Source organism: Runella sp. R0.1_18, from assembly GCF_057652155.1.
This window is the reverse complement of record NZ_JBYFCK010000006.1, coordinates 230,686-288,356: the sequence shown is the minus strand read 5'-3', so window position 1 is coordinate 288,356 and position 57,671 is coordinate 230,686. Positions and strand designations below refer to the sequence as shown.

The following is a 57,671-nucleotide window of genomic DNA, read 5'->3' as shown; positions in this document are numbered from 1 at the left end:
GCCCTCCACCGTCAAGGTTATCAAATTACGGGATCGGACGACGAAATATACGATCCAGCGTTTTCAAGACTCCAAAAATTAGACTTGCTTCCTGCCGAAATTGGCTGGTTTCCCGAAAAAATTCACGAAGGACTTGATGCAGTCATTCTAGGAATGCATGCTCGCAAAGACAATCCCGAGCTAGCCCGAGCACAAGAACTAGGAATACCGATATACTCGTATCCCGAATACATATACCAACAAAGCCAACATAAACAGCGCGTGGTGATTGCGGGTAGTCACGGCAAAACGACTATCACCTCGATGGTACTGCACGCTTTGCGGGTCAACAACCGTCAGTTTGACTACTTAGTTGGCGCTCAATTGGAGGGATTTGAGACCATGGTCAAACTTACTAATTCGGCGCCTTTAATCGTCGTCGAAGGAGATGAATACCCAGCTTCTCCTACCGACCTTGTCCCCAAATTTTTACACTATCATCCTCACATTGCCCTCATAAGCGGTATCGCATGGGATCATTACAACGTATTTCCAACGTGGGAAGGCTATGTCAAGCAATTTGAAAAATTGGCCGATTCTTTGTCAAAATCAGGGGTATTGGTTTTTGACGAAACCGACGACATGCTGGATGTCATTGGCAAAAACGAACGGGTTGATGTGCGGTCGGTTCCGTACAATATTCACCCGCACAAGATTGTCAACGGCCAAACGTTTTTGACAACGCAAGCCTACGGGGATGTTCCGTTGTTGATTTTTGGGGAACATAATATGAAAAATATTAGCGGGGCTTTGGCTGTATGCGAAGAAGTAGGACTCACACAAGAGCAATTCTACCGCGCCATCCAGACGTTTAAAGGAGCAGCAAATCGCATGGAAACTTTGGCTAAAAACGCTCATTCAGCCGTTTTTAAAGACTTTGCCCACGCTCCTTCTAAGGTAGAAGCCACCACCAAAGCCGCCAAATCGCAGTTTCCGACGCGTCAGTTGGTCGCTTGTGTAGAATTGCATACATTTAGTAGCTTGAATAAAAACTTTTTGGGACAATATGCCCACAAACTCGACGCAGCCGACGTGGCCGTCGTTTACTATAACCCTCACACACTCGCTCACAAGCGCCTTGAGCCTATCACACCAGAGGAGGTAAAAGCCGCTTTTCAGCGTCCGTCGCTCGAAGTATTTACTGATAAAGACGCTTTGCAAGCTTTCCTGGCCTCGTTGTCATGGAAAAATAAAAACTTACTCATGATGAGTTCGGGTACGTTTGGAGGATTAGAATTGAAGGGATTAGCATCACAGATTATTACCTGAATATAAAGCAACGCCATGCGTTTTGTAGATTACCCGTCCATAATCAGATCTGCTTGGAACGATTTCGATTCGACCAGGCCCATTGAATTAATTGAAGACATTAGCGCCCGCGTTTCCACCAATCACGTATTCCGCGTGACCCTTGAAGGTGGAGGCCACGTTATTGCTAAACTTTCATACTTCGGAAAGTTTGAGCATTTTAAAGAAGACCATCGCCTGATTCACACCCTTGCTAACAATCTGTTATATCCGTTTGAAAACGTATTGGCAAAGTCGTTAGTCAAAAGTAATCAGGTGTTTGTGTATCGGTACCAAGAAGAAGGGCTCGATGTGTGGGTGGTATTTTACAATCCGATTCGAGTCGCTGAAAAGCTTCCGCGCCGTCTGGAAGAACACCACATCCGAACGTTAGGATCGCAAATCGCAAAGTTTCATAAAGCCTGCGCCAGCGTGAGTACTGTCATGCCCAAGTCGTCGAAAACACTGCGTTCCGACGTCCAAGATTTGCTCAGTATGCTCAACACCGAAACAGGACGTTATGAGCATAGAATGCACATCGAGACATTGCGCCGTCAGTGCAATCTTTTCCTAAAACACCGCAAAGAGATGGTCGCCAACGCGGTCGAAACGATGCCTGTGTTTTTGGATTGGAACATTGGAAATTTTTCGGTGACAGACAAACTAGAACTTTTTTCTCGTTGGGATTACGATTGGTTCCGCATTAGTTATCGGGTCATGGACTTTTACTTTTTCAGTAGGGTATGCTCCGACGCTGGCGACCGAACGGTCTTTTCGTACCTGATTGAACCGTTGGCCGAAGAGCGTTTTGGGTGGTTTTTGGAAGAATACCACAAGGTGTATCCGCTGACCGAACGCGAAGTTCGCTTTTTACCCGAGGCTTACCGCTTTTTTATTCTCAATTACGTCATCAAATACGGTCGGTATTTTTTCCATCGTACCTACGCCACGAAGTTGCAGCGGGAAGCCTACGAAACCTATTTCCCGTCGATTGATACGTTCTCGGTTGACCCTATTTTAAAACGATTAGGACTTTAATAATAGATTTCCTAGACCTATAAAGTTTTGAAAACCTTATAGGTCTGGCTTTATACTCACCTACCCATGCTTACGATTGACTCTTTTGCCGATGTAGCCGCCCGCTACCAAGTTTTTTTCTTTGATGCGTTTGGAGTACTCAAAAACTCCCACGGGCTTATTCCTGGGATTCCCGATACGTTTGCGTATTTGAGAGAAAACCAAAAGCAGTTTTACATTTTGACCAACGATGCTTCGCGTAGCCCCCAACAGCTCGCCGAATCGTATTGGCGGATGGGACTAATGGACATTACGCCCGACAACATCATTTCGTCGGGGATGTTGGCAAGAGAGTATTTGGAATTAAAAGTAAATCAGGGAACGGTGGCGTATTTGGGAACAGAAGACTCAGCCCATTATATCGAATCTTCGGAACGCAAAGCCTTATCAATCAGCGAACTCAACCTAGACACTATTGGCGATATCAACGCCCTTGTGATGCTCGACGATGAAGGTTTTGATTGGAATACCGACCTCAACAAAGCCACTAATTTACTCCGTCGGCGCAATATCCCCGTGATTGTGGCCAATACTGACGCTACTTATCCTACGTCCAAAACGCAAGTCGCGATTGCCATCGGTGGCGTAGCCGATATGCTGGAAAGCATCGTTGGCAAGCAGTTTATTCGTTTTGGAAAGCCTGATGCGCAAATGTTTATGTTTGCCTACGAGCGGGTGATGGAGCAAAACCCTGCACTGGGTAAGAAAGACATCGTAATGATTGGGGATACGCTCCGCACCGACATTTCGGGCGGGAATAAATTTGGGCTTGATACCGTATTGGTACTGACAGGAAACATCCCCGCTGAAGACGCCGAAATCCGCATTCGCAGTACGGGTATTATTCCTACTTACGTGTGTGAATCGGCCGTTATTGGCTAAATCCCGTTTCGCCTTAGTTCTCGTTCAATGGTCTCTTTGTACAAATAAAAATCGACCTGAAACGTATGCCGAGGCGAAGCGTTGTAACGATGCCTCATCTGCTGCGTATCGCGTTCGATGTCTTTTGTCATGGAAGAAACATCAGGCAAACGGCAAGTCCCTTTTATCAATTTAGCAACCCATTTGGCTTGAATTTCGGCCAACGGCATAATGGCGCCCAATGGCTGAATTAATCCCACAAAAAATAGGTTAGGCCAGTCGGGATGTATCACTTTTTTGTACAATCGAAATTCGTTATTCGTACTCACTTCAAACGCTTTGTCTTTCAAAAACGGAAACGTCGCTTTGTAGCCCGTTGCATATACAATCAAGTCATAAGTTTCGGAAGTCCCGTCTTCAAAAACAACTTCTTTCCCTCGAAACTCCTTGATATTAGGCTTATAATCAATCAAACCTCGCCCACTCAGATTGAGTAACTCCTGCGACACCGTCGGGTGTTCTTGCAAGGGTGGGCGCTTAGGAAGCGGCACTCCGTACGCCTCTTGGCGACCTCGGGCAAGCAAAAGGGATACTTTGAGCAAATACCGCTGCACTGATAACGGCAATTTGGCCGTTAGGGGATTGGCCAAACTATCGAAAGGTTTGCTCAAAATCCAGTTGGGTAAAATATACGCCCCACTTCGCGTTGAAATCGTCACCCGACCCGAATGGAGCTTGGCGGCCTCACAAGCAATGTCCACGGCGGAGTTTCCAATACCTACAATTAGTATATTTTTGTACATGATTTGCTCAGGCACGCGGTAGTGATGCACGTGCAGGACTTCGCCCGTGAATGTTCCCGCAAAAGGCGGATCGGGAAAGCGAGGATTCCAATGGTGGCCGTTAGCGACAATGACATGGGCATATTCTTTCAACTCTCCTTGGTCAGTTGTAACTTTGTACAAACCATTGGAAGTAGGTTCAACTTCCGCAATCCCTGTATTGAAAGTAATTGAATTGCGTAAGCCAAAATGGTCAACGTATTCCTCAAAATACTTGATAATCTGCGAATGGTGCGGAAACATGGGTAAATCGCGCGTGAGGGGATAATCGCTATACGCCATGATTTCGCGGTTGGTGTTGATGTGCAGCGACCGATACGCCGACGACATATTGTTGTCATTGTTATACCGCCAATTTCCTCCTATATCCGACCCTTTTTCAAAGCAATCATAGCTAATTCCAAGGTCTTTGAGGGCCTTCGCCGCCGCCATACCAGAAGAACCTGCCCCGATGATACACACCTGTTTTTGCATAATTGTTACGATTTTTTCAACCAACTTTCGACCAAAGAGGCAATCATAGCCGCTCCTCGGGTATTAAAGTGCAAATTATCTTGGCTCAAATCCATGCCATGCGACAGGCAGATTTTATCCCAATCTTGACCCAAAATTTCGTGTTTGACCACGCTCATATAGACCAATTTTAGGGTATCGTCGTAGGTATATTTAAGTTTTTTGGGGTGTTGTTCCAAAAATATCTTCATTCGTTCACGAACGGGCAAATACGTCAGTTTTTCGCGTTCGGCGACTTGTTTGATAAATGCACTGTAACGATCGGCTTTGGTATTGGCTTCGTTTTGTAGGTCTTCGCCCATAACAGGCAATGAGACTAGGGCAATTTGGGCGTTGGTCTCGGTCGCCAAGCGCCGCACAATTTCGGTATAGTTACGTTGGTATCCCTCAAAATCGGGCATTACATTTTTGGCTATTTTTTTAAACTGATAATAACTGTTCAAAGCCGCTTTGCTCATGGTCGCATTGACATCGTTGGTACCAATTAGCAGCGTTACGTAATCGGGCTTTGTTGCAATGATTTCGTCCAAACGCTCCAAAAGAGTATAAGACAGATCAGAATTAACACCCGCATTGTAGAAAAAAAACGGTTCACCCAGCCAGCGTTCGAGCATATCCACATAGTTGACACTGACATTTCCGTGCGTGATGCTATCGCCCACGCACACCACCACTTTTTTACCCGCAGCTTCTGCCAGTGGAACTTGTCCTTTTTGAGGAAAATGCTTGGGGCGATGATACCGAATTTTGCGTTCGAGGAATTTATAGATAAGAAAGATAAGCAGTAATAAACCACCAAAGACCATCAAGAATAAGCTCATAAAAAACAAAGTAATACATTGGCAATGATAAAGTTACACAAACTTTTTAATTGGTACACCCTTGCCCGACTACGGCTTTGAAATTACTGTTTTTTTCGGCGGTAAAGCCAGGTTGAAGCGTAATTGAGTTTTTGGCATCGTAGGTGATAGTAGCTCCTGCTTTTACCGTGTTCACGCCTGTAATGGCGTTGGAAGCTTTCACGTCCCCTACTGTTCCTGCATTAAAAGTAGTCGTTACGGTCACATTCTGTGCGCAGACAGTTACTTGGTATGAACTCGAAATCGAAGCGCAACTTCCGATGCTACAGGTAGCTGAATAAGTTGTGGTTTGCGATGGATGCTGAACAATGCTATTACCTATCAAACCTGCTGACCATGACACGGTGCCTGCACATCCCTGAGAAAACAAAGTCACTTCTTGTCCAGCAGATACTGTAGATGCCGTTGAAGTAATGGTCGGGGGTTGGGGAGGTAGTGCTGGAACGGTGACCATTTGGCTCAAGATAATATTACCAGAAGCATCTTTCAAATACACCCGATAGTTTCCACTCCCAACATTCACCGTCTGACTCGATGAAAAAGAAGTCGAAATAGCCCCATTTCCATTGACCCAAAAATACTGATAACCACTTGGAGCAGTAATCGAATACGTGTTATTCAAACAACTGAGGGTTAGCGAGGGGGGTGTTGAAGCGCTGTAGGGAGTCGCGTTGGTAAAAAACGAATTATCCAACGCGCTATTCCAACGCGATGCCAGCTCAGAGACAGCTTGTTGGCCATTGGTCAAATTTTCAAGGTGGGCGCCATCGGGGCGAGGCGTTTGTAGATTATCGGTTTCGGGGCCTGCAAAAATTTTATCTCCAGGGTTTATTGTAAGATTTTGGCCTGAAATGATGTTGGCATCCGCTACACTAAAATAAGAAACCCTTGACACTACCCAAGGGAGCGTAATTTTACCCGAATGATTCCGAGAGCGATTAATTACATACTTTAGGCTATCGCGGTATTCGTTGGCCGAAGTATTGTCGTTGGGGTCGGCATTGTTATTCTTGTGCGTATCTGACTCACCTTGGTGCCACAGCACTGCTCGCACTCCAAACATTGACCCATAATAATTTAAGGCTTTTCGCAAATAATTATACGGGAAATTTGGGTTCCCCGCGTACAAAATTCCCACATGGACATTGACCGAAGGAAGTCCATCCGCACTTCGGCTCCAGTTCCCTACCGAAGAGCCATTGGCGGCAGCATTAAAAAACATAACGGGCACATTATAGCGCGCTATAATTGCATCCCCGAGTTCTCCCCAAGCCCAAGGAGATATTCCGTTAGGGGCAATTGCCAAACCTGCCCCAGCGTTGTTCAACGTCGAAATCACAGGAAAAGGTGGATCCACATTCTGGCAAATTCCACTGGGGCACGGCAATGTCCAATTGACATACTTTACACGACCTTGTCCATCTGAAGAAGCTTTTGCCCCATGATTATCGACACCTTGGGCATTGGACTGCCCCGCAACTACAAACACCTCACCTACCCCTACCCTCGACAATGTGGCCGTTTGCACCACATTATTAAATAAAATCGAGCGCACTTCGAGGGTGTACCAGCCGCCCAACACGCTAAACAAGCTTCCTGAAAAAATTCCACCAGAAGGATTAATATGGATAGCTGTCCAATCAATGTTTTGACCACCACTAACGGCAACGAGTCGAGCCTCTATGCGATCGACAGCACCCGTATAACTCCCACCTACATGAATCGTTGCCAAGTTAGACGCATTCCGTTGAAAAATAGCACCGTCAAACGGGAAAGAAATAGATAATTGTGCCCATAAATGCAGCGAACTGCCGCACAGCAGACAAAGACAGAAAATGACCTTTTTCCAAGGGTTCTCACAGTAGAAAAAAAACATTTTAAAAGGTATTTGTAGGGTTTATGGTGCTGCTCGTCTTATACTCAAGATACCGTTGCAAATTGCTTTTTTTTAACGAAAAACCTATAACTAACTTCTCAAATTCTTTTCTCACGTATTTTTGCACCTCACAAAACCTATGTTGCACAATGCAAGCATTTCTTTTCGACCTCGACGGGGTCATTGTAGATACCGCCCACTTTCACTACCAAGCTTGGCGGCGGTTGGCCAACGAAAAATTGGGGTTTGATATTTCAGAAGAGTTCAATGAAAGCCTCAAAGGAATCAGTCGTACTGAATCGCTCGACCGCATTCTTGCTCACGGCGGTATCTCTCTCGACGATGTGACCAAAGAAGCCTACGCCACCCTCAAAAATCAGTGGTACGTAGAACTTGTTAACCAAATGACCCCTGCCGATATTCTTCCTGGAATCATTGAATTTTTGGCACAAACACGGGCTGATGGGATAAAAATTGCCCTGGGCTCGGTAAGTAAAAATGCCAAACCTATTTTGGAACATATTGGTATTTTATCCGCTTTTGATGCCATTATTGATGGCACAAAAATCTCCAAAGGCAAGCCTGATCCCGAAGTTTTTTTAAAAGGAGCTGAAGAGCTTGGAATCTCGCCTAGCGAGTGCGTAGTGTTTGAAGATGCCGTTGCGGGGATTGAAGCAGGACTACGTGCAGGTATGAAAACAGTCGGCATAGGACAAGCTGAAGTTCTGACCAAAGCCGATATAGTTCGTTCTGACCTGAACAACTTCACTCCCAATGAGTTAAAAAAAATCTTGTTCTCCGAACAATAAATCTAAAAATAGTACCCAAAAAAAAGACAGGATTTTTTTTGGAATAAATTGTTTTCTATCTATATTTGCACAACTAATAATGGTGTGGATATAGTCGGAAAGCTGTTCGAGGATTTCGAACAGCTTTTTTATTTTGCATTTTGCTTCGTCCATTGAATAACATAAAAAAAGCGGGGATTTGCCCCGCTTCTGATTAACCTGCCGTTACTTTAAATTCTGATGTGGTATGGAACTGAATGTCGGGATTATTGTCTCGATTCATCCGAACCATCCATTCCGAATCAGCTAGAAACACTGGATTGTCGTCTTTGTCGTACCCAATTTGGGTTCCTTTCAAACGAATATATTCTTGTATTTTCTTAGGGTCTTCACTCGTAATCCAACATGCCCGCGAGGTGTTCATCGGTATCCAACGGCATTTGGCACCATACTCGTGTTCGAGGCGGTACTGAATTACTTCAAACTGAAGCTCTCCCACTGTACCTACTACTTTTCGATTTCCAGGTTGTACCGTAAACAACTGCGCCACCCCTTCATCGGTCAACTGTTGAATCCCTTTTTCCAACTGTTTCGACTTCATGGGGTCAAGGTTGATCAACTCTTTGAAAATCTCGGGTGAAAAACTTGGAATTCCTGCGTATTGTAGGTCTTCTCCTTCCGTCAACGTATCTCCAATCTTAAATGTCCCTGTATCGTACAAGCCAATCACATCGCCAGGAAATCCTTCCTCCACAACTTCTTTGGCTGAAGCCATAAAACTGTACGGATTGGAAAAACGCACCGATTTGTCTAGGCGCGTATGGTGGTAAAATTTTCCTCGCTCAAAAATACCTGAACATACCCTTAAAAACGCAATACGGTCGCGGTGACGCGGGTCAATGTTGGCGTGAATTTTAAACACAAAACCCGTAAATTTCTTTTCGAGTGGATCGACCGAGCGTACATTCGTTAGGCGAGCCGCAGGAAGTGGAGAAATTTGGCAAAATGCTTCCAAAAGCTCACGTACACCAAAGTTGTTGACCGCACTTCCAAAAAACACGGGGGCTACTTTACCCGACAAATACGTATCTCGGTTAAAGGTGTCATACACGCCTTCGATAAGCTCTACATCTTCACGAAGTTGGTTGGCATCGCGCTCACCTACTTTTTGGTCAAGCTCCGACGAATCTAATTCCAACAAAGCCACGTCATCTTCCACCTTCGTTTTGTTGACTTTGAAGAAATACATTTGTTTCTCCAACAAGTGATACACTCCTTTGAAGGTAGCACCGCCATTGACAGGCCACGTCAATGGGCGCACTTTTAGATTGAGTTTTTGCTCCAATTCATCCAATAAATCAAACGGATTTTGCCCTTCGCGGTCCATTTTATTGATGAATATAATCACTGGGGTGTCTCGCATCCGACACACTTCCATGAGGCGTTCGGTCTGTTCCTCTACCCCTTTTACGCAGTCAATCACCAAGATAACTGAATCCACGGCCGTCAAGGTACGGTAAGTATCTTCGGCAAAGTCTTTGTGACCTGGCGTATCGAGGATATTGATAAGCAGGTCATTATATTCAAACGTCATTACCGACGTAGCCACCGAGATACCACGTTGTTTCTCGATTTCCATGAAGTCGGAAGTAGCCGTTTTCTTAATTTTATTGGATTTAACAGCACCTGCCGTTTGGATTGCCCCTCCAAAAAGTAGCAACTTTTCGGTAAGCGTCGTTTTCCCAGCATCGGGGTGGCTAATAATCGCAAACGTACGCCGTTTGGCGATTTCTTGTTCTATTTTTGACATAATGAATGAGTGCATTCGATAAAAAGTCCGCAAAGTTACGGCTTATTTCCCGTAATTTTTTACCACTAATTTTTCTGAAGTATAGACAATTCGGTTTTGGCCATTTTCGTGGTACAGTAGCCCCAATCGATAGGTACCTGCGGGAACATTATCCTGAAAAATCCAGGCTTCAAATCCTTCTCGAAAATAATGGCGCGTTTTCAAAAACGCCTTTCGATCTCGGCTAGGTGTCAAGCGAGCCGCCGAAATATAAGAAGTGGTGTCGTTGGTAAGCAAAACAAACAAGGCATTGTCAGCTTGGCTTTGGTCGATAGACACCGACGAATTTACTATTTTTTTTATCAAAATTCCGCCATAAGCAGGCAGTGTATCGGATTGAAATGTGAAAGGAACTACGCTCAGTTTGGTTGTATCTGCCCGTGAAGTTGGCATCGTTAGGGAAGTATCAAAGGGGAGAGAGTACATTTTTCGTTGAACCGACTCATCAAAATATTTTTTGGTCACGCTATTAGTCATTGTTTCTAGTTTCCCACTCACCCGACCATGTGCCCGCAACGACAGCGCATCGGCCACCAGCGAATTACGGAAATTAACCACTTCAGGCGCAGCAAACAGGTAGGTTCCCAAGAAAAAAAGCCCACCAAAAAGTGTCATTCCAGTAGCCACAAACTTGCGTACCTTTTGAGGAACCAAAATGAGCAGCGTAGAATACAAGGCAACCATCGCCATGACCGAATAAATCATGTAACGCGCGGGGGTTTCTAAGGCTTGGCCAGCACGGGCAGTGGCTACCCCCAAACCCGTAATCAGCAACCACGCCAACAATGCCAACAAGGATAAATTTTCGGATTTTTGAGTGAAGAGGGTCAGGATTTGGGGGGGAGAAAAGGGGAATAACGCTTTATTTTTCTGACGAATAATTGAAACCACAAACGCCCCTCCTACCCAAGAAGCCAATGTGAGCAACGCCAAAGTGATAGCTCCCCCCAACACCGCAACTTCGGGCAAGCGCCCACGTAGGTACGACGCCCCAGCGCCAAAAAATGAAAGTAAAGTAAGCAGTGAATTTTTGAAACTTTTGTCCTGATTTAATGACCCAAATCCAAAAGGATAGTACCAATAAAAAGCAACAGTCGTGAGAATACAAGCCAGTAACCACACCAACGCAGCACGGTAACGATACTGAAGTAAAGGAATCAACAGCCCAACATACATCCCAAATAGTCCGTTTCCATTGGTATAGGTCAGCAAATAGCCTCCAACGATTGCGCCTGCCAAAGTACCCCACCTAGGTACAGCAAGTAAATAATAGGTGACAATACCCACCACAAAAGACGCGGTATATTGCCAAAGTGCGGCTGCCCAAAAAATATTCTCGTGGTAAGCAGGCGTAAAAAGAAACAGCCCCACTGGAAACACAAGATAAAACGGCATTTTATTGACAGACAGCACTTTCCAGAAATAACCAAATAAAATAGCCACCAATGAACTACCTACCAAAATCAATGTTCGGTAGTTGACTTGCCCCGTCAACAAGTAATCAATCCAAAAAGCAAGCTTTGCCGTTATCACCCCGTGGCCATTGTGCTTGAACTCCAATGCCTGAAGAAATGCCTGAAATGTAGGGGCGTCCGTAAACTTGATGATATATTCCAAATAGGCATAATCATCAAAATAAGGAACATTAACTGCATTCTGAAATACGAAGCGATAAAAAACAAATGCAATGCTAAATAGCAGGAATGCAGCGAGATAATTAAAAAATTTCATGCGGGCGACACTTGGCGAGCCAGCAAAGATAGCCTATTTTTGCCAAAAACATTTCATCAATGACACGCTACTTATATATTGTTCGGCACGCAACCGCAGAGGACTCGATTTCTTTCTTTAAGGATTTTGAACGTGAACTTTCTGCTTATGGTAAATCTGAAGCTACTCGAATGGGCCGTTTTTTGCATAGTAAAGGGCTTGTCCCCGACTTGCTCATTAGCAGTTCGGCACCCCGTGCATTTCAAACTGCCCAACTTCTGGGCGAACAATTAGGCTACAGCAAAGAAAAAATTCAGAGCACCCGTAACTTGTACGACGGAGGCCCAAGATCTTACATCAACACCGTCAATCATGCGCCTGAAAACTGTACCCACTTGATGATTATTGGGCATAACCCTGACGCAAGTTACTTTTCAGATTATCTGGCCAACACCGACATAGATTCTATGGTAAAAGGTGGCGTGATTACCATTGCCTTTGAAAACCTTCAATGGAGTGAAGTTTCTGCCGAAACAGGAAAGTTTATTAGTTATGATACCCCACCCAACTTTTAAATGAATGAACCGAAATCGAAAAATATTTATCGTTATTAGCATTGTTTTCATAGCCATTTTTGTAGGCATTGCCATTGATATGGCAAGCCGTACTACCGCACCTTGGAACAAGAAAAAACAGCTTGTCAGGGCATTTGATGTCACCAGCGACGCCGACTCTATTGGTATTGATACTACTACTGTCAACGCTAAATAATAAAGGCGGCCTGTCGGCCGCCTTTATTATTTACTCCATTTTTATTTTCGTTTCTTCTTGACCGTAAACGGAATGCACAAGTCAACTGGACAACAATTTGTACCCGCTTCGATGATGACTGGACAACAGCCATTGGCTGGACATGTCTGGTTCGTCGCTGTGAAGGTATAGACGCCCACTTCTGAGAACAATACCACATTGCCCGTCGCTACCGCCGTCGTACCGCCGTTCTTGAACCACTGTACATTCGTCAAGTTTGCGGGTACACTCACTTCCAGTTTTTGACTTGGACATAAGTCAAACGGCACTGTGAAGCATTGTTGGTCGATGTCGTCTTCGCCACCTTTGCCATTGCCTGGCGTGCTGTCTCGGTCTTTCTCGTTGGTCTTGCTGATTTCAGCCGTATTCAAATGAATACCTGCCTGCGTCGCCCGAACTTGGTAGCTCAACGTCACCGTATCGCCGTTAGCTGCAATGTTTCCAATATTCCATTTTATGACGTTTCCGCTAATGGTCGCACTGCCTCGGCTTGGACTAAAGCTGCCGCTCACAAACTGTACCGTTGTGGCAATGCTGTCAACTACTTCTACGCCCGTCGCGTTCTTAGTCCATTCGTTCCATACTTTGATGGTATAAGTTAACACATCGCCCACTCGTGCAATTTTGGTGTTAATCGACTTCTTCAACGCTAAGTCAATCGTATCAATACAACTTTGGGCGTTAATCGTCGCTGGTACGCGGCTTGTACTCACTGCCGTCGGACACGTTGGGTCGGTGCTACGTGCTTGGGCGTAGAACACCGTATTCGCTGTCACAGTGCCACTTGGTTTGAAACTCAAACCCGTTGCTAATACTGTTCCACCCGTTTGTTGGCTAAACCATTCTACCGTCGCCAAACCTACTACCGTCGCTTTCAACGTCGGGAAAGTATCTCCGATACAAGCCGTCAAACTTGGCGTCAACAACTGCGGTAACGCTGGGTTACAGTTACAGTTTACCCCCACAATAATCGTGTCTGACTTACAAATCGCGCTCAGACTATCGGTAATAATCACATTCTGACCCGACGGAATACCTGATACCGTGTAAGGGTTACTTCCACTTAACGTGCCTTTGTTCACTTTCACTATACCCAATTGGTTGGCCACCGTGAAGGTGAAGCTGTAGGTTTGGGCATCTGCAGAGCAAACTGGTGCATTCACTGTTATCGTGGACTCAACACATGGTGCTGGGCACGTTGGCACAATCACTTTCACCGTATCTTGGCAACCATTTACTGAGTAAATAAAATCAAACGACTTGCCTTGGGCGGTGGCATTGGTGACACTTACCAATCCTGAAGTGTTCACCGTCGCACCCGTTGGATTACCCGTCAATGCTGACCAGGTACCTCCCGTCGGTGTGGCCGCTAGTTGTACACTCGCTGGAACATTCCCATTTGAGCAAACTAAGGTTGTATCCTTGCCTGCATTTGGTTTTGGATTCACTGTTACTACCACGTTCGCCGTGTCCTTGCAACCTGCCGCGTTTTGGGCTACTAATACATACGTCGTTGTACCAGTTGGCTTCACTGAAGCTGGCGTTGCTACGGCCGTACCACTTGCTGTGCCTATCGTCCACACTGGACTCAAATAAGTTGCATAATTCGTAATTCTTGATGTCAAGTTCACCGACTCTCCCGCACATATCGTCGCACTGCCGTCGGCGATATTAGGCTTCGCATTCACTACCACTTGGGCCGTATCCGTACAGGTTTGGCCACCCGAAGTGATTGAATACACAAATCGGTACGTGCCTGAGGCATTCAGTCCTGTAATATTTCCATTGGCATCAATGCTCGCTGCCGATGGGTTGGCTGGGCTGCCAATCGGCGCCCATGTGCCGCCCGCTGTTAATGCCGTCAATTTCGCAGTTTTCGTCGGTTGGCATACCGCCGCCGCATCAGCACCTGCATTTGGTTTCACACAACCTGCGCACGGAGCAACTGTCACTGCTACCGTGTCTTTGCAGCCTGCTGCTGTCGTGTAAATAAACTGGTACGTGCCTGCTAAACTCATGCCTGTCACATTGTTTCCCGTAATCGTCGCAGTAGCTGGGGTTGTGCCCAATTGCGCCCACGTTCCGCCTGCTGGACTTGGTACTAAAGTATAGCTTGTCGCTAAAGTATTTGTCGCAGCATTCACACAAACCAACGTCGTGTCTTTACCTGCATTTGGTTTAGGATTCACCGTCACAACTACATTCGCAGTGTCTTTACAACCTGCTGCGTTTTGTGCTACCAACACATAGGTCGTTGTACCCGTTGGCTTTACTGAAGCTGGCGTTGCTACTGCCGTACCATTTGCCGTGCCTACCGTCCACACTGGACTCAAATACGTATTGTAATTGGTAATCTTCGACGTTAAATCTACTGACTCGCCTGCACAAATCGTAGCACTGCCATCAGCAATATTTGGCTTGGCGTTCACTACTACTTGGGCCGTATCAGTACAAGTCTGACCACCCGAAGTGATTGAATACACAAATCTATATGTTCCCGCTGCATTCAAACCTGTGATGTTCCCATTGGCATCAATGCTCGCTGCTGATGGGTTTGCGGGGCTGCCTATCGGTGCCCACGTGCCGCCCGTCGTCAACGCAGTCAATTTCGCCGTACTCGTTGGCTGGCACACTGCCGCTGCGTCGGAGCCTGCATTTGGTTTCGGATTCACTGTGATTGTGTGACTTGCCGAAGCTGAACAGTTCGTCGTTGCATCCGTGTAGCTATAGCTGAAAGTCAACGTCGCAATGTTAAACCCTGCATTGAGCGTAAGTACATTATTGTTTTGGGTTACCGCTCCCGCAGGTAAGCCCGAAGGAAGCGTAAATGTACCGCCTGCTGGATTTCCCGTAAAGGTCACTGGTAAATCAGTCGCACAAACAACCGTTGGCCCCGTAATCGTTACCACTGGACGCGCTTTCACCGTAATTGCTGCACTATCTATTTGCGTACATCCACTTGAGGTCTGTGTATAATAAATGTAGAACGTCTTTGGTGCTGTCGCCCCCAATTGCGTCAACGCAGTTGTTGTATTCACCGTCGCGCCAGTTCCCGTATCCGTCACCCCTGGACCAGTCCACGTACCATTGGTGGTTGCTGGGTCTGGATACGTCACTTCCGCTCCTACACATACACTGGCTGCGGTAAAATTTACTGGCGTTGGTTTCGCATTCACTACTAATTTTACAAAAGCAGTGTCCGAACATGTAGTGTTGCCAGTCGTATTCACAATTACTGCAAAATACTTAGTTCCAGCAACGGTAAGCGCGCTACCCGTTGGAGTAAATGTCGTGCTCGTCGCACCACTGATTGCCGTGCCCAAACTACTTGTTGTGTCTGCCAATGGCCCATACCATTTGTAAGCCACTCCCGTACTTGGGGTTACGGTAAAGGCTGAGACTGTGCCGCCCACGCAAATCGTCTGTACCTTCGGCGTCGCTGAGGCAACGGGTTTGGTACAAATTATAGTAAAGGTGCCGTTTGCTGTTGCCGAAGGACTAACACTGTTTCCAATTCCAAAGAAATCCTGAACAGTTGCAAAATTGGGTTTATAAATAAGAAATCCAGTAGGATCCAAAATAACCCCGTTGGCTGAGGCTGTCAAAGAAACAGGCGCAGGTGTGTTTCTCGTCAAATTCAATACCACAGTTTGAGTCCCTCCTCCTGTAATGGTAAGGGTACCAGAGCCGTTCGGGTTACTGCCAATTGTTGCATTTCCAGAAGCAATGGTTGGTAACGCACCTCCGTCTGAAAGTGTGATAGTGATTGATGTGAGGTTGGTAGTCAAACTAAACTGATGGATTCCATTGACTGGTTGTGGTTCGGCTGTAGTTCTCACAAGATTTAAAGCTGGTGAGGTCGTATTAGGGTTTGCGGGAATATCGTTACAAAGTTGTACTGTACAAGCATCGCCATCGGTAATATGCCAAACAACATCCTGTATTGTCCTTCTATCTCTTGAACTTTTCAAGTCATAACCATAATTCTGATAGTTTGCCAATACCCATGCAATTTGCGCACCCTCAGTAAGTGTTACTGTTGTATTAGCCGAACCAATAGTTTCGGAAGTAAAGTTGGTCACCCCTGGAAGCTCACGATAATCGACACCTGCATTATCAGGTTTTTCAGTACAAAAAGCCCACTCGCTTTCTTGAGGAATGCCCGAAGCGTCAATATAAACCTGACAAACAGGGGTGTTGCCAGTAATAAATCCGTTTCGATGTAACAATATAGCTTTCCCTTTGTTTGCACTGAGTGTCGAATTAGCCACAGGTGTCATACCTCCCCAACAATTGCGTACATAAGTTATGTCAGTATGATTGGCGGAATAAGCAAGCCCCCTGAATCCAGAAGCCGTATTAGCTCCATTTGTCTTCAAACGGATGGTAAGGCAATTTCCCGCATTATTGGAAGCAAAGTTTCGCTCATCATCAAGATCATTAATATAACCAATCAAAGGTGCGTTTATGGAAGTGCCATCGTAAACAAAAAGGGTATCAAAATTATCTCCAAAGTCGTTGCTTCCCTTGAGCAGGTCAAAAATAAGGGGCTTACCATCAGTCGAACAAAAAGCATAGTATCTATCTTGATTGTTTGAATAGTTGGCATTTGCACCACCATCATCTACTAAAACCGCAAGATTGGTATTGAAGGTTTGATTTTGGTTTGTGGCATTAAGTTCATACACCTGTACAGGTACCGTTTGCAGGGTTGCTGTAAAACCAGCATCCGCCGTAGCAGCGTCACTTCGCAAACGAAAGGAGACAGCCCCTGTTGTACTTACCACTGACATCGGCACATCGCCATTCCCACCCATAGTAACCATAATTTGTTGAGTCCCGCCAGCATTTATGCCATCAATCACCCTAAGGTAATCCTGAGAATAATTATTACCCGCGAATTCAGATTGAGTAAAGGTGACTCTTATCTGATAGCCCGCAGGTGCGGTAAAAGTCAACCGAAGGTCCAGATTATTAGCGTAACCCCCAGCAGTTCCTCCATCATCATAGAGTGTTACAGTTGTATTCGCAGGAATGGCAACTGTTGAATTATTCCCAGCTGGAGCTGTACCCATAACGTATGTTTGAGCATATACGCTACACCCTCCTGTGTACATAAACACAAAAATGGCTTTCAAGGCAATAGCAAATAAAGTATTACTCTGCCTATTAAACATTCCTGATTTACAGAAATATAGATACATTTTTGCCATAGTATTAAAATTAAGAATGGATTGATATGAAGATTACCTTGAAGCTTCTTTAAAACAATGCTGTTGTTTTTTAGAGCTTGCTACAAAACAATAAGTATTTGGTTCAATCAATAGCGAACAAATTTCACTTAAACAACAGCTATCAAAATCAATACCAACCCATTCCAATTAATCAAAAAAAAGTCTATTTAGAATATTTTAATGTCCCTTTCAGACAATACTTAACGTACCCAAAGAAAAATACGGTTTAGCAAATAGTATGCTGATAGAGTAGTTTAACAATTATTTTCTTATAATTACACTTACAAAAAACCACTTACTACAATATTATTACTTTTTGTATGATTTTTTAAACTACAAAACTACAGTATATACCAAAAATTTTTACAATATAAATGGTATATAAAACAGACGAACTTATGGATACAATTAATTTTAAAATACCATTAACGCCAACCCCTGAAGCAATCAATTATTTTATTGATATTTATCCATTTTTAAAATCGTTTGATAAAAAACACTATAAACTATATACTTTCGATGAAGATTATACAAAAGGAAGCCTGGTTTCAACAAGCTTTCAATTACCACTAATTGGTTTGAATGATGCAGACAAGGAAGTTTTTGTATTTAGGGCAAAATACTATTCTCATAAAGACACCCTATTTAGGTATATCCCCGTCAATAGTAAGGAATACTTGATTTTATTTTATTTGTCATCAAACGCCGATTTTAAAGATCTCAGAGGCAAGGAAAATATGCCATATAAGAAAGGAATGTGGGTTATTTCATGTCTAAATACTAGCACCATTCCCTATAATTTACTATTTACTCAAGGGACGTATATTAATGTACTATGCGCTTACATTCCTACCAAGAGCTTGAAAAGCTTTACTAATAATACACCTTCCGATTTTTATATAAAACGACTATTAAACACCGAAGATTCATACACTATGTATGAAGTAGTCAGTAGTCGATTGAAGCACTTATTTGAATCAGTTAATACAAATAATATGGAATCATTCATAGAAATGATAGCATTTCAAGAAAATATTTACGCCATCCTGAAAATAATATTTGAACAATTGAGCCAAAATAATATAAATACAATTAAATATAATTTTAAGAAGAATGACCTCGATATTTTAGCCAAAGCAGAGCAATTACTTTTACGTAATATAAAAGAGCCCCCCACAATTCAAGCTTTAGCCAATGAAGTCGCAATGTCGCCTACTAAATTAAAAAATGCTTTCAAAAAAATGTATGGAAAAAGTGTTTATCAATACTATCTGTATCATCGAATGCAACTAGCCAACCAGTTGTTGCTCGAAAATAAATTAACCATTACTGAAATAGCTAAAAAACTTGGATATAAGAACTTAGCTCACTTTTCACGTATATTTAAGGAACATTTTGGCGATTTACCAAGTCAATACAAACAAATAAACAATCTATAATTATATTACTTTTTGAAGCTTTGAATAAATTATATAAAAGCATAATATTTATTTACAAACCTAAATCTGAACACTCATGGGTCATACACATTTAACTCGTAACGAAAGTTTAGATAGCAAAATAGCTTCAGTTGTTCTGATACACATTAGTGATCAATATGCAGAGGCTTTAATTTCTCAACTTGTTTCTAAACAAATTTCTTTTCAGGTTTTTTATCAACCGCCAACAGTAGCAATCGAACACATCGACAACATCATGGATAAAAGGGAAAGTAGCAATAGCCCTTTTTATCCAGTATCTTTTTCTTCTCAAAAGTATCGGGCGAAAATTGAGAATATATACATTGAATATATCGAAAATTTCCCTCAAAAACTCTCCCCAAATGAGGAGACCATTGCTTCCTCAATTGGAATGACAGTAAGCCATTTTAGAACAATCTTTAAAAATACTTACGGCAAGAGTTTTTGCTATATGTATTTAGAAAAGCGTATGGAACATGCAAAATATCTTCTTTGCAAAGGGTTCAATTGTAGTGAGGTATCAACTGCAATTGGTTATGGTAAGAACTCTGCCATTAAATTCAACAAAATGTTTCAAAAACATTTTGGAATAACCCCTAAAAAGTATCAGCTACAACACGCAGGCTAATCGCTTTTAAGCATATTTCTTATAGGCTTCATTATTAGGCTCATACAAAAAATCCCTCAGAAGGATAACCTACTGAGGGATTTTTGTAAAAACATTTAGCCTTTTATTTTCGTTTCTTCTTCACCGTAAACGGAATACACAAGTCAGCTGGGCAGCAGTTGGTACCTGCTTCAACAATCACTGGACAACAGCCGTTGGCTGGACATGTCTGGTTCGTCGCTGTGAAGGTATAGACGCCCACTTCTGAGAACAACACCACATTGCCCGTCGCTACCGCCGTCGTACCGCCGTTCTTGAACCACTGTACATTCGTCAAGTTTGCAGGTACACTCACTTCCAGTTTTTGACTTGGACATAAGTCAAACGGCACTGTGAAGCATTGTTGGTCGAAGTCGTCTTCGCCACCTTTGCCGTTGCCTGGCGTGCTGTCTCGGTCTTTCTCGTTGGTCTTGCTGATTTCAGCCGTATTCAAATGAATACCTGCCTGCGTCGCTCTCACTTGGTAACTCAACGTCACCGTATCGCCATTAGCCGCGATGTTGCCAATGTTCCATTTAATCACGTTGCCACTAATCGTTGCAGTGCCTCGGCTTGGACTAAAGCTACCGCTCACAAACTGTACCGTTGTGGCAATGCTGTCAACTACTTCTACGCCCGTCGCGTTCTTAGTCCATTCGTTCCATACTTTGATGGTATAAGTTAACACATCGCCCACTCGTGCAATTTTGGTGTTAATCGACTTCTTCAACGCTAAGTCAATCGTATCAATACAACTTTGGGCGTTAATCGTCGCTGGTACGCGGCTCGTACTAATCGCCGTTGGACAGGTCGGGTCAGTGCTACGTGCTTGAGCGTAGAAAATCGTATTTGCCGTTACCGTGCCGCTTGGCTTGAAGTTTAAGCCCGTAAACAAGACTGTTCCACCCGTTTGTTGGCTAAACCATTCTACTGTTGCTAGTCCTACTACAGTCGCTTTCAAGGTCGGGAAAGTATCTCCGATACAAGCCGTCAAACTTGGCGTCAACAACTGCGGTAACGCTGGATTACAGTTACAGTTTACGCCCGCGATAATCGTGTCTGACTTACAAATCGCGCTCAGGCTATCGGTAATAATCACATTCTGACCCGATGGAATGCCTGATACCGTGTAAGGGTTACTTCCACTCAACGTACCTTTGTTCACTTTCACTATACCCAATTTGTTGGCCACCGTGAAGGTGAAGCTGTAGGTTTGGGCATCTGCAGAGCAAACTGGTGCATTCACTGTTATCGTGGACTCAACACATGGTGCTGGGCACGTTGGCACTATTACTTTCACCGTATCTTGGCAACCATTTAGTGAGTAGATAAAATCAAACGACTTACCTTGGGCGGTGGCGTTGGTGATACTTACCAAACCTGAACTGTTCACCGTCGCACCCGTTGGGTTGCCCGTCAATGCCGACCAAGTTCCTCCCGTCGGCGTGGCCGCTAGTTCTACACTTGATGGAACATTCCCGTTTGAACATACCAACGTCGTATCCTTACCCGCGCTTGGTTTTGGATTCACTGTTACTACCACGTTCGCCGTGTCTTTACAACCTGCTGCGTTTTGTGCTACCAATACGTAAGTCGTTGTGCCCGTTGGTTTCACTGAAGCTGGCGTTGCTACAGCCGTACCGCTCGCTGTGCCGACTGTCCACACTGGGTTCAAATACGTATTGTAATTCGTAATCTTTGAGGTTAAATCTACTGACTCGCCTGCACATATCGTCGCAGAACCGTCCGCAATATTTGGCTTGGCATTGACTACCACTTGCGCCGTATCCGTACAGGTTTGGCCACCTGAGGTGATGGAATACACAAATCTATACGTGCCCGCTGCATTCAGTCCTGTAATATTTCCATTGGCATCAATGCTCGCTGCCGATGGGTTGGCTGGGCTGCCAATCGGTTCCCATGTGCCGCCCGCTGTTAATGCCATCAACTTCGCCGTACTCGTTGGCTGACACACCGCCGCCGCATCAACACCTGCATTTGGCTTCACACAACCTGCGCACGGCGCCACTGTCACCGCTACGGTGTCTTTACAACCTGCTGCTGTCGTGTAAATAAACTGGTACGTGCCTGCTACTGTCATGTTGGTCACGTTGTTTCCAGAAATTGTAGCCGTTGTTGGGGTTGTGCCTAATTGTGCCCACGTTCCGCCCGCTGGGCTTGGTACTAGGGTGTAGCTCGTCGCTAAAGTATTTGTCGCAGCATTTACACAGGCCAAGGTCGTGTCTTTACCTGCATTTGGTTTGGAGTTCACCGTCACAACTACATTCGCAGTGTCTTTACAACCTGCGGCGTTTTGTGCTACCAATACATAGGTCGTTGTACCCGTTGGCTTTACTGAAGCTGGCGTTGCTACTGCCGTACCATTTGCCGTGCCTACCGTCCACACTGGACTCAAATACGTATTGTAATTGGTAATCTTCGACGTTAAATCTACTGACTCGCCTGCACAAATCGTCGCGCTGCCGTCAGCAATATTTGGCTTGGCATTTACTACCACTTGTGCTGTGTCCGTACACGTTTGACCGCCAGAGGTGATTGAATACACAAATCGGTACGTGCCTGCGGCATTCAGTCCTGTAATATTTCCGTTGGCATCAATGCTCGCTGCCGATGGGTTGGCGGGACTGCCAATCGGTGCCCATGTGCCGCCCGCCGTTAATGCTGTCAACTTCGCCGTGCTCGTTGGCTGGCACACTGCCGCTGCATCGGGGCCTGCGTTCGGTTTCACACAGCCCGCGCAAGGGGCTACTGTCACCGCTACGGTATCCTTGCAACCTGCCACCGTCGTATAAATGAACTGGTACGTTCCTGCTACCGTCATGTTGGTCACGTTATTTCCCGTAATCGTTGCCGTAGCTGGAGTTGTGCCTAATTGTGACCACGTTCCGCCCGCTGGGCTTGGTACTAGGGTATAGCTCGTCGCTAAAGTATTTGTCGCCGCATTTACACAGGCCAAGGTCGTGTCTTTACCTGCATTTGGTTTGGGGTTCACCGTCACAACTACATTCGCCGTGTCTTTACAACCTGCGGCGTTTTGGGCAACCAACACATAGGTCGTTGTACCCGTTGGCTTTACTGAAGCTGGCGTTGCTACGGCCGTACCGCTCGCCGTGCCTACCGTCCATACTGGACTCAAATAAGTTGCATAATTCGTGATTCTTGAGGTTAAGTTCACCGACTCTCCCGCACATATCGTCGCACTGCCGTCGGCGATATTTGGCTTGGCATTCACTACCAAACGTACATAAGCTGTATCTGCGCAAGTTTCATCGCCCGTCGTGTTCACCACCACTGCGTAGTATTTTGTTCCTACCGTCGTCAATGCAGCACCACTAGGCGTAAAGGTTGCACTCGTTGCGCCGCTCACGGCCGTGCCTAAGCTACTTGTTGTATCTGCCAATGGGCCGTACCATTTGTACTCAACGCCCGTGCTTGGCGTTGCCGTGTAGGCAGTTGCTGTGCCGCCAGCGCAGATTGTCTGGGCTTTTGGCATGGCCAAAGCCACTGGTTTGGTACACAAAATACATTCATACGTATAAGTTACCTTCGCACTCGCATACGCCCGTGTCCGCTGAATATATCGCAAGTTACCCCCACCACCAGTCAAGGTTAGTGATGAAAGTGTACTCACATTCAATGGAACATTTCCACTACCAATAAACGGTGCTAAATCCCCCGCCGTCGTGTAGGTAAACGTGCCACTCACCGAATCAGCTATCATCGGATTAATATACATATCATCATCATCCGTCGCATCTCCCGTCGCATTCGTTACCCAGCGGGCATCAGTGCGAGGGTCTTTGAATACCGACAAATAGTCACTTACCCACGAGTCCATCCGACCCAATGTCGTTGGCGTTGGGGATGGTGATGATGGGATGCTATCTCCTGCCCAACTGCCCGTCGCAGGTACTAAAATCCCCCCTGGCAAGGTCGTTTGAGGTATCAACATCTCTAAGGTATTCGTCGCAAGGGCTGTGCCGTTCAAATTAATCGTCGCCAATGAAGTAGCTTTTACATTGAATGACTGTGACTGTGCCGCCCGGTTCTCAAACACAAAAGCGGTTTTACCTCCCACTAAATATTCTAATTTCACTGATTTTAACACCCGAGTACCACCTTGTTCGTCAAACTTCGGTATCACAATCGGCAATGCGTTCAACTCTGTGATGTCCACTTGCGTCCCATATTCATAGGTCACAGTGCTTGGTGTTCCCTGCACACACGTCACAGCACAAGTACCTGGGTCGGTCACTACGACCGTTGTGGTACAACCTGTCACATTATCGGTTATCGTCAAGGTCACATTGCCTTTGCCTGCACTGCCCGCTGGCGTCCGCAATGGCGTGTTCAAGCCACAATTAATCGCCGTCGCTGCGCTACCGTTCGACAAAGTTACCGCCAATGGATTCCCGCCTTGCGTGGCCGTTACTGTGAATGTATTGACACTCATCGGTATCGCTGACACATGGATACTAAAGGTCATGTAATCGTCCACTCCATCTTCTGGCGTACCGTTGGCATGACAAAGTGCCGTCACCGCGGGTACACTTAATTGACTAACATTCAGTTGAACAAACGCCGTATCCGCACAAGCGGCATCTCCCGTGGTGTTGACCACGACGGCGTAGAATTTGGCTCCTGCCGTGGTCAATGCCGTTCCTGTAGGGATAAAAGTAGCGTTGGTCGCACCGCTGATGGCCGTGCCTAAGCTAGCTGTCACGCTTGTCAATGGGCCATACCACTTATATTCCACTCCCGTACTTGGGGTTGCAGTAAAGGCGGAGGCCGTACCACCCACACAAATGGTTTGGATTTGTGGCGTCGCTGATGCTACGGGTTTTACGCAATTAGTAGCACAATAAATATATGTTACTGTTATTTCTGCATTTGCAGAGGTTTTAATAATTGTGTTTACATTTCCTGAACCACTCACAAAAGAAGAAGCCGTTGCCCGGGCAATAAATTCAACATTTCCCACTCCAGTAAATTTCCCTAAATCAGTCGCATTACTGTAAAGCCAGCATTTCGTATTATCTGAATAAACAGGTGCAAAATAGGTCATATCATCATCATCGGTAAGATCACCTGTCTGATTTGTAACCCAAGTTGGCGATAATGTAGGATTTACCAAGTTATTCAAATCTGCATTTACTGTTGATGACATCGCAAATAAGGTCGACGGGCTACTACCAGCTGTATTATCCCCAGGCCACGTTCCTACTGCAGGAACCAATACTGCACTTGTCACATTTTTGGGGTAATTAGTAGCACTAAAAGAATTAGTTTCAAAATTTACCCCGTCTAACTTAAACGTCGTCGTTCCTGTCGTTTCTATATTAATTTCTGAAGGAGCACTATCCGTACTTTCGGCAACCCCCCAGTTTACGATTGATTGATTAACCGTCAAAAGTACATTTTTCAGGGTACGAGTCCCTCCCATCGTATCGAACTTAGGAAGGCTTAAAGTATCTGACCAGTTGGTACGTTTGAGCGGCACTGTAAATTTATACTCTAACTTTCCTGCCACTTCTGTGCCATTACAGATATTGGGCAAGCACATGGCTGGTGCAGTATAAATTGCCGTTTTCTTACATACTCCATCACTAAACATTACTTCTACGGTATCTACCATGCCATCTGAGTTTAAGTCTGGTAGCGTGTAGGATAATGGGCTAATAAAAGGCGCTGAAAAGTCTTTATAAGCTTTACCTGGAATGCGTACTCGTAAAATACCAGTTGATGGAGGAGAAGTAAAGATAATTTGGCCGCTTACACTAAATTTATTAGTTGCAGGAGTGCAACTTGAGGCATTGGCAGTAATCGCCAGACTTGTTACAGTTACAGCCGCAGTATCGGTACAATTCAGTCCACTGACCGAATACACAAAACGATACGTACCTGCTACAGTCATGCCTGTTACGTTGCCATTGGCATCGATGGCTGCGGCAGCAGGGTTGGCAGGACTACTAATAGGTGCCCACGTTCCACCTGTCGTGATGGCCGTTAGTTTAGCAGTGGTAGCTGGCGCGCAAACACTTACATCATTTCCCGCTTTAGGTTTAACACAAACACAGTTAGGTAAGGTAAATTTATCTGTGTCGTTACAAGCTGTGGTTGTTTGAAAACCTATACTAATAGGAACATCTACTTGTCCACTGCTTGGCATATTGAAGTTGACCGTCACTGGCGATAGTACGCCACCTGAGACATTGATGATGCGGGTTGAATCTCCCGCTGTCACAACGATATTTTCACCCGCTGGATTATTCGACCAAGACACCACTATATCCAATGGTGCCTTACCATCTTTACAAGCCCCCACATTCACTGCATCTATATTAAGAACACAGACTGCTGGCTGACAAGGCAAAGGTGTACGAATCGTCTTGCTATCTTTACAAGTGCTGGTTCCACTAAATACCGCATTGAGCACATAATCAGTATTGTTAGCAGGCAACGTAAACGATACCAGTGCAGGCGAGGTAGCCGTAGCAGGATTGATAGTTTGTGTTATACCATTGAGCGTGACATTAATGTTCTGGCCGCTTGGGGCATTGGCTCAAGCCACAAAGACATTCACTGTTACTTCACTGGCCGTGCCTGTCCATACACATGGACTGAGCGTATAATTGCTAATTTTAACATCACAGTTGGTATCTTGATAAATACCCAAATCCCAAGTACGATCGTCCTCCCCTGCATCTAAGGTTGTTACAATCGTAATGATGCCATCAGAGTCTAACGCATCATTGCCTCCCTGATTGCTCGTAGTAGTTACGTAGCCCGCTGGCGGATAAAACTTAGCGAAATAATCACCAGGCTGTAAGGTAGAGAACAAGTATTTGCCCGCACCATCCGTTACGGTAAAGCCGACGAATAGGTCTGTAGCAGGATCTGACACCCCATCGCCATTGTCTTTATAAAGTTCTACGCGTACCCCCGATACACCCGTTGCGCCGTCGTCTTGAATGCCATTTTTATTGGTATCGACCCACACATAATCGCCATATACCGCAGGTTGTATTGGTTTGAGCTTAATCCCCACTTTAATAGGCTCCGCTGCCAGTAGTGGCTGGTTATTGTCAGTACGCGTAGCCACGAAAGCAAATGAATTCCACGCAATTTCGTCATTGGTAGGAGCATCTACAGGTGCACGCATTGGCCAGCTAAACACCAACGAATCGCCGCCCGCTAGGGTTTTTGTACCAAAATCAATTTTGACTGCCTGTACCTGCGTAATATCCAAAGGTGGTGTTACACTCCAATTAGGAACAGTACAACCCGTTGGGAAAGGCGAAGGGTCAGAAGGTTGCTTAACTTCATCGCGACAAGGATTAGAAACAGTTGTATAATAGACTGTTATTCCAGCTGGCGCAGAAATTGGATTGGCCAAGTTGGGTCGCCACTGCGTTTGACGTGCCTGTGGATCAATCACGCCTCTATCACCTATAAATGGTAAAATGTCAACGATTTTGATGTCTTTCATCACCACGTTACCTGTGTTTTTGATGATGAGTCGGTAGTCGGCATCTCCACCTGGGACTGTTTGCCCAAAAGCAGGATAACGAGAATAAGTAACATCACATAGCCCTTTGACCCATTTGATGGATTCCATCGAAGCCGAAGCTGCAATATTTATATCACATTGACCATAATTACTATTAGACCTTCCAACCTGCTCAGTGGTATTCCCGTCTAAATCCCAGTCTTGGGTATCCACAAAATTACCAAAATTGTAATCAGGCTCGCTCACAGAGGCATTGGAGAAGGTAGCAATAAAATCGGCATTATAACTTCCAGGAGTAAGGGTAGGTGAAATTTTCACAGAAACAGCCACAGCAAACCTTTCACCATGAGGCAATACCGTTCCGCTTGGGAACGTCCAGCGATACAAATCTCTCAATCGTCCACCTGTTGTAATGTAGTTGGGAATGATTTGCAAAGTAGGAGGAGTCGTAATGCCCGAATTGTTGGCAGCAAAAGTCTCTGAACCTGGCACATAAGTAAATCCAGCTGGAATTAGTAAAGCACAGACAGGATTGGTGCCATCAGCATACCCTACATCAGCGATGACTGTTCCCATAAAAGTCACCGTCCCACCCATCACTTGCGAACAATTCGAGAGATGTCCAGCATTATATATCGCCTTGGAAGTAGTAGGTCTTGGTAATAACTTCACCGAACTATTACACACTGTCCGCCCTGCTTGGTTGGGAATCCCTGCCGTAGTACTTGTCCACTCCATGCAGTTAGTCACAGTTTCAGTAGTTGTTACTTCGGTTAGGGCTTTAAAGTGTAAGATGTGGTTATTGGGCGACAGAGAGGCGCCAGGCGGAAAGGGGGTTTTCAAGACAAACTTGAGTTTTGTAAACAAAGTCCCCGAAGGAAGATCAGGAACACCCGCACCCGCGGCTAAAACAACCCAAGTACTCCCCGACACGTTGGTTTGATATTCAATATGATCCACATCCTCCCATTCAAGTACCCGTACACCGTTGTATTCAGCCTCTTGGTCTATGACAACATTAGCGGGAATTGTTTCTATGATTTCTACATTTTCCAAGGGAGTGTTTCCTGTATTCGTAAAACTCCATGTATAAGAAAACCGCTGACCTGGATAGGCATTTTGATTCGACCCCGCTGTTTTTGTCAACACGGCTGAGGTAACGGGCGCGGCCAAGGTAGTTGTCTCTGTTAAATCAGAAACACATCCTCCCACATTATCCCCATCATTGAGCACAGAGGCTGTACCCGTAAAAGGCGTATAAGCTACCGTAGCGGTGTTAGTTACGACGTCGCTTGCCTGAAAAGTAGGCGAATTGAATTTGACCTGTATATTTAAATTATAGAAAAAACTTTCCCAAGTGCCGTTATTATATTGCCGTAATGTTAGATTAGGTATGCTCGCCGTCACCACGCCTGCGGAGTAAGTTCCAGTTCCAACCTCTGCTCCATTGGCACCGTTATATACTTTGGCGCTGATAAACTCAGCATTGGCGGGTAGGTTGTCGGTAATAGTAATGTTTGTTGCCTGCAATGTTCCAAAGGGTGTATTCACAGGGTAAGCGCCCCCACTGGCAGAAACACGAACCTGATAAGTGGAGATGTTGTTGATGGCTCCACCATTGAGCAAGAATTTTTGGGCACAAATCCGAGGTACTGCCGTCACATTGATACATTGATTTTTGACCCCTGAAGTAGCACCACTGCCATCTGTCATTTCAGCGGTTGTACAAAGCTGGGTGTTATTGGGCGTGGTCAGGTTATTGGTTCTGACAATAAACTCCAACACGCCCGTCGAGCCTGATGGTACTGGGTTGATGAAATTAATCGTCAGTTTTTTGGCTCCTACCGTATTGGTAAAAACAAAATTCGCCACGGGAGCATGGGTAGTTCCCACAAATTCGCCCACGGTGTAAATGTTATCAGGCAAATTAATCACTGCCTTTACATTAGACGCATTTCCTGTAGTACTGGAAACCGAATAATCCAATTGAAGTGTGTACTTATCCCCTGATTGAACGGTGGTCAGGTTATTTTTCTCTTTGCAGTCCAAAGAAATCGTTACCTGTGCCTGCGTACCCAAGACAACGCCCAGTAGCAACGAGGTCAGATAGATTAATCTGTAAACTTTTGGATGAATAGAAGGAATGTAGATGTACTTTTTCATGGGTAAAATGTTTGGATTAGTATGTATCAAATACCGTCCCAAAAAGTACATGATTAACTAAAACGGATACGTACGGTTTTTTATAGGATACGAAAGGAAGGTTCAAATTAAATTACCTGCAAAAACACATAAAAAAAAGAAAACGCTCTTAACTACAATTATGATGCCGACAATAAAAACCGTCCGTCTAAAACCCAAAATTAACTCACAGATAAGATACTAATCAAACTCAACCTTCTTGTTTATAACTAGAAACATGTTTTAACTAAAATACAATAAAAAAAATTTAACATTCTGATTATAAGATATATAAGCAAAGTATAAATTCAATAAAAAATAAATAACTCCCAAAAACGTATAAAATAATAACACCCCCAATACCAAAAAAATTAATTTTCTTTAAAAAGTATATACAGACTATTAAAACACAAAAACATTGGCATTTTTGATATACTAAAATCAAAAAAATACGAAAAATTGTTTGTTTTTTTTTAAAATACGAACCTATACATAGACCATATTACCTTACTTACATATACCAATACTCACTATCTAGGGATATTTATAGGAACAATCGAAGAGAGCCCTTAACTCGTAAAAGCATAAACAAACCAAAGTCGATAAGTTTACTAGCTAAATTTGGTATATAGACTTATATCCCATTAAATAATATTATTGAGGTTTTTCGACTGCAATTCATGTTTTGCACGCCGACTTATTGGGAGCAAATGCCCCTCCTCAAGCTCTACTTGGCTCTTTTCAAAGTCTATTTTTTTGACGAACTTTTTCTGAACCAAAAAACTACGGTGTATTTGTAAAAAACGCCCCAAAGGCAAGTGCTGTTTCAGCAACGTAAGCGATTTTTTAAACGCATAACGCTTGGTCTTGGTCTGAATGAAGGTGTAGGTACGTTCTACCTCGATATACAGAATATCTTTAATCGCAATAATTTCACCGCGAGAAGTACCCCTGATAAATTGTGGCTCTTGCCTGATTTGTTGCGATAAGATTCGGATGGCGCTCTCCAGGGTATTTGTATGAAAGGGTTTCACTAAATAAAATACATGCGTAAAATTGGCGACCTTCTCATAGATCTGAGGCACGTCTTCATTGATGATTAATATAATCGGAATTTGAAAAGCCCCTAACGACCCCAAGCATTCTTTGTCTTGTGCCGTTGCATCTTCAAAAATCGTCGCAATAATTAAGTCCACGTGACTTACTTCAATCAAGTCAAGTCCTTCATCACATGAGCCAACTTTACCAACGATTGAGTAGCCTAAATTAGAAAGCAGGAGTTCAAAATGAGAGTTTTCCAGCGGATTGGATTGGATAAACAAAATGTTCATAGGTGAGCAAGGAGTGGTAAAAGCCAAAAATCTTGAGCAAAAGAATTACTTATTATAATAAATACCTAAAGAAAATCCATAAACGTTTGCTTAAAGGGTATATTTGATTTATATCAATATGTTTAATAGGCATATAAAACATGTCTATTAGAAAAGTGTAGAATTGACACAAGTATAGTTTCGTAACCGTTTTAGTACCTAATATACCCATTCAAGACCGTTTAATAAGTAGTCCCGTTTTAGCTTTAAAAAAATTCTTACTTTTGAAATCAGTATAGTCTATAATTATTTACCCTACCAATAATATGATACATATAGACCCTATTTCCAATCAAGTGTCTCCCCCCTACGTCAACATTTTTATTAAGCAAGAGGAGTTAACACATGTTGTAGAACTACTTCTACAAACCAAGGTGCCCTTTGTTGTGAGCCACCAACCTAACGATGTAAATGTGCCTACACCTTCGAGCTATGACACTACAAATCAAGCTAGTATGGAAGACCCACCTTATGAGATAGGCGGGGGTTCTAAATCACCAGAAGGGCATGTAAAGCGCCTTTTTTCTCTAAAGAAGGAAATTGAACGAATGCTTGACCATTATTTGTCGGCGGGAGAAGAGCCAAATTTAGAAGTGGTAGCCCAACGTTTAAACTTTAAAGTATCAGTATTCAAAACGCATTTTAAAGATGCGTATGGCAAACCATTTTATCAATTCTATATTGATAGAAAAATGGAGTACGCCGCCGAATTATTGCGAAAAGGAGTCAGGGGAGCACAGGTATCCCTGCGAGTAGGGTATTCCCATCCCATTAAGTTTAATAAAATGTTCCAGAAACATTTTGGGGTAACGCCAAAAAAATACCAAGAAGCACTGAGTATTTATTAGAAGACCTCATTCTAACAAGCCATTGTTAGAAGTATAGCCAATGGGCTTTGACTCCATTTTTTCGTGTGTATTCCAACGTCGGAGCAGGTATTTTCACTGTGTTTAGCAGAAAAAACAATGCCTTTAAGCCTTTTCGACGGGTTGGAATACGCCGAAAATCAATGTCTAACGACAGGTAGTATTGCCGATAGGGGTCATACCCTAACATCCTACTTTTTTCGATTTCTGCCCCTACCATATCGTGAATGCCGTATCCAAACGACACACTAAGCCACTTTGGAAAGCGGGAGGCTGGCATAAAAGAAGCCACATTGAACGAAAACCAGTACGTTTGTCCATTGTAATCCTTCAGCCATTGTTCACTGAGGTTTTGACCAAGTAGTTCGGGGCGAACCTTCGCAAGTGACGTCGGGTGAAAAGAAAATTTGGGGACAATACGCTCTTCGTTCCAAAGCGCATACTGGCCTAGGTACAACGACGGACCCAGCACATTCGCCACCATGTCGGAAGGAGAAAAACCATAAGTCGGGTACTGAAATCCATCCAAAATTTCGATAGGGGTCAAAAACAAAAAACCAGAAAGCGCACCGTACAACGCTGCTTGTTTACGGCTCACATTGGTTTGCTGATAAAGCGCCGCAGTATGGCGACAGATTTGGTAAGCTGTAAAAAAATGTCCTACCTTGTCGAGCTGTTGCCACTCGTGCGCATCGTCACTTACGTGGAAATGGCTAAAATCATTGGTCTTGTACCACGCCTTGCTCAAGCCATAAATTGACCCAACGTAGGCTGCACTTTCGCCCGCCATTATCCAGCGCAAAGCTCGGTAATTGGGACGAGTAGCCAGTGTATCTTTTTGAGCAAAAGCCTCTTCTCTCCCCAACGTGAAAATGCACAGTACTAGAATTGCTAACTGTTGTCTAATTTGAGGCATTATGATGGTTAATAACTTCCTTGGTACTTTCGTACTCCCCATTCGGCTGTTGCTAACAATAGCAGCAAGAAAAACAACCACTTGTTCTGAATCAATTCAGACAAATCTTCAGCACTATCTAGGCGGTCGGGCGCCTTGTTTTTGAGTAGATAGTCTTTCAATTGTTCGATTTGATCAGCTTTCACAAACTGCCCACCCGTTTGTTGGGAAAGTGCACGTAGCATTCCATAATCGGCCGTCAGGTTGAGGGTTTCAAGTGCCAAATCACGCACAATAAATTGCCCCGTTACCGATTCTACTTTGTTTTGCAAGCTGGTCGTTGCTTTGTACTGATACACTCCTTGACCAAGGCCACTCAGCTCAAAACGCGAGCTTCCTTCGGCGTTGGTGTAGGTATAAGGCTTGGTTTTTCCGCGTTCGTCCGTAATTTCAAGGCGAATACTTTGTCCGTACGTTTTTTCGTAAATATCGTTATACACTTCGGTTTCAAACGTCACTTTGTCACCCACGTTGTATTCGTTCGCCAACGGATAGACCCGAAACTTGCGCTTGTCTTCTTTGACCGAAATCAACTGAATTACCTTTTGCAGGAGTTCATCAACGGCTTCTTGCTTTTCGGTCAAGGCGTATTCTTCCATTCGCCATTGCCAAATCCCCTCCCCTGCCAATACCGCCGACTTGCGAGCGCCGCCCGTATTCAGCACCAACAACGGCTTTGTAGTTTTGAGATTGCCTACGTTTTGGTACAACACCACTTCACTGCCTGGCGACAAACGATATTCACCAAAAGGAACCGTCAACGGAGGCATTTTTTCCAAAATTCGGAGTTTTTCGGGGTCAAGGTTTAGTAGATTAAAATTCGGATTAAACCGACCTGAGACTTTATCAATTTGGCCTGGATTTGCCATTACCGTCACGGCTGAATTGAGCTGACTAGCCTTGGCAGTATTGGCTTGCGAACCTAAAATGAAGAACAGCGGCGTATTATCGCGTTGTAAATACCGCTGAATAATATCGCCACCGATGTTGAACAAATCGGGCAGTTGATGCAAAATAATGAGGTCGTATTTTTTATCGGGGTAAGTTTCAGCCGACGGGTTGACACCAAACACTTTGACATCCACCTCGTAGTTGAGGTTTTTCTCCAAAATAGTCCGAATGGCCTTAATGTCTGGGTGCGTGGCCAAGGCCAACACTAGCACTTTTTCTTTCCCGTCGATGATGTCAAGATACACATCGCGGCGGTTGTTGCGGGTCGTAAATTCTCCTTTGAGGGCCTCCACTTCAATAACATAATGCTGAAGGCCCTTGACAGCCGAAGTCGCTTGGAAAGAGATTTGTTTAAAATCATCCTTCTGACTAAAAGTCACGCGTTGGCTACTCAGCGTTGAGCTTCCTTGGCGGAGCGTTACGGTGACGGTCTGGCCTTGAAAACCACTAGCCACAATATCGGCATTGATGGGGAATTGATTTCCCAAGTAGGCAATTTTATTGGCCGCAATGTTCTTGATACTAATGTCACGTTTGGGCAGGGTATCCCCTACGCCTACGCTATGAATTCGGAATGGGTAATTGGTAAAAGTGGGTGCAAGTCCCTGGTTGCTAATCCCGTCGGTGAGCAGCACTACATCGGTCAAGTTGCGACCTTCGTAATTACTCTTTGCTCCTCCCAACATGTCAGCGAGATTGGTAGTTGGCTGATTAAAGGCCACTTTCGACAACTCATCTTGGTAATTTTCGGAATTTAAGGTTTGAACCGCCACGTCGATTCCTTCGTCAGCGAGGGCTTCACGGAGGTTTTCGAGCGATTCCAAGGCTTTTTTTCCATAGCTTGCGACCGATTCGGAGTTGTCAATCGCCAATACTACCTTCGACTTATCGCTGAAAGTTTGAATACTTCTCAACAGCGGATTAAGCAGTAAAAAGGCGATGATACTCACCAGCGCTCCCCGAAAAAAGGCAAGCGCGTAGTTGGTTGTTTTACTCCAAACGGGTTTAGGTTGATAAAGAAAGAAAGCATAGGCCGCCCCTGCCAACAAACACAATCCTACGTACCAATATGGTGTCTGAAAAATAATCTCGGCTGCAAACATTAGAGAATTATCGGTTATTTATTTCCACTTACAATTCCATTTTTAAAAAAACTGATGGCACACCGATTTGGTTAATCGGTGTGCCATTTTAACTCTATTCGTTTTTATAAAATAACCCAGTCTCTGTTATTTTACATCACCATTCCGCCATCGACTTGCAGCACTTGCCCAGTGATGTACTTTGACATATCAGAGGCCAAAAATACGATACAGTCGGCTACTTCTTCGGGGGCGCCGCCGCGTTTCAACGGGATTCCCTGTTTCCATTCTTCGATGGCTTTTTCGTTGAGTTCGCCTGTCATTTCGGTTTCGATAAACCCAGGTGCCACAGCATTGCAACGAATATTACGTGAACCAAGTTCTTTGGCCACTGATTTTGTAAAGCCAATCATCCCTGCCTTAGAAGCCGCGTAGTTGGCCTGGCCAGCGTTTCCTGTTAAACCTACTACCGACGTTATATTTATGATTGACCCACTGCGGGCTTTCATCATCACTTTGGTAACGGCTTTGGTCAAGTTAAAAATCGACTTTAAGTTAACGCGAATTACCTCGTCCCATTGTTCTTCGGTCATACGCATCAACAAGCCATCGCGCGTGATTCCCGCGTTATTAACTACCACATCAACCGTGCCGAAATCTGCCACAACTTGTGCTACAAGGTCTTCAGCCGATTTAAAATCAGAAGCATCTGAGCGATACCCCTTTACTTTTGTTCCAAATTGTTTGAGTTCTTCTTCTAAGGCTTGGCCTTTTTCGACGCTCGACAAATACGTAAAGGCCACTTGAGCCCCCTCTTGGGCAAAGCGAGTGGCAATGGCTTTCCCGATTCCACGAGAAGCCCCCGTTACGATAGCGACTTTGTTTTGTAAAAGAGACATGTATAAGTAATTAAGTTTCAATTAATAACTATTATTGTACGCACTTTTCTTTCCTCTTCTCAGCAGAATAATTCATACTTTTTTCTGTCTGCACCAATTTTTTCTCCAATCAAATTTGATATATCCACAACTGCTCCATGCTCAATGAAAACTTCATAGAATTTACTTTGGTTATTACCCCAATATATCATTGCACAAGCCATTGGTGCTCCTTTACCAGTGTCTTGGCCATTTTCTAAAAAACGCAGCCTTGTATCATATAAAAAACAAATAGATTTTGCTTTGGTAAATACATACTTTTTCCAATGAGCCGTATTGGCTGCAATAGGCACAAGTGCCAAAACTTCCGAATTATATTCTTCGTGTGCATAAGCACACTTTGCAAGCCAATTTTTAATTGTTGTCTTACGATCTTTGTCAATCCCGTAAGGCGGATTAACATATATTGTTGGATAATTCCAACTTTCTTTTAATCCGTCATGCTTAGGCAAACGGTATTCCGTTTTGGCATTTACTACCGAATATTCGTTTGAACATGGGTCTAAATCTATGCGCCCACCAAGTACGTCTTTGACAGCATTAACATATTTATGCGGTGTTCCCCAGCTTTGACTTAATGTATTTATGTTTCGTCCTGCACTCATAGTAGTATGTTTTGCCAATTCTTATTTTTCAGTTCATCCAATTCACCTTTCAATATTGTAAGGTTTTTCTGACTTGGTGAGATTACATTGAACCAACTTTCAACAGTTACAAGGTTTTCTTCAAAATATTTTAGCAATATTCTGTCAGCAACAATATTCATTTGAACCTTAGTAAACTGATTTTTCTTCTTGCCTTCAATATAACTTGAAAGGAATGTCTCCCTTAAAAACTGAAGTTCCGGAATTGGATTAAGTAAAAGTTTGTCAATAAAATCAGAAAGTCCTTGGTCAGTCAAGAAAAGTAACCAATCATAAGATTGAGCAAGAACCATAAGTTCTTTTTGAAAATTTTCCTCACTGAAACTCAAATCACCATCAGCCGTTTTTTTTATCCAATTACCGTGATTACTTACAACCCCAATTGTCAATATAAATTTCCGTAATAGCTCCTTGTCAGAAGAAAAAATTATTTCTTCCATAAGATTGACATAAGGCTTTATGATGTATGAGCCGTTACTCTTGTAGATAATGCCTTGCATTTGCCCACTTTCTGAACGAATTTTTTGTAGAGATGATGCTGTCCTTGCCACATAAGCACCCTGTTTTGCTTTTTCAATCGTCTGTGGCCCTTTAGTCATTCCCTCTTCTACACCAACTCGCTTACATTCAAACATAGCATACGGTTTTTTGTTTTGCTCGTAGATATGTAATTCAAGTTTATCACCCAAATCCGACTTGATACTGCAAAGAAGAAATGAATTCTCAGAGGTTGCTATTGTGCAAGCATTACGCAGTATGTTATTACTTAAAAGTTGATTATGTTTTCTTTCAAAACCTTTCAAGTCAAAACCACTTCCTGCAAGGGCTTTCAAAATTATGTTTGAGGTTATTGATTTATCGGATTTGTCAACTGTAACGAATGAACTACGAACAATAGGATGTAAAGAGTATTCAACATTATGTGTTATGCTTGGATTACCATATTCAGCAAGCCCGCGCTCAATTGAAATTTGGTTATTTAACCCCCAAGTCTTTAAAAGATAATAAGTTATAATTTCTACAAGTGTGCCTAATGCTCGGCCTGATGCCTTTTTAGGGTCTTTGGTGTGATTAAAAACTTCTTCTGCTAGTACTTTTTGCAGTTTATCAACTGATTCGTATGCCATAATTTTCTATTGATTTTATTTTTTAACTACTCCTTTTTCGTTGGGTTAAAGTTGCATGACTATGTTTTCATAGAGTTCTTGGCAAATAGTTGGCTCCAGTAATATAATGGTTACGCCACAGCCATCCCAACTCATTTTCTTTTGCTAAATCAACTACTAATTGATCATCGGCAGCTGCTTTAATCGTAGTAAACCCCTTTTCTTTTACCAGAAAAAACAATTCATTGACATTTAATCCATTCACGAAATCTGGCGAATGCGTAGAAACAAAAACCTGCCCACCTCTCTCCGCATATTCTCTAATTTCTTCGCTTAATTGAAGCAATAAATCAGGATGAAGAAAGTTTTCTGGCTCTTCAATACACAGTAATGGGTGAGGTTCTGGATCATGCAATAAAATCATGTAAGCAAACATTTTTATTGTACCGTCCGAAACATAGCGAGCGACAAACGGGTCTTTAAAGTTTTCGTCCTGAAAACGCAAAATAATTCTTCCATCCTCGGTTTCCTTTGCCTCTACTTTGTTGATGCCAGGAATACGCCTCGGAAGTTTTTCTAGCATACGATCAAATAATTCACGGTGATAATCATACATGTATTTTGTCACCTGTGCTAAGTTATCTCCCGTTACTGACAAATGATTAGAGATTCCTGTGTCTGAGATTCTTCTACCGTAGTCGATGCTAAAATTAGAAATGTACCATTTTTCAAGTAAACTTCTGAAAGAGCTAATGGCTTTAAACTGTTCAAACTGACCTAACCCTTTGATGGCCAATATATCAGGACTTGTCACTTTTTGAGCAATTCTTTTAGCCTCTACTGCCATTTGACCGTATTCGTTTTCATTGGTAATCGCTTCTCCCACGCCTTCCTTAAAATCCAAAAAATGCCACGGCTTCCCCGTCTTTTGGCCTCTTCGATACTTTAATGTTTCTCTACTAATGTAAACTTTCCCATTTTTAAAACCTATTTTTAGGTAATAGGTAATTAAGGGAGAAGCCTCACTATCTTCATCTTGATTTATAAACTTAATTTCAAGTGTAATAAATTCTTTTTGTACATCACAACCTCTTGAGATTACTTCTTGAAAACCCCCTCTTTTATTAAGTGCAATGGTAACATTCGTTTGAAGAGCATCACTTAAAAAGCCAAAAACGTCAAAGAAAGTAGATTTCCCTGAACCATTTGCACCTAAAAAAACAGCCATTGAAGGTAAATTCTTAATGGTTGCATTTTTAAATGCTTTAAAATTCTCGACTTTTATTTGTTCGATTCTCATTCTATTAAAAGAACTTTAACTTTGTCCAAGTTACTTTAAAGGGGAAGTGTATAGCCTCCCCTTTCTGTATTTTTTACTTAGGAAACACATTCTCCTCTACCAATTGGCACAAGATATGCCCTAGTAAGATATGGCACTCCTGAATACGAGGGGTATCTTTGGAAGGAATATTTATTAAAAAATTACTTACTTCTTTCATTTTTCCTCCCGTTTCGCCCGTCATACCGACGGTAATCATGCCGAGTTTGTTGGCCGCTTCGAGGGCTTTTACGACATTGGGCGAATTTCCTGAAGTTGAAATCCCTACCAAAACATCACCTTCTTTGCCCATCGCCTCAATCATCCGAGAATAGATGACATCGTAGCTGTAGTCGTTTCCGACGGCAGTTACGTAAGACGAATTGACGTGCAACGCTTCCGAATACAAAGGGGGGCGATCGTAGTAAAAACGGCCGCTAAATTCGGCCGCTAGGTGTTGGGCATCGGCAGCACTTCCGCCGTTTCCGCAAAAAAGCACTTTTTTACCCGTTTTGAAGGCTTCGGTCATCGCGGCAGCTACTTCTGCTACGGTATTGAGTAAAGTTTCGTCGGCTAAAACGCGATTTTTGGTATCAATGGAAGCCTGTACGATGGATTGAATTTTAGACATTAAAATAAATGGTTGTGCCCGAAAAACTCGGTTCTAAGGTGATACAATGATTTTTAGACTAACCACTATACACCCCTACCGCGAAGAATGGGCCATCAATGAACGCGACAAAAATACAAAACTTACCCTAGGATTGCATCCCCAATCGGCTAATCCTTACAGTAGGCTCTTTTAACTTCTCGATTTCACGGATGACTTCGACAATCCCGCGCAACGGAATGTTGACCCAAGAAGGACGGTAGCTGATCTCGTATCCGAGTTCATAAACGGCTTTTTCGAGCAAGAAAAACAGCAATAAAAAGTTGATTTCGTTCTGACTTTTAAACAACGGATGCGGCCACCCAAAGGCTTCCAAATACGCATCCATGTAAGTATCGCGCATGAGTTTGTACCAACGGTCAGAAACGATTTGAAGTTTTTCGGACGAAATCCCCTTGGTTTCTGCACTTTCAAACAACTTGGCACTCACGGCGTAGTGGTAGCTGCGAATCATCCCCGCCACGTCTTTGAGCGGACTGTGTTTTATTTTTCGTTCGGCAATGGTGGCTTCGGGTTCGCCTTCAAAATCAATCACAATAAAATCGCCCTTATCGGTCAGTACTTGTCCCAAATGGTAATCACCGTGAATCCGAATCCGCAACGAATCCAAGGGGCGCGTTAGCATTTCGTTGGCAAAATCATCAATCAGCTCCCGCGCTTCCATGAAAATCCACGCCAAGCGTTGCGTTGGCACATCGAGTTTATCGTAGTTTTCAATTAATAACGTATATCGACGGTCGAGCAGGTCGGTAAGGCGATTTAGCAAGAATTTTCGATAAAAATCGTCAAATTTTTCGGGAGCAAAAGCTTCTTCTGCGTCAGGAGCAAACAAGCCAAGGTGCATTTCGCCCGTGCGTTTACCCAACAAACCGACCTGCTCAAACACACTCTCGTTGATACCAAACATCCCCGACGGGACGCCGTACATAAAATCATTGAGAAAATCGCCCGTCAGCGCCCAGTTGTCTTTTTCGGCCCGAATGGCTTGTTGCATCATGCCCAGCGTTACGTCGGGCTGCCCTGCTCGTTGCCACGTAATGCTTCCCGCATAGGCAGGAATGTTGCTAAAATCAGAGTGTTGGGTCAAAAAACTGACCATTTCCACTTCAGGGTTGGTTTGGTCAAAGAGTTTTCGGTACAGCTTCATAAAGTATTTCCCGCCGAACAACATCGCTGAGTTACTCGAATCAACGGGCAACACTCGACTGTCAATCACCTCTGGCGCGTCTGCCTCCGCCAGTCCTCTTCCTTTGGTCGCTTGCAACTGCCCGTCGTCGGTCAAAAGCGCAAGTTGACCATATATAGACGTATATAATTGGTGCCTAAAACCCGCGTCGTAAATTGCATCAATCCATTGTGAGGTATCTGTTTTGTCAATTACTCCTTTGGCGGGGACTTCAATCTCTAACTCCACTTCCACAAAGGGTAGCTGGTATAGTTCGGGGGCTCCGTCGTGATACCTCGCCTCCACTATCAAGATTACGGCATCTCCTATGGGTAAAATATGAAGAATTTGAAATCCCTTTTGAGGGCGAGCTTTTCCTGCAAACCAACGACAGGTATTAAAATAAGTAGGAAACACCTGAGTTTCGAGGTGTTCGATTTGAGTAGCAGTCAAATGTATCATCTTCGGTTAAGTGTTTTGGAAAACAGTGGTATGCTGTTTCAAAAGGTAAATATACAAGTAGAAGAGAGTAAAGTAGAAACTACCAATATATAAATAGCCGTAGGACAGGGTCCTACGGCTATCGTTCTTAACCTAAACTAAATCGTATGAGAATTTTAAAATGAATATCTATTTTGAAATCTCGGGTCAAAGTTCTGCAAAAAACTAATCGCCCAAATCACCCGATATGCGCCATTTTTTCGGCGTTTTCATGGAGCAAAACTAGCAAATACCCTCCAAATCGTCGTTAAAAGCATTATTAGGCTTTGTTTAACTTTTTTTAGGGTAGCTAACTATGGGGGTAGCTAAAAATGAGGGAGGTATCCAAATGAAATACGGTTTTTTGGGGAAAGAGGCTACAGAAAAGAAAGCCATTTCTTGAAAAAATACGCAGAAAAAATGCTCATTTACCGCATAAACAAACTTCACATTCGGATAACATTGGGCAAAATAAACCACTAAAAACGGGTGATTTCTGGCATACATGAATTGGGGAACTTTGTTGTGGCAATTGTTTCGAGTTGCCACAACAGATGTAAAAACCAAAATGTCCAGTTCATCTATGAAAAAAAATCTATTGTTTCTGATGCTTGGTATGCTGCTGAGTGTCGGGTTCGTCCACGCCCAAAACCGCACCGTAACGGGAAAAGTTACTGCTAGTGCAGACGGCAGTCCACTGCCTGGGGTCAATGTCCTTTTGAAAGGCTCAAATACAGGTAGCTCTACCAATGCCGAAGGGGCCTACCAAATTCAAGTTCCTAACGGCGCTACCCTCGTTTTTAGCTTTATTGGTTATGCCAACAAAGAGGTAGTGGTAGGGAGCCAAACAACCATCAATGTATCGCTCTCGGACGATGTCAAGCAACTCGGCGAAGTGGTCGTAACAGCCGTGGGGATTGAACGTAGCAACAAAACCTTGGGGTATTCGGTCGAACGACTTTCGGCCGATAAGTTAGTTCAGAAATCGGAGCCTGACGTGTTGAAAGCCATGCAAGGTAAAATCCCTGGGGTAAATATCAATGGCTCAGGCGGAACAGCGGGTAGTTCGTCGCGCATTACTATTCGCGGTGCTAACTCGTTTTTTGGTTCTAACCAGCCCCTTTTCGTCGTCGATGGAATTCCTTATAACAACGACCTCAACGAAAGTGGCAACTTCCGCGACAACGGAGCGGCTTTTTCAAGTCGTATCGCCGACCTTGACCCCAACAACATTGCCTCTATGACCGTGCTAAAAGGTGCCGCCGCCGCTGCTTTGTACGGAACTCGGGCCGCCAATGGGGTAATTGTGATTACGACCAAATCAGGAACCAATAAACTCTCCAAAAAAGGTTTAGAGATTACGTACAACTCGTCGTTTTCAACCGAAAAAATCGCCAGTTACCCCGACTTCCAAAACAAATATGGAGCAGGTTCACAGCAAGTCTATGCCAATGCCAACGGAACATGGGGACCCGCTTTTGGTTTAGGACGAATTTACAACGCCGCAGGTGGTTGGACCAATACCACTGCTCCCGTTGACTCCATTCCTATCTGGGTGGGTTACAACACTTACGCGGCCAACTACCCCGCGATTGCAGCACAATACGGCCTTCGCCCCAACGGCAACGTAGCCTATCAAGCCTACCCCGACAACGTCAAGAATTTCTTTCGTACGGGCAATGTCTATGAAAACTCCATCAGTATCACGGGCGGAGGCCCCAAGGCAAGCATCACATCGGTGATTTCTCGCACCGACCAAAAAAGCTTTTTCCCTGGTTCGGCCTTTGAACGTACCAACATCAGCATTGGCGGAAATACCACCCTTGAAAATGGCATTGTCGTAGGTGCCAACTTGGCCTATACCAATACCGTTCAGGATAGCCCACTGTTTGGGGGTGATGGTACTTCACCACTCGCGCGGATGTTCCAACAACCTCGTAACTGGCCCCTCGACAAGCTTCCTTACGAAGATCCGTTTGGAAACGGTGTGTTCTTTTTCCCATTTGGGCAAGCAGACAACCCTTTTTGGTCGATCAACAACAGTATTTATACCAGCAAGGTCAACCGCATTTCGATGAATGGAAGTCTTTTGTACGACATCACCAACTGGATGAATATCAGCTACAAAGGTGGATACAACACATACAACGACAACCGCTTTCAGCGCATTTCGGCAGGGTCGCTTTCGGGAGCGCAAGGCATTGGAAGTATGCAGTTTGATGCCATTTCTTTTGGAGAACAAGACCACAATTTACTCTTGAATTTCAAACATGATTTGACGCCCGACATTGACCTTCGTGCGGTAATAGGCGCCAACTACAACGAACGTAAGTTTGACCAAACGAGCGTCAATGGCCTTGGGATTGTCACGCGGGGTATTGACCTGATTACCAACGTAAGCACCGTCACCCCCAACACAGGAAATACAGGCATGAGCAAGCGTCGTTTGTACGCAACGTTTGCGGATTTAACGCTAGGTTATAAAAACTACCTTTATCTTACGCTTACAGGGCGCAATGACAAGTCTTCGACCTTGCCCGCCAACAACCGCAGCTATTTCTACTATTCAGGAAGTGCTTCGTTTATTTTGACCGAAGCCTTGGGAATCAAGTCGAATGTTTTGAGCAACGCCAAACTTCGGGTAAGTTATGCCAAAGTTGGGCGTGATGCCGATCCTTACCAAGTGCTTAATACCTTCCGTATCAACTTGGGTGAAAGCTCTGGCTTAGTAGGCTCAACTCGTTACAACGACTATCCCTTCAATGGCCAATCGGGGGCTTCGGTAGCAGCTTCGGCTTTCGACCCGAACTTAAAACCTGAGTTTACCAAAGAAGTTGAAGTAGGAACGAACCTAGAGTTTTTTGGTGGACGTGCTTCGTTGGACTTGACGTATTATAACCGTTTGAGTACCGACATCATTGCCCGCCGTTCGTTACCTCAGTCTTCTGGGTACACCTCTTTTGTCACCAACTTTGGTTCTATTCGTAACTCAGGAATTGAGGCAGGACTTACTTTGGTACCTATTCAACTCGCCAATGGATTTAAGTGGGATATTTTCACCGCTTATACCCAAAATCGCAACATCGTCGAGACTTTAGCGGAGGGAGTTGAAGAAGTAACTTTACGTAATATTTACACCAATCAGCCCATTCCTGTAGTGCGCCCTGGCGAATGGTTTGGGGTATTGCGTGGTACGGCAGTTGCTCGGGACGAAAACGGTAACGCCCTTATTAATCCCAATACGGGCTTGACCATTCCAGATACCAAACAAAAAATCATCGGTAACCCTAACCCTAAATTTACCTTGGCCGTTAGCAACACTTTCCGTTTCAAAGGCTTTACCCTCAGCGGGGTGATTGACTATCGTCACGGCGGTGATTTGTATTCGTGGACCAACCAGTTCTTGTTGGGACGTGGGGTAACGCAAGACACCGAAAACCGTGAAATACCAAAAGTAGTAGCGGGGGTTTTAGGCGATGCAAATACGCTCAAACCATTGTTAGACGGCGATGGCAAACCCATTCCTAACAATATTCAGGTAATGGAAAACAACCTTTGGTTCCAATCGGCGGGTGGCTCGTTGGCCGTAAACGCCCCTAACGAATTTTCGGTTTGGGACGCCACAGTCGTTCGTTTGCGCGAGATTACCCTAGGTTATTCGCTGCCGAAAGGTTTGTTGGCAAAAACACCTTTTGGGTCGGCCAATATCACTTTGAGCGGTCGTAACCTTTGGTTTTTTGCCCCCAACTTCCCTAAACACTCCAACTTCGACCCTGAAGTAAACACCTTCGGAAACAGCAATACGCAAGGAATCGACTTATTTGCCGCTCCTTCTGTTCGCCGTTATGGGGTCAACCTAAGTGTTACTTTCTAACAACAAAACTGAAAATACCATGAATAGAATCTTAAAAAGTGTCGCCCATATTACGCTCATTGCCTCCCTATTACTACTCAATGCGTGTAACCTCGACATCAACAATGACCCTAATAACCCCTCGTCGGTCAATTCGAGTCAGCTCCTAACCAATGCCCAACTCGACATTGTCAACTCACTCGGAGCTGGGCCAACTGGCTTGGCCAATCCTGCGGGGGTTTTTGTGCACCAACTAACCCAACGAAGCAACAACGACCAGTACGCCATTACGGGGCAGGACTTCCCCGTGACCCAAGCATGGGCCAACATGTACCGTGCCGTACAAAACTTAAATGTGCTCATTGAACAAGCCAACGCAAGCCAGCAATTTGCCTATACGGGCGTTGCTCAAATTACAAAAGCAATGGCTTTCAGCTATATGGTGGACGTATGGGGTGAAGTCCCTTTTACCGAGGCTAGTACTTCGGCCAAAGTTCCTTTTCCTAAATTTGACAAAGGGCAAGACGTTTATCCTCAGCTTTTTGCGATGATTGACGAAGGGATTGCCAACCTCGCCAAATCGTCGGCACTCAGCCCCAAAACCGACGATTTGATTTATGGAGGAAACCTAACGCGCTGGCGGCAATTTGCCAAAACCCTGAAACTCAAGCTTTATAATCAAATCCGTTTGGTACAAAATGTGAGTACGCAGGTGAATGCCTTGATTGCAGAGGGAGATTTAATGACGTCGGCGGGAAGTTTTTCACTCAACTACGGTACTTCAAGTGCCCCCGACAACCGCAACCCAATTTTCCGTGAAGATTACAACATCACCACTTCGGGCCGCGACAATTACATCAGTCCGTATTTTCACGAAATTCTACTTGGAACTAGCACCCTCAATACCGTCTTGGACGGCATTCGTGACCCGCGCATTCCTTACTATTATTTTAACCAACTTTCGGCGGCGCGCCCAACGGCCCAAAATCCCGTTGAATATCGTAATGGCAACTTTGTGTCGATTTACTTTTCATCACAAGGCCCTAACCAAGGGTTTGACCAATCTTCGTCAAACACCATCGTTGGGCTGTATTACTGTGGTGGTCGGTACGACGACGGCAATGGCGTATCAGCAGCGGGCGTAAGTGGTGCATCTGCCCGTGGTGATGGCTCTCAGCGCATTTTACCCTATCATTCTTACTTGTTTACGCGTGCTGAATTAGCTCAAACAAACACTGGTACAGGAAACGCCAAGCAGTTTTTTACGGATGCTATGAACGCTGCCTTTACTGAAGTCAACGCCGCCGCTTCGCGCGGAGGTGCCCCTGCTCTCTCGGCGGCGACCATCAAAGAATACGTGGATGCTGTTTTGGCCAAATACGATGCTGCCGACGACAATGGTAAACTGGAATTGATTATGACCGAAAAATGGATTGCCAACTTTGGCTTTGGGCTTGAGTCGTACAACGACATTCGCCGTACAGGTTTTCCCAAAATTTATGACCCCAACACGGACAACATTGCCTTTACCAACCTCAACCGTGGTTACCCACAGTCGATGCCTTATCCTGTTCCTGGCGAACTCCAATTGAACCCAAATGCTCCTGCCCAACGCGTCATTGCTACCGCAAAAGTCTTTTGGCAGAAGTGATTTTAGTCGATGGTCGATAGTCCACAGTCAATAGATTTAATTTCAAAAACCTATACCATGGACCATAGACTGTGGACTATGGACTTTCAAACACCAACCGTAAACTATGGACTATAGACCATCAACGATGGACTACTAAAAACAAACAGAACATTTTTATGAAAAAGACGACATATCTTCTTTCCCTCCTTGGTTTTTTCATGCTGGCACTGGCTGGCTGTGAGACCAAAAGTCCGTTTCCTGATATAGCGCACGGGGCTAGTTTTGTGGCTTGGCCCGATCCGCTTCCTGCGGCTGTAACGGCTGCCAACATCAATATCATTAATGTTTCGCTTGCCAATGTAGCCTCGGCCAACATGGCATTTACGACCCAGAGCGCCAACGCCGACGAAATTTCAAAAGTGGACGCCTACGTAAGTCACGTACGCGGCACGGTGGTAACGCCAGCGGCTTCTACGGCGGCACCGCACGGCGTGATGGTCAAAACCCTGACGAGCCTCAATGGTAAAGAACAACTTTCGGTGTCGGACTTGCTTTCAAAAACGGGTGTAACCACTGCTAATTTACGCGCCAATGACCGCCTTCGAGTTCGCTTTGTGGCAACCATGAAAGATGGTCGGGTATTTTCGTGGCAAAATTCGGGGCCAGGAATTAATGCCAATGCCTTGGGTACTAATTTTACGCCCCTTCTCGACGTGATTTTACAGTAAACTACCTCCCAGTCGATTTCAAACGGGCAATAGGAAACTATTGTCCGTTTTTTTTTATTCCAAAAACTACTGTTAATCAATAGATTACTTCTACAAAAATCCGTTTAATGCGTTTTTAATGTGCGCTTTGGAACAATTCTTCTCTTACAAATGTATATTACGTACAGACATTAAATGTACCAACATATAAAATCATGGATTTAATCGAAAGCTTACAGTGGCGTTATGCCACCAAAAAAATGTCAGGCAAACAAGTGCCCCAAGAGAAAATTGACTATATCTTAGAAGCCATCCGTTTGTCGCCGTCGTCATCAGGTTTGCAGCCATACGAGATTCTTGTCGTAACGAATGAAGAATTAAAAGAGAAAATTAAGCCCATCGCATTTGGTCAATCTCAAATCACGGATGCTTCGCATTTGTTGATTTTTGCCGCGTGGGACAACTATACTGAGGAGCGTATCAATGCCGTTTTTAAGCGTTCTAACGCCGAAAGAGGTCTCCCTGACAGCGCTACTGACGAGTACCGTAAGCGTTTGTTGGGCATGGTGCTCGCCAATACGCCTGAGCAAAACTTTGCCCACACGGCCAAACAATCTGCCATCGCCCTTGGCATTAGCCTCGTAGCTGCCGCTGACCAAGAAGTGGATGCCACTCCGATGGAAGGCTACAATGCCGCAGCGTTGGATGAATTGTTGGGATTGGCCGAAAAAGGATTAAAAAGTACAGCCATCGTAGCATTGGGCTACCGCGATGAAGACAACGACTGGTTGGCTAAACTGAAGAAAGTAAGAACTCCTAAGGAGCTATTATATACCCACCTAAATTAACAGCCCATTCACAAGTAGAGTGCCACCACTGAAGATTCGTTCAGGGTGGCATTTTTATTTTAATCAAACGTTGTATAGATTTTCAATTGGTGACGGCTTTCTTCTTCCGACAACAACGTTGGGGTTGCATCGGCAAAATCCTTAAAATCGCGCACCAAATGCCGAAAATCGTGGTAGCCTGTGATGGCGACTACATCTAGCCAGTCTAATTTGGGATTTTTTTCTTTTAATCGAAATGCCTTACTAAATCGAACAATTCGAGCAAATGTTTTGGGACTTAGGCCCATGGCTTCATAAAACTTCCGACGAAACTGACGAACACTCAAACAAGCCATATCGGCGAGCTGCTCCACCGAATGCTCTTGCGACGACTGAGCCATCCATCGAAGCGTCTTATCAAATGGCTGTTGTGAGATTTCTTGGCGCGCAAATTGACGAACCAAAAATGCTTCTACCAACGCAGCCATCAAATCGTAATTCGTCGTAGCCGCCAATTGTTCATTGAGCTCTCGAATTTCGTTAGGCCAAATGAGCGAACTGTCTATCGAACAGTCAAACAGCTCCGTCATTGGAAGTTGCCCCAAAAGTGCGTGCAACCCACCTGGCCGAAACACCACCGCTACCGTCAAATGATTGGGATAAATTTCTAAATTAACCCTCGTTGCCTGTGGCCCCACCACAATACTAGCAGCTTTGTTTAGAATAGCCTCATGCTCCCCTCTCCTACTAATTACAGGGTCGCGGGCATAGAAATAGAGACACTGGTCGGGACTTGCAGGAAAAGGCTTAAAAATACTTCCGCTGGCTCCTTCAACCTGTACGTGCATTACCGTGTACTCACGCACAAAGGGGCGTAAAGCAAGACAAGGTGTGTAAGCACGTAGAAACATGGGAGAAGGGAGTTATTACAAATGTACCTTATACTTTTGGATAATTTCGGGGAGTTTATCCCAAAAATAAACAATGTCATGTTTTTGTTCTAGAGCCGCAAAATCTTCAGGCTTAGGTCGCGTTCCTTTCGCCAATAACTGGCTCATTTCACGCAAGTAGTCTTCGTGTCCCCCTGGCATACTGATTTCAAGGCATTTGGCGGGCGTTTTACCTGCATTCCAAAACGTGTGCATTTTTCCTTTGGGTCTCAAATGGACATCCCCCGAATTGAGCGTAACTACTTCTCCCTCAACCCATACTTGTACCGTACCCTCCAATACATAACACACTTCGTCGAACGTGCGGTGAAGATGGGGCGGAGCTCCCAACGTACCTACCGAAATGACTTCTTCGGCAAAAGCTAATTGGCCTCCCGTTTGGTTTTTCTTTAGTTTAAAGTCAAGGGTAGAACCTCCTATTTTTAGGCGTTCACCTTCGTCTTTCCGAACCAAAACCGCTTGGGTTGGCGTGTCGGATGCAGCACTAAATCTTGGAAATAAACCTGCGACAAACAAAGAGCGCAGCGTAAATCGGCGAGAAAAAACAGGCGTCATTCTAGTAGTGGTTTGTTGACACAAAACTAGAATGACGCCGCTAACAAAGTAGTGTAAAAAACGGACAACCTAAGGTTATTCGTCCTCTAATGCCTCTAGCACGTCCATCAATTCTCCAAAATCTTTAAACCCTGGACGGATTTCTTCGCTTCCTCGCAAAGCTACGCCCGTTATCGCCGTAGTTTCGGACAAAGAAGAAGCATTTTCGGGCGTAATTCCAAACCCAATTAGAATGGGGAAACGACTAGCAATCGTCCCCAAAAACTCAGGCCAATCGCCATCCAACGCACTTTCAGAGGAAGATTCTAACAAGAAGTAAGACGCATACTGCAAATTATTTTCCATAATTTCAACCACCGTGTCCACGTCTTGATCGGCTTCCACTCGTAAAATAATGGGTTTGATTGTCTCGGCTTTAAGCCACGGCAACACGCTTGCTTCACTCACCTGAACGGCATCGGGTTGATAGCTCGTTATCTTTTCTAAAATCACTTCGGCATCGGTCGAAGTGGTTTCGGCCACAATTTGCACCCCCGCAATCCAAGAGCGTATTTCTTGAAATTTTTTAAGGTCAACAAAACTCTCCGAGGTTTCATCCACCGAAAAACCCAACATTTCCACCCCCATTCCTGCACAATAACGAGCATCGGAGAGGTTGGTGACATTACTTATTTTAACAATTGTCTTTAGCATATTTTCTTTCAAAATAACGGGCGAATATACACCAAATAAGCCAAAAGCCCCCACCAAATTGCTTCGGCGGGGGCTTTTACTAAAAAACTACTGCTTTTACTTCTTCACTTTCTTCACCGTGTAAGGAATACACAAGTCCACAGGACAACAATTGGCACCCGCTTCGATGATGACTGGGCAACAACCGTTGGCTGGGCACGTCTGGTTCGTCGCTGTGAAAGTATAAACGCCCACTTCTGAGAACAACACCACATTTCCCGTCGCAACTGCCGTTGTACCTCCGTTTTTGAACCATTGTACATTCGTCAATGTCGATGGCACGCTCACTTCTAACTTCTGACCCGCGCACAACTCAAACGGTACTGTGAAACATTGTTGGTCAATGTCATCTTCACCACCTTTGCCGTTGCCTGATGTGCTGTCCTTGTCTTTCTCGTTGGTCTTGCTGATTTCAGCCGTGTTCAAATGAATACCCGCCTGCGTCGCTCGCACTTGGTAGCGTAACGTTACCGTATCGCCTGCCGCAGCGATGTTACCAATGTTCCACTTAATCACGTTTCCACTGATGGTCGCACTACCACGACTCGCTACAAAACTGCCGCTCACAAATTGAACCGTCGTCGCAATACTATCAACAACTTCTACTCCCGTCGCGTTCTTAGTCCACTCGTTCCATACTTTGATGGTGTAAGTCAGCACATCACCAACCCGCGCTATCTTCGTATTAATTGACTTCTTCAACGCCAAGTCAATCGTATCGATACAGCTTTGGGCATTAATCGTCGCTGGGACGCGGCTTGTACTCACTGCCGTCGGACAGGTCGGATCAGTACTGCGTGCTTGCGCATAGAACACCGTATTCGCCGTTACTGTACCACTTGGTTTAAAACTCAAGCCCGTCGCTAATACCGTGCCGCCCGTTTGTTGGCTAAACCATTCTACCGTTGCCAGTCCTACCACCGTCGCTTTTAAGGTTGGGAAAGTATCACCGATACAAGCCGTCAAACTTGGCGTCAATAACTGGGGCAAGGCTGGATTACAGTTACAATTAACGCCCGCGATTGTCGTATCAGCCTTACAAATTGCGCTCAAACTATCGGTAATAATTACACTTTGACCCGATGGAATACCCGATACCGTGTAAGGATTATTTCCACTCAACGTCCCTTTGTTCACTTTTACAATGCCCAATTTGTTGGCAATTGTGAAGGTAAAACTATACGTCTGAGCATCGTTTGAACAAACGGGTGCCGCTGAACTAATCGACGATTTAATACAAGGGGCAGGGCAAGTAGGTACAATTACTTTCACCGTATCCTGACAGCCATTTACCGAATAAACAAAATTAAACGACTTGCCTTGGGCGGTGGCGTTGGTGATGCTTACCAAACCTGAACTGCTCACCGTCGCACCCGTCGGATTGCCCGTCAATGCTGACCATGTGCCTCCCGTTGGACTCGCTGACAATTGAACACTTGATGGTACATTGCCGTTTGAACAAACCAAGGTCGTGTCTTTACCCGCGCTTGGTTTGGCATTCACCGTCACCACCACATTCGCCGTGTCTTTGCAACCAGCCGCATTTTGTGCCACCAACACATACGTCGTTGTGCCTGTTGGTTTTACTGAACTTGGCGTTGCCACTACCGTGCCATTCGCTGTACCTACTGTCCACACGGGGCTCAAGTATGTGTTGTAATTCGTGATTTTAGAAGTCAAATCCACTGACTCGCCTGCGCAAATCGTCGCAGAACCGTCGGCAATCACTGGCTTGGCAAGGACAATCACTTGCGCCGTGTCCGTACAGGTTTGACCGCCGCTCATTATTGAGTAAACAAAACGGTATGTTCCCACTGCATTCAAGCCACTGATGTTGCCACTGGCATCTATCGTTGATGCTGACGGGTTAGCTGGACTGCCAATCGGTGCCCATGTGCCACCCGCCGTTACTGCTGTCAACTTCGCTGTTTTGATTGGTTGACATACATTCGCCGCATCTGGGCCTGCATTGGGTTTTACACAACCTGCACAAGGCGCGACTGTTACTGCTACCGTGTCTTTGCAACCTGCTGTCGAAGTATAAATAAACTGATACGTTCCTGCAATAGTCATGCCTGTCACGTTGTTACCCGTAATCGTTGCCGTCGTTGGGGTGGTACCAAGCTGCGACCATGTTCCGCCCGCAGGACTTGGCACTAAGGTATAACTTGTCGCCAAAGTATTTGTCGCCGCATTTACACAAGCCAAGGTCGTGTCTTTGCCCGCGCTTGGTTTGGCATTCACCGTCACTACTACATTCGCCGTATCTTTACAACCAGCCGCATTTTGAGCGACTAACACATACGTCGTTGTGCCCGTTGGCTTCACTGAATTTGGCGTTGCTACGACTGCACCGCTCGCCGTGCCTACCGTCCACACTGGACTCAAGTATGTGTTGTAATTCGTAATTTTCGTAGTCAAATCCACCGACTCTCCTGCGCAAATTGTGGCACTGCCGTCGGCTATCACGGGTTTTGTCAACACCACTACTTGCGCCGTGTCCGTACACGTTTGACCGCCACTTGTTACCGAATAGACAAACTTATACGTGCCTGCGGCATTCAAACCACTGATATTACCACTGGCATCTATCGTTGCTGCTGACGGGTTGGCGGGGCTGACAATCGGTGCCCATGTGCCACCCGCCGTCACTGCCGTTAACTTCGCTGTACTCGTTGGTTGACATACAGACGCTGCGTCAGCACCCGCATTTGGTTTTACGCAAACTGGGCACGGTGCTACCGTCACCGCAATCGTGTCTTTGCAACCTGCTACCGAAGTATAAATGAACTGATATGTGCCTGCCACACTCATACCCGTCACGTCGTTACCAGAAATCGTCGCCGTCGTTGGAGTCGTGCCCAATTGTGACCAACTTCCTCCTGCGGGGCTTGGCACTAAGGTATAACTTGTCGCCAAAGTATTTGTCGCTGCATTCACACAAGCTAAAGTCGTATCTTTCCCTGCATTGGGTTTGGCATTCACCGTCACTACCACATTCGCTGTGTCCTTACAACCTGCGGCGTTTTGTGCTACCAACACATACGTCGTTGTGCCCGTTGGTTTTACTGAACTTGGCGTTGCCACGGCCGTACCACCCGCCGTACCTACTGTCCACACTGGGCTTAAATAAGTATCGTAATTCGTAATCTTTGAGGTCAAATCTACCAACTCACCCGCACAAATTGTAGCACTGCCGTCGGCTATCACTGGCTTGGCGTTCACTACCAATTGTACATAAGCTGTGTCCGCACAAGTCACATCTCCCGTCGTGTTTACCACCACTGCGTAATATTTTGTTCCAGCCGTGGTTAATGCTGCGCCACTTGGTGTAAACGTCGCACTTGTCGCGCCACTCACTGCTGTGCCCAAACTGCTCGTCGTGTCTGCCAATGGGCCGTACCACTTGTATTCGACGCCTGTACTTGGCGTGGCGGTGTAGGCCGTTGCTGTACTGCCTACGCAAATTGTCTGTACTTTCGGCGTCGCTAATGCCACTGGTTTGGTGCACAGAATACATTCAAATGTATATGTCACCTTCGCACTCGCATACGCCCGCGTCCGTTGTAAAGCACGCAAGTTGCCTCCACCGCCTGTCAAACTAAGGCCAGATAACGTACTCACTTCTAAAGGCACATTGCCCGTCCCAATAAAGGGAGCCAGCGCCAATGCTGTATTATACGTAAACGTTCCACTCGCCGAATCTGCTATCATCGGGTTGATATACATGTCATCGTCATCCGTCGCATCGCCCGTCGCATTCGTCACCCAACGCGCATCCACCCGAGGGTCTTTGAAAACCGTCAAATAATCACTTACCCACGACTCCATGCGACCCAAGGTTGTTGGTGTGGGTACTGGCGATGGAATACTATCTCCCGCCCAATTACCCGTCGCTGGTACCAAAATACCTCCTGGCAACGTCGTCTGTGGAACTGCCATCTCTAACATATTCGTCGCGATGCCTGTTCCGTCCAACGTAAGCGTCGCCTCAGAACTTGCTTTGGCATTGAACGACTGCGATTGGGCCGCGCTGTTTTCAAACACAAAGGCCGTTTTGCCACCCACTAAATATTCTAATTTCACCGATGTTAGCACCCGCGTACCGCCTTGTTCATCAAACTTTGGTATAATAATCGGCAATGAGTTTAGCTCTGTGATGTCAACTTGGGTACCATACTCATACGTCACTGTACTTGGCGTTCCTTGCACGCAAGTTACAGCACAAGTTCCTGGGTCGGTCACAACTACTGTCGTCGAGCAGCCTGTTACGTTATCCGTGATCGTTAAGGTCACGTTGCCTTTGCCCGCGCTTCCTGCTGGCGTACGCAATGGGGTGTTCAAGCCACAATTTACCGAAGTTGCCGCGCTGCCGTTTGACAACGTTACTGCTAGTGGATTCCCCCCTTGCGTGGCCGTTACCGTAAATTTATTAGTACTCATGGGCTCAGTGGACACATGAATGCTAAACGTCATGTAATCATCCGTACCATCTTCGGGCGTACCGTTGGCGTGGCAAAGAGCCGTCACGGCGGGAACCGTGATTTTGCTCACATCCAATTGAACAAAAGCCGTATCTGCACACGTCACATCGCCCGTCGTATTCACCACTACCGCATAATATTTTGTTCCTGAGGTAGTTAATGCTGTACCCGTTGGCGTAAACGTCGCATTGGTAGCACCACTAATGGCCGTTCCTAAACTACCCGAAGTGCTTGTCAATGGGCCGTACCATTTGTATTCTACGCCCGTACTTGGCGTGGCCGTGAAGGCTGAGGCCGTGCCACCTACGCAAATCGTTTGTTTTTGAGGAGTGGCTGAGGCTACGGGTAAAACGCAACAAGCCACTGGTGCAATAGTTATCGTCGTGTCTTTGTAGCAACATTCCCCGTTATAGAAACGAATCGTGTATGTTGCACCCGCGTTGCTAATACCTGTCACCAAGTCTTTGGGAAAAGTGCTGCCAATCGCCGTGGCTGTGGCGTAAGTCGTATCGCCACTCCATGCACCCGTTCCCGTTTTTGTCCTATATTTATCATAAGGAGCTATCGCACTGCTCAAACTGATTTTTCCATTATTTTGGGGAGTCGTAAACACGCATTTTGCAGTGGTAATTACAAAGGCATTAGCCCCAATGGATGGGTTTGTACAATAAAATCCTGCATCAAAAGTATGATTGGCACTTCCAGCATTTCCAGTGGTAAGATTTATACAAAAAGCACCGCTAATTACTTCCGCATCGCTGTCGTTTTGGTCGTTGCCGTTGTTGGCCGTGGCATCTTTGAGCGTTACGTCAAATTGACCCAAACCTGCCACTGTTAGTTTTCCACCTACTAATTGGCCTTCACCAAAAACCAACTTATAAGCTGTGTTTGGTAGAAGTGTGGTATCAGCACCTGTGCCTTCCCAAGTTCCCGTAGTCAGGTTAGATTTTGATGAAAAATAATATTCGCCGTTCGTGCCTGTTTTGGTTGTTGCTATTTTGGTAGTGCCTTTGTACAAGGTCACGTTGATGTCTTTCAGCGCTTTTTCACACGGGTCTTGTACCCCGTTTTTGTTGGCGTCATTCCACACGTAATTACCTAGTTCGAGGTAAGTAGGAATAGAACACCCTAATTCAATATCTCCTAAGCCCGTTGATTTCCCAAATAGCCCTTTATTACGTATGCCTTGGTACACCATGTAGCCACCATTTTTAACGCCCGTTTGGTTGTTTGCTTTGATAATTCCCCCTGCATCAAATGGGTTGGACGACCAGTCCGCTGGCACATTATAACCTCCCACGGGATCCATCGCGGTTGTCACGATTTCGCCCGAACCTGGGCGTAGAGCAAGCGCTCCTAAGGCCGTTTCGGCATGGGCCAACTCCATATTACCACCATTGTAAGACCAAGTAAGGTTTTCATCATAAAATTCTCCAAAACCTGGCCCTTGGTCATTGGTTGGGTTTGACCCCGTGGTTGGCCCCGCTTTTGCTGCATTTTCTAAAATATATGTACCATTGGAATAATAAGCCCGTAAAAAGTCTCCTCCCGACGTCGTAGAATACAGCGGTGAGTTCCCCGTTGGGGCATAGTTGACACTTCCGCCGATTAATCCTGCGCGGTCGCCAAAACCCAAAATCATTGACCCATCAATGTCAAACTCTATATCGGTCAACATAGGCATGGGGTACGTCCAGCTATAGATATTCCCACCCATGTCTCTTAGGGTAGCAATGTAAGTACTCCAATCATCCGTCCAAGGAAACCAACCTGTTACAGCTCGCACAGAGGGATGCGTATCCGCTGGGCCTTTGGGGTAAGTCAAAGGAAAATCAAACACAGTTGACCAAGTTGAACCCGTCAATTTATATACGTAAGCCCGTAAATCTGATTTGTTCTGAGAAGTACTTCCATCACAAACAACGCCCACATAGGCACTTCCATCCACAATTTTTAACCCAAACGGGCGCGCTACCCCAGCTACACAGCCAGGATTAGGAATCGTATAGCCAATGGCATCAGCTGCTGTTGGTTTTGTCGTACCGTCTGCATTGTAGGCAGAAATATTAACTGAATAAAGCTTCTTGTCATACACATTGACAAACCAAAACATGTTACCATCTTCGCTCAAATCAATGTCCCCAATTCCTACTTTTCCAATTTGCGAGATTACGGAGGGGTCATTAGACGCATCTGTACGATTGGCAGGAAGAAGTCGGGCGGCGTTTGAAAGCACGGGGCTTCCAGCGTCTTCGACATCAATGTTCAAATCATTTTTCACATTGATAAAACTACTCACCACTGGCGAAGCTGGGTTTGTCAAATCGGTTACATAAATCGCCGCAATTCCGTCAGGACCAAGTCCCGCATGTCGTTTCAAGATGGCCGATTGGAATATTCGTTTGGTAAAACGGTTGTAAGCCGTTCCCCATAAAGTACCTACTTGAACGGCGTTGGCAATGTGCGATGGCGCTACGTATCCACCACCCGTTTGATTGGGAAGTCCTGTATTGGCATAATCAAACATAACAGTCGCATCCATCGTTCCAGCATCTCCGCCCGCCAAGGGATCACCGTTGACAAAGCAAGGCACAAAAACAAGGGGGTTCGTTTGGCAATAATCGTTGGGATCTAACACTCCTAAATCCACGTTGCAGTCGGCTGCGGTTACAAATTGTACGGTTGTCCGTCCATCGGCTCCATTGACCGTTCCGTTGCCATAAATAGAGGGTAAATTGCTAAACTCGACCCGAATTGGATAACTTCCTGCGGCCAGCCCTGTAAATACATACTTACCGTTGAAATCGGTGGTGGTTGTACT

Annotated in this window: 34 protein-coding genes (2 of these 34 only partly in view); 13 read left to right on the top strand and 21 right to left on the bottom strand. The window is 44.9% G+C overall.

Annotation, left to right across the window (positions count from 1 at the left end; genetic code table 11):
- From AC23P2_RS13385 to AC23P2_RS13375, 3 genes are all read left to right on the top strand, one after another.
- On the top strand, positions 1-1,308 hold the 3' portion of the coding sequence (locus AC23P2_RS13385; RefSeq protein WP_487773662.1) for a UDP-N-acetylmuramate--L-alanine ligase. Its footprint begins 60 nt before the window's first position; 1,308 of the gene's 1,368 nt are visible here — the last part of the coding sequence; the start codon falls outside the window, past its left edge; it ends in the stop codon at positions 1,306-1,308.
- Between the two features lie 15 nt (positions 1,309-1,323).
- Complete coding sequence (locus AC23P2_RS13380) at positions 1,324-2,364, top strand: aminoglycoside phosphotransferase/kinase family protein (RefSeq protein WP_487773661.1); 1,041 nt, start codon at positions 1,324-1,326, stop codon at positions 2,362-2,364.
- A 66-nt stretch (positions 2,365-2,430) separates the two neighbouring features.
- Positions 2,431-3,285 (top strand): TIGR01459 family HAD-type hydrolase, encoded by an 855-nt coding sequence (locus AC23P2_RS13375; RefSeq protein ID WP_487773660.1) that lies wholly within the window; start codon positions 2,431-2,433, stop codon positions 3,283-3,285.
- Here AC23P2_RS13375 and AC23P2_RS13370 read toward each other — a convergent pair.
- From AC23P2_RS13370 to AC23P2_RS13360, 3 genes are read right to left on the bottom strand one after another with little or no spacing between them, the layout of a single operon-like run.
- A complete protein-coding gene (locus AC23P2_RS13370; RefSeq protein ID WP_487773659.1) occupies positions 3,282-4,580 on the bottom strand; it encodes a flavin-containing monooxygenase in 1,299 nt (432 codons plus the stop codon). The genes AC23P2_RS13375 and AC23P2_RS13370 overlap by 4 nt on opposite strands.
- A 5-nt stretch (positions 4,581-4,585) precedes the next feature.
- Complete coding sequence (locus tag AC23P2_RS13365; protein WP_487773658.1) at positions 4,586-5,440, bottom strand: SGNH/GDSL hydrolase family protein; 855 nt, start codon at positions 5,438-5,440, stop codon at positions 4,586-4,588.
- A 46-nt stretch (positions 5,441-5,486) separates the two neighbouring features.
- Positions 5,487-7,355 (bottom strand): 3-coathanger stack domain-containing protein, encoded by a 1,869-nt coding sequence (locus AC23P2_RS13360; RefSeq protein ID WP_487773657.1) that lies wholly within the window; start codon positions 7,353-7,355, stop codon positions 5,487-5,489.
- A 149-nt stretch (positions 7,356-7,504) separates the two neighbouring features.
- Between AC23P2_RS13360 and pgmB the strand changes: the two genes are divergently transcribed.
- A complete protein-coding gene (gene pgmB, locus AC23P2_RS13355) occupies positions 7,505-8,164 on the top strand; it encodes a beta-phosphoglucomutase (RefSeq protein WP_487773656.1) in 660 nt (219 codons plus the stop codon).
- Between the two features lie 193 nt (positions 8,165-8,357).
- Here the strand turns inward: pgmB and AC23P2_RS13350 are convergent, their stop codons facing one another.
- Together AC23P2_RS13350 and AC23P2_RS13345 are read right to left on the bottom strand one after the other, a co-directional pair.
- Positions 8,358-9,953, bottom strand: a complete 1,596-nt coding sequence (locus AC23P2_RS13350; RefSeq protein ID WP_028523098.1) for a peptide chain release factor 3 — start codon at positions 9,951-9,953, stop codon at positions 8,358-8,360.
- Positions 9,954-9,995: 42 nt separating this feature from the next.
- Positions 9,996-11,723, bottom strand: coding sequence for a hypothetical protein (locus AC23P2_RS13345; RefSeq protein ID WP_487773655.1), 1,728 nt, complete (start codon positions 11,721-11,723; stop codon positions 9,996-9,998).
- A gap of 59 nt (positions 11,724-11,782) precedes the next feature.
- Between AC23P2_RS13345 and AC23P2_RS13340 the strand changes: the two genes are divergently transcribed.
- Together AC23P2_RS13340 and AC23P2_RS13335 are read left to right on the top strand one after the other, a co-directional pair.
- Positions 11,783-12,277 carry a SixA phosphatase family protein gene (locus tag AC23P2_RS13340; protein ID WP_472487713.1) on the top strand — a complete coding sequence of 165 codons (495 nt, stop codon included), beginning with the start codon at positions 11,783-11,785 and terminating at the stop codon, positions 12,275-12,277.
- Between the two features lie 4 nt (positions 12,278-12,281).
- Positions 12,282-12,473 carry a hypothetical protein gene (locus AC23P2_RS13335; protein WP_487773654.1) on the top strand — a complete coding sequence of 64 codons (192 nt, stop codon included), beginning with the start codon at positions 12,282-12,284 and terminating at the stop codon, positions 12,471-12,473.
- Positions 12,474-12,514: 41 nt separating this feature from the next.
- On the opposite strand, the gene AC23P2_RS13330 is transcribed toward AC23P2_RS13335, so the two are convergent.
- Positions 12,515-17,725, bottom strand: a complete 5,211-nt coding sequence (locus AC23P2_RS13330; RefSeq protein WP_487773653.1) for an Ig-like domain-containing protein — start codon at positions 17,723-17,725, stop codon at positions 12,515-12,517.
- 419 nt (positions 17,726-18,144) lie between these two features.
- Here AC23P2_RS13330 and AC23P2_RS13325 point away from each other — a divergent pair, with 419 nt between their 5' ends.
- Entirely contained in the window at positions 18,145-19,185 is a 1,041-nt protein-coding gene (locus tag AC23P2_RS13325; RefSeq protein WP_487773652.1) for a helix-turn-helix domain-containing protein, read from the top strand.
- Between the two features lie 76 nt (positions 19,186-19,261).
- Positions 19,262-19,834, top strand: coding sequence for a helix-turn-helix domain-containing protein (locus tag AC23P2_RS13320; protein ID WP_487773651.1), 573 nt, complete (start codon positions 19,262-19,264; stop codon positions 19,832-19,834).
- 103 nt (positions 19,835-19,937) lie between these two features.
- Here the strand turns inward: AC23P2_RS13320 and AC23P2_RS13315 are convergent, their stop codons facing one another.
- From AC23P2_RS13315 to AC23P2_RS13305, 3 genes are all read right to left on the bottom strand, one after another.
- Positions 19,938-26,333, bottom strand: a complete 6,396-nt coding sequence (locus tag AC23P2_RS13315) for a choice-of-anchor E domain-containing protein (protein WP_487773650.1) — start codon at positions 26,331-26,333, stop codon at positions 19,938-19,940.
- A 102-nt stretch (positions 26,334-26,435) separates the two neighbouring features.
- Positions 26,436-29,546: an SdrD B-like domain-containing protein gene (locus tag AC23P2_RS13310; protein ID WP_487773649.1), complete on the bottom strand. Its 3,111-nt coding sequence runs from the start codon at positions 29,544-29,546 to the stop codon at positions 26,436-26,438.
- Positions 29,547-30,208: 662 nt separating this feature from the next.
- On the bottom strand, positions 30,209-30,895 hold the full coding sequence (locus AC23P2_RS13305; protein ID WP_487773648.1) for a LytR/AlgR family response regulator transcription factor: 687 nt from the start codon (positions 30,893-30,895) through the stop codon (positions 30,209-30,211).
- 305 nt (positions 30,896-31,200) lie between these two features.
- Between AC23P2_RS13305 and AC23P2_RS13300 the strand changes: the two genes are divergently transcribed.
- On the top strand, positions 31,201-31,782 hold the full coding sequence (locus AC23P2_RS13300) for a helix-turn-helix transcriptional regulator (RefSeq protein ID WP_487773647.1): 582 nt from the start codon (positions 31,201-31,203) through the stop codon (positions 31,780-31,782).
- A 25-nt stretch (positions 31,783-31,807) separates the two neighbouring features.
- Here the strand turns inward: AC23P2_RS13300 and AC23P2_RS13295 are convergent, their stop codons facing one another.
- The 8 genes from AC23P2_RS13295 to AC23P2_RS13260 form a co-directional block, all read right to left on the bottom strand.
- On the bottom strand, positions 31,808-32,716 hold the full coding sequence (locus tag AC23P2_RS13295) for a DUF2279 domain-containing protein (RefSeq protein WP_487773646.1): 909 nt from the start codon (positions 32,714-32,716) through the stop codon (positions 31,808-31,810).
- Positions 32,717-32,724: 8 nt separating this feature from the next.
- Entirely contained in the window at positions 32,725-34,809 is a 2,085-nt protein-coding gene (locus AC23P2_RS13290; protein ID WP_487773645.1) for a vWA domain-containing protein, read from the bottom strand.
- Positions 34,810-34,940: 131 nt separating this feature from the next.
- Positions 34,941-35,687, bottom strand: coding sequence for a 3-oxoacyl-[acyl-carrier-protein] reductase (gene fabG, locus AC23P2_RS13285; protein WP_028526963.1), 747 nt, complete (start codon positions 35,685-35,687; stop codon positions 34,941-34,943).
- A gap of 59 nt (positions 35,688-35,746) precedes the next feature.
- Positions 35,747-36,331, bottom strand: coding sequence for a DNA N-6-adenine-methyltransferase (locus AC23P2_RS13280; RefSeq protein ID WP_487773644.1), 585 nt, complete (start codon positions 36,329-36,331; stop codon positions 35,747-35,749).
- Positions 36,328-37,497: a hypothetical protein gene (locus tag AC23P2_RS13275; protein ID WP_487773643.1), complete on the bottom strand. Its 1,170-nt coding sequence runs from the start codon at positions 37,495-37,497 to the stop codon at positions 36,328-36,330. Before AC23P2_RS13275 ends, AC23P2_RS13280 begins: the two co-directional genes overlap by 4 nt.
- A gap of 67 nt (positions 37,498-37,564) precedes the next feature.
- On the bottom strand, positions 37,565-38,776 hold the full coding sequence (locus AC23P2_RS13270; RefSeq protein WP_487773642.1) for an AAA family ATPase: 1,212 nt from the start codon (positions 38,774-38,776) through the stop codon (positions 37,565-37,567).
- Positions 38,777-38,849: 73 nt separating this feature from the next.
- Positions 38,850-39,425, bottom strand: coding sequence for a D-sedoheptulose-7-phosphate isomerase (locus AC23P2_RS13265; RefSeq protein ID WP_487773641.1), 576 nt, complete (start codon positions 39,423-39,425; stop codon positions 38,850-38,852).
- Positions 39,426-39,552: 127 nt separating this feature from the next.
- A complete protein-coding gene (locus AC23P2_RS13260) occupies positions 39,553-41,091 on the bottom strand; it encodes a trehalose synthase (RefSeq protein ID WP_487773640.1) in 1,539 nt (512 codons plus the stop codon).
- 601 nt (positions 41,092-41,692) lie between these two features.
- Here AC23P2_RS13260 and AC23P2_RS13255 point away from each other — a divergent pair.
- The 4 genes from AC23P2_RS13255 (at position 41,693) to AC23P2_RS13240 (ending at position 48,150) form a co-directional block, all read left to right on the top strand.
- The gene (locus AC23P2_RS13255) at positions 41,693-44,983 is read left to right on the top strand and encodes a SusC/RagA family TonB-linked outer membrane protein (protein WP_487773639.1); all 3,291 of its coding nucleotides are present in this window, start codon (positions 41,693-41,695) and stop codon (positions 44,981-44,983) included.
- Between the two features lie 19 nt (positions 44,984-45,002).
- The gene (locus AC23P2_RS13250; RefSeq protein WP_487773638.1) at positions 45,003-46,613 is read left to right on the top strand and encodes a SusD/RagB family nutrient-binding outer membrane lipoprotein; all 1,611 of its coding nucleotides are present in this window, start codon (positions 45,003-45,005) and stop codon (positions 46,611-46,613) included.
- A gap of 158 nt (positions 46,614-46,771) precedes the next feature.
- Positions 46,772-47,323, top strand: a complete 552-nt coding sequence (locus AC23P2_RS13245; protein WP_487773637.1) for a hypothetical protein — start codon at positions 46,772-46,774, stop codon at positions 47,321-47,323.
- 194 nt (positions 47,324-47,517) lie between these two features.
- A complete protein-coding gene (locus tag AC23P2_RS13240) occupies positions 47,518-48,150 on the top strand; it encodes a nitroreductase family protein (protein ID WP_487773636.1) in 633 nt (210 codons plus the stop codon).
- A 59-nt stretch (positions 48,151-48,209) separates the two neighbouring features.
- Here the strand turns inward: AC23P2_RS13240 and AC23P2_RS13235 are convergent, their stop codons facing one another.
- From AC23P2_RS13235 to AC23P2_RS13220, 4 genes are all read right to left on the bottom strand, one after another.
- A complete protein-coding gene (locus AC23P2_RS13235; protein ID WP_487773635.1) occupies positions 48,210-49,040 on the bottom strand; it encodes an AraC family transcriptional regulator in 831 nt (276 codons plus the stop codon).
- A 15-nt stretch (positions 49,041-49,055) separates the two neighbouring features.
- Positions 49,056-49,634, bottom strand: a complete 579-nt coding sequence (locus AC23P2_RS13230) for a cupin domain-containing protein (protein WP_487773634.1) — start codon at positions 49,632-49,634, stop codon at positions 49,056-49,058.
- A gap of 75 nt (positions 49,635-49,709) precedes the next feature.
- A complete protein-coding gene (trpF, locus tag AC23P2_RS13225) occupies positions 49,710-50,327 on the bottom strand; it encodes a phosphoribosylanthranilate isomerase (RefSeq protein WP_487773633.1) in 618 nt (205 codons plus the stop codon).
- 96 nt (positions 50,328-50,423) lie between these two features.
- Positions 50,424-57,671 carry the 3' portion of an SdrD B-like domain-containing protein gene (locus tag AC23P2_RS13220; RefSeq protein ID WP_487773632.1) on the bottom strand. Its footprint extends 2,577 nt past the window's final position, so 7,248 of the gene's 9,825 nt are visible here — the last part of the coding sequence; its start codon lies beyond the right edge, outside the window — the gene reads right to left on this strand; its stop codon occupies positions 50,424-50,426.

Excerpts from the sequence above, each read along its gene's own strand:
- AC23P2_RS13380 (WP_487773661.1), top strand. The coding sequence starts at position 1,324 with ATGCGTTTTGTAGATTACCCGTCCATAATCAGATCTGCTTGGAACGAT.
- AC23P2_RS13375 (WP_487773660.1), top strand. The coding sequence starts at position 2,431 with ATGCTTACGATTGACTCTTTTGCCGATGTAGCCGCCCGCTACCAAGTT.
- AC23P2_RS13370 (WP_487773659.1), bottom strand. The coding sequence starts at position 4,580 with ATGCAAAAACAGGTGTGTATCATCGGGGCAGGTTCTTCTGGTATGGCG.
- AC23P2_RS13365 (WP_487773658.1), bottom strand. The coding sequence starts at position 5,440 with ATGAGCTTATTCTTGATGGTCTTTGGTGGTTTATTACTGCTTATCTTT.
- AC23P2_RS13360 (WP_487773657.1), bottom strand. The coding sequence starts at position 7,355 with ATGTTTTTTTTCTACTGTGAGAACCCTTGGAAAAAGGTCATTTTCTGT.
- pgmB (WP_487773656.1), top strand. The coding sequence starts at position 7,505 with ATGCAAGCATTTCTTTTCGACCTCGACGGGGTCATTGTAGATACCGCC.
- AC23P2_RS13350 (WP_028523098.1), bottom strand. The coding sequence starts at position 9,953 with ATGTCAAAAATAGAACAAGAAATCGCCAAACGGCGTACGTTTGCGATT.
- AC23P2_RS13345 (WP_487773655.1), bottom strand. The coding sequence starts at position 11,723 with ATGAAATTTTTTAATTATCTCGCTGCATTCCTGCTATTTAGCATTGCA.
- AC23P2_RS13340 (WP_472487713.1), top strand. The coding sequence starts at position 11,783 with ATGACACGCTACTTATATATTGTTCGGCACGCAACCGCAGAGGACTCG.
- AC23P2_RS13335 (WP_487773654.1), top strand. The coding sequence starts at position 12,282 with ATGAACCGAAATCGAAAAATATTTATCGTTATTAGCATTGTTTTCATA.
- AC23P2_RS13330 (WP_487773653.1), bottom strand. The coding sequence starts at position 17,725 with ATGGCAAAAATGTATCTATATTTCTGTAAATCAGGAATGTTTAATAGG.
- AC23P2_RS13325 (WP_487773652.1), top strand. The coding sequence starts at position 18,145 with ATGGATACAATTAATTTTAAAATACCATTAACGCCAACCCCTGAAGCA.
- AC23P2_RS13320 (WP_487773651.1), top strand. The coding sequence starts at position 19,262 with ATGGGTCATACACATTTAACTCGTAACGAAAGTTTAGATAGCAAAATA.
- AC23P2_RS13310 (WP_487773649.1), bottom strand. The coding sequence starts at position 29,546 with ATGAAAAAGTACATCTACATTCCTTCTATTCATCCAAAAGTTTACAGA.
- AC23P2_RS13305 (WP_487773648.1), bottom strand. The coding sequence starts at position 30,895 with ATGAACATTTTGTTTATCCAATCCAATCCGCTGGAAAACTCTCATTTT.
- AC23P2_RS13300 (WP_487773647.1), top strand. The coding sequence starts at position 31,201 with ATGATACATATAGACCCTATTTCCAATCAAGTGTCTCCCCCCTACGTC.
- AC23P2_RS13295 (WP_487773646.1), bottom strand. The coding sequence starts at position 32,716 with ATGCCTCAAATTAGACAACAGTTAGCAATTCTAGTACTGTGCATTTTC.
- AC23P2_RS13290 (WP_487773645.1), bottom strand. The coding sequence starts at position 34,809 with ATGTTTGCAGCCGAGATTATTTTTCAGACACCATATTGGTACGTAGGA.
- fabG (WP_028526963.1), bottom strand. The coding sequence starts at position 35,687 with ATGTCTCTTTTACAAAACAAAGTCGCTATCGTAACGGGGGCTTCTCGT.
- AC23P2_RS13280 (WP_487773644.1), bottom strand. The coding sequence starts at position 36,331 with ATGAGTGCAGGACGAAACATAAATACATTAAGTCAAAGCTGGGGAACA.
- AC23P2_RS13275 (WP_487773643.1), bottom strand. The coding sequence starts at position 37,497 with ATGGCATACGAATCAGTTGATAAACTGCAAAAAGTACTAGCAGAAGAA.
- AC23P2_RS13270 (WP_487773642.1), bottom strand. The coding sequence starts at position 38,776 with ATGAGAATCGAACAAATAAAAGTCGAGAATTTTAAAGCATTTAAAAAT.
- AC23P2_RS13265 (WP_487773641.1), bottom strand. The coding sequence starts at position 39,425 with ATGTCTAAAATTCAATCCATCGTACAGGCTTCCATTGATACCAAAAAT.
- AC23P2_RS13260 (WP_487773640.1), bottom strand. The coding sequence starts at position 41,091 with ATGATACATTTGACTGCTACTCAAATCGAACACCTCGAAACTCAGGTG.
- AC23P2_RS13255 (WP_487773639.1), top strand. The coding sequence starts at position 41,693 with ATGAAAAAAAATCTATTGTTTCTGATGCTTGGTATGCTGCTGAGTGTC.
- AC23P2_RS13250 (WP_487773638.1), top strand. The coding sequence starts at position 45,003 with ATGAATAGAATCTTAAAAAGTGTCGCCCATATTACGCTCATTGCCTCC.
- AC23P2_RS13245 (WP_487773637.1), top strand. The coding sequence starts at position 46,772 with ATGAAAAAGACGACATATCTTCTTTCCCTCCTTGGTTTTTTCATGCTG.
- AC23P2_RS13240 (WP_487773636.1), top strand. The coding sequence starts at position 47,518 with ATGGATTTAATCGAAAGCTTACAGTGGCGTTATGCCACCAAAAAAATG.
- AC23P2_RS13235 (WP_487773635.1), bottom strand. The coding sequence starts at position 49,040 with ATGTTTCTACGTGCTTACACACCTTGTCTTGCTTTACGCCCCTTTGTG.
- AC23P2_RS13230 (WP_487773634.1), bottom strand. The coding sequence starts at position 49,634 with ATGACGCCTGTTTTTTCTCGCCGATTTACGCTGCGCTCTTTGTTTGTC.
- trpF (WP_487773633.1), bottom strand. The coding sequence starts at position 50,327 with ATGCTAAAGACAATTGTTAAAATAAGTAATGTCACCAACCTCTCCGAT.